At 45.1% G+C, this 42,710-nt stretch carries 35 protein-coding genes and 1 pseudogene; 32 read left to right on the forward strand and 4 right to left on the reverse strand.

Annotated elements, in window-relative coordinates:
- The 7 genes from LIZ66_RS14695 to LIZ66_RS20135 all read left to right on the forward strand — a co-directional run.
- Positions 1-4,042 (forward strand): SpaA isopeptide-forming pilin-related protein (locus tag LIZ66_RS14695; protein ID WP_264467174.1); only part of this gene is annotated, 4,042 nt, incomplete at its 5' end.
- A gap of 273 nt (positions 4,043-4,315) precedes the next feature.
- Positions 4,316-7,240 carry an insulinase family protein gene (locus LIZ66_RS14700; RefSeq protein ID WP_227200956.1) on the forward strand — a complete coding sequence of 975 codons (2,925 nt, stop codon included), beginning with the start codon at positions 4,316-4,318 and terminating at the stop codon, positions 7,238-7,240.
- A gap of 31 nt (positions 7,241-7,271) precedes the next feature.
- Positions 7,272-8,180: a GTPase Era gene (gene era / locus LIZ66_RS14705; protein ID WP_118578648.1), complete on the forward strand. Its 909-nt coding sequence runs from the start codon at positions 7,272-7,274 to the stop codon at positions 8,178-8,180.
- Positions 8,181-8,182: 2 nt separating this feature from the next.
- The gene (gene recO, locus LIZ66_RS14710; protein ID WP_173771076.1) at positions 8,183-8,950 is read left to right on the forward strand and encodes a DNA repair protein RecO; all 768 of its coding nucleotides are present in this window, start codon (positions 8,183-8,185) and stop codon (positions 8,948-8,950) included.
- Between the two features lie 209 nt (positions 8,951-9,159).
- Positions 9,160-10,554 carry a glycine--tRNA ligase gene (locus LIZ66_RS14715; RefSeq protein ID WP_173719039.1) on the forward strand — a complete coding sequence of 465 codons (1,395 nt, stop codon included), beginning with the start codon at positions 9,160-9,162 and terminating at the stop codon, positions 10,552-10,554.
- 180 nt (positions 10,555-10,734) lie between these two features.
- Positions 10,735-11,778, forward strand: coding sequence for an acyltransferase family protein (locus tag LIZ66_RS14720; RefSeq protein ID WP_173769365.1), 1,044 nt, complete (start codon positions 10,735-10,737; stop codon positions 11,776-11,778).
- The gene (locus LIZ66_RS20135; protein ID WP_368365039.1) at positions 11,762-11,854 is read left to right on the forward strand and encodes a DUF6783 domain-containing protein; all 93 of its coding nucleotides are present in this window, start codon (positions 11,762-11,764) and stop codon (positions 11,852-11,854) included. The genes LIZ66_RS14720 and LIZ66_RS20135 overlap by 17 nt, the downstream gene beginning before the upstream one ends.
- 112 nt (positions 11,855-11,966) lie before the next feature.
- Here LIZ66_RS20135 and LIZ66_RS20140 read toward each other — a convergent pair.
- Both LIZ66_RS20140 and LIZ66_RS14725 read right to left on the reverse strand, forming a co-directional pair.
- A pseudogene (locus tag LIZ66_RS20140) lies at positions 11,967-12,049 on the reverse strand (DUF6783 domain-containing protein); the annotation flags it as partial.
- Between the two features lie 28 nt (positions 12,050-12,077).
- On the reverse strand, positions 12,078-12,956 hold the full coding sequence (locus LIZ66_RS14725; protein WP_148462326.1) for an aldose 1-epimerase family protein: 879 nt from the start codon (positions 12,954-12,956) through the stop codon (positions 12,078-12,080).
- Positions 12,957-13,258: 302 nt separating this feature from the next.
- Here LIZ66_RS14725 and LIZ66_RS14730 point away from each other — a divergent pair, with 302 nt between their 5' ends.
- The 10 genes from LIZ66_RS14730 to udp all read left to right on the forward strand — a co-directional run bounded on the left by LIZ66_RS14730 (position 13,259) and on the right by udp (position 26,539).
- Entirely contained in the window at positions 13,259-14,515 is a 1,257-nt protein-coding gene (locus LIZ66_RS14730; protein ID WP_227200957.1) for a 6-phosphofructokinase, read from the forward strand.
- Positions 14,516-14,681: 166 nt separating this feature from the next.
- Positions 14,682-17,312 (forward strand): pyruvate, phosphate dikinase, encoded by a 2,631-nt coding sequence (gene ppdK, locus LIZ66_RS14735; protein WP_173771075.1) that lies wholly within the window; start codon positions 14,682-14,684, stop codon positions 17,310-17,312.
- Positions 17,313-17,775: 463 nt separating this feature from the next.
- Positions 17,776-18,285 (forward strand): Uma2 family endonuclease, encoded by a 510-nt coding sequence (locus LIZ66_RS14740; protein ID WP_148462322.1) that lies wholly within the window; start codon positions 17,776-17,778, stop codon positions 18,283-18,285.
- A gap of 141 nt (positions 18,286-18,426) precedes the next feature.
- Positions 18,427-18,969 carry a GNAT family N-acetyltransferase gene (locus LIZ66_RS14745; protein ID WP_148462320.1) on the forward strand — a complete coding sequence of 181 codons (543 nt, stop codon included), beginning with the start codon at positions 18,427-18,429 and terminating at the stop codon, positions 18,967-18,969.
- Between the two features lie 253 nt (positions 18,970-19,222).
- Positions 19,223-20,563 carry an MATE family efflux transporter gene (locus tag LIZ66_RS14750; protein WP_227200958.1) on the forward strand — a complete coding sequence of 447 codons (1,341 nt, stop codon included), beginning with the start codon at positions 19,223-19,225 and terminating at the stop codon, positions 20,561-20,563.
- A gap of 217 nt (positions 20,564-20,780) precedes the next feature.
- Positions 20,781-21,947: a BMP family lipoprotein gene (locus LIZ66_RS14755; protein WP_118578632.1), complete on the forward strand. Its 1,167-nt coding sequence runs from the start codon at positions 20,781-20,783 to the stop codon at positions 21,945-21,947.
- A gap of 200 nt (positions 21,948-22,147) precedes the next feature.
- Positions 22,148-23,689, forward strand: coding sequence for an ABC transporter ATP-binding protein (locus LIZ66_RS14760; protein WP_227200959.1), 1,542 nt, complete (start codon positions 22,148-22,150; stop codon positions 23,687-23,689).
- Entirely contained in the window at positions 23,682-24,812 is a 1,131-nt protein-coding gene (locus LIZ66_RS14765; protein ID WP_227200960.1) for an ABC transporter permease, read from the forward strand. The genes LIZ66_RS14760 and LIZ66_RS14765 overlap by 8 nt, the downstream gene beginning before the upstream one ends.
- Positions 24,812-25,753 carry an ABC transporter permease gene (locus LIZ66_RS14770; protein WP_173719035.1) on the forward strand — a complete coding sequence of 314 codons (942 nt, stop codon included), beginning with the start codon at positions 24,812-24,814 and terminating at the stop codon, positions 25,751-25,753. Before LIZ66_RS14765 ends, LIZ66_RS14770 begins: the two co-directional genes overlap by 1 nt.
- Positions 25,754-25,759: 6 nt before the next feature.
- Complete coding sequence (gene udp, locus LIZ66_RS14775; protein WP_118578624.1) at positions 25,760-26,539, forward strand: uridine phosphorylase; 780 nt, start codon at positions 25,760-25,762, stop codon at positions 26,537-26,539.
- Here udp and LIZ66_RS20145 read toward each other — a convergent pair.
- A complete protein-coding gene (locus LIZ66_RS20145; protein ID WP_408609641.1) occupies positions 26,536-26,658 on the reverse strand; it encodes a DUF6783 domain-containing protein in 123 nt (40 codons plus the stop codon). The genes udp and LIZ66_RS20145 overlap by 4 nt on opposite strands.
- A 124-nt stretch (positions 26,659-26,782) precedes the next feature.
- Here LIZ66_RS20145 and deoC point away from each other — a divergent pair, with 124 nt between their 5' ends.
- The 9 genes from deoC (at position 26,783) to rsmH (ending at position 34,987) form a co-directional block, all read left to right on the forward strand.
- Positions 26,783-27,448: a deoxyribose-phosphate aldolase gene (deoC, locus tag LIZ66_RS14780; RefSeq protein WP_118578622.1), complete on the forward strand. Its 666-nt coding sequence runs from the start codon at positions 26,783-26,785 to the stop codon at positions 27,446-27,448.
- A gap of 124 nt (positions 27,449-27,572) precedes the next feature.
- On the forward strand, positions 27,573-27,998 hold the full coding sequence (locus tag LIZ66_RS14785) for a cytidine deaminase (RefSeq protein WP_373119572.1): 426 nt from the start codon (positions 27,573-27,575) through the stop codon (positions 27,996-27,998).
- Between the two features lie 117 nt (positions 27,999-28,115).
- Positions 28,116-29,096 carry an adenosine deaminase gene (gene add, locus LIZ66_RS14790; protein ID WP_173716877.1) on the forward strand — a complete coding sequence of 327 codons (981 nt, stop codon included), beginning with the start codon at positions 28,116-28,118 and terminating at the stop codon, positions 29,094-29,096.
- 25 nt (positions 29,097-29,121) lie between these two features.
- Entirely contained in the window at positions 29,122-30,312 is a 1,191-nt protein-coding gene (locus LIZ66_RS14795; protein ID WP_173735178.1) for a phosphopentomutase, read from the forward strand.
- Positions 30,313-30,428: 116 nt separating this feature from the next.
- On the forward strand, positions 30,429-31,157 hold the full coding sequence (locus tag LIZ66_RS14800) for a Crp/Fnr family transcriptional regulator (RefSeq protein WP_173719031.1): 729 nt from the start codon (positions 30,429-30,431) through the stop codon (positions 31,155-31,157).
- 119 nt (positions 31,158-31,276) lie between these two features.
- Positions 31,277-32,098: a purine-nucleoside phosphorylase gene (locus tag LIZ66_RS14805; protein WP_173770319.1), complete on the forward strand. Its 822-nt coding sequence runs from the start codon at positions 31,277-31,279 to the stop codon at positions 32,096-32,098.
- A gap of 76 nt (positions 32,099-32,174) precedes the next feature.
- A complete protein-coding gene (locus LIZ66_RS14810; RefSeq protein ID WP_173719029.1) occupies positions 32,175-33,095 on the forward strand; it encodes a carbohydrate kinase family protein in 921 nt (306 codons plus the stop codon).
- A 9-nt stretch (positions 33,096-33,104) separates the two neighbouring features.
- Positions 33,105-33,728 (forward strand): uridine kinase, encoded by a 624-nt coding sequence (gene udk, locus LIZ66_RS14815; protein WP_173716872.1) that lies wholly within the window; start codon positions 33,105-33,107, stop codon positions 33,726-33,728.
- A gap of 161 nt (positions 33,729-33,889) precedes the next feature.
- Positions 33,890-34,987, forward strand: coding sequence for a 16S rRNA (cytosine(1402)-N(4))-methyltransferase RsmH (gene rsmH, locus LIZ66_RS14820; protein ID WP_173716871.1), 1,098 nt, complete (start codon positions 33,890-33,892; stop codon positions 34,985-34,987).
- A 160-nt stretch (positions 34,988-35,147) separates the two neighbouring features.
- On the opposite strand, the gene LIZ66_RS14825 is transcribed toward rsmH, so the two are convergent.
- Positions 35,148-36,917 carry an outer membrane protein assembly factor BamB family protein gene (locus LIZ66_RS14825; RefSeq protein ID WP_227200961.1) on the reverse strand — a complete coding sequence of 590 codons (1,770 nt, stop codon included), beginning with the start codon at positions 36,915-36,917 and terminating at the stop codon, positions 35,148-35,150.
- Positions 36,918-37,102: 185 nt separating this feature from the next.
- On the opposite strand from LIZ66_RS14825, the gene rfbD reads away from it, so the two are divergent.
- The 6 genes from rfbD (at position 37,103) to LIZ66_RS14855 (ending at position 42,615) form a co-directional block, all read left to right on the forward strand.
- Positions 37,103-37,951, forward strand: coding sequence for a dTDP-4-dehydrorhamnose reductase (gene rfbD, locus LIZ66_RS14830; RefSeq protein ID WP_118578604.1), 849 nt, complete (start codon positions 37,103-37,105; stop codon positions 37,949-37,951).
- Between the two features lies 1 nt (position 37,952).
- On the forward strand, positions 37,953-39,248 hold the full coding sequence (locus tag LIZ66_RS14835) for a dicarboxylate/amino acid:cation symporter (protein ID WP_227200962.1): 1,296 nt from the start codon (positions 37,953-37,955) through the stop codon (positions 39,246-39,248).
- Positions 39,249-39,436: 188 nt separating this feature from the next.
- Positions 39,437-39,808: a GntR family transcriptional regulator gene (locus LIZ66_RS14840; RefSeq protein ID WP_148462294.1), complete on the forward strand. Its 372-nt coding sequence runs from the start codon at positions 39,437-39,439 to the stop codon at positions 39,806-39,808.
- 5 nt (positions 39,809-39,813) lie between these two features.
- Complete coding sequence (locus LIZ66_RS14845; protein ID WP_148462445.1) at positions 39,814-40,662, forward strand: ATP-binding cassette domain-containing protein; 849 nt, start codon at positions 39,814-39,816, stop codon at positions 40,660-40,662.
- Positions 40,659-41,327, forward strand: coding sequence for an ABC-2 transporter permease (locus LIZ66_RS14850; protein WP_148462292.1), 669 nt, complete (start codon positions 40,659-40,661; stop codon positions 41,325-41,327). The genes LIZ66_RS14845 and LIZ66_RS14850 overlap by 4 nt, the downstream gene beginning before the upstream one ends.
- A gap of 7 nt (positions 41,328-41,334) precedes the next feature.
- Positions 41,335-42,615: a DUF362 domain-containing protein gene (locus LIZ66_RS14855; RefSeq protein WP_227200963.1), complete on the forward strand. Its 1,281-nt coding sequence runs from the start codon at positions 41,335-41,337 to the stop codon at positions 42,613-42,615.
- Positions 42,616-42,710: the final 95 nt, after the last annotated feature.

Genomic DNA, 42,710 nt, shown 5'->3' on the forward strand with positions numbered 1-42,710 from the left:
CAACCAGGACGGAAAACGAGTGGGAGAAGTAGAAGTCCAGCTGTATGCAGATGGATGCGCAGTAGCAGGAAAAGTCCTGAAACTGAATGAAGGTAATGGCTGGAAGGGAACCTTCATAGAACTGGATAAATACCAGAATGGCAAGAAAATCAGTTACACGGTAAAAGAGACCACAAATGTGGACGGTTATACAGCAAGCGTAAGCGGAAATGCAGAAGAAGGTTATGTGGTAACCAATCAGCATACGCCAGATAAGGTAAACATTCCGGTAAGCAAGAGCTGGGACGACAGCAACAACCAGGACGGAAAACGAGTGGGAGAAGTAGAAGTCCAGCTGTATGCAGATGGAAGCGCAGTAGCAGGAAAAGTCCTGAAGCTGAATGAAGGCAATGGCTGGAAGGGAACCTTCCAAGATCTGGATAAATATAAGAAGGGACAGGAAATCAAGTATACCGTAGTTGAAACCACAAATGTGAACGGTTATACAGCAAACGTAAGTGGAAGCGCCAAAGACGGTTATGTGATAACCAATATCCACACTCCAGAAAGTGTGAACATTGAAGGAACCAAGACCTGGAATGACAATGGCAATGCAGACATCAGACCAGAAACTATCACTATTAATCTTTATGCAAATAAAAAATTGGTTGCTTCCAAGACTGTAACAAAGACAGATGACTGGAAATGGAAATTTGCAGATCAGCCGAAATACGAAAAAGGGCAGGAAATTGAATACACCATAACAGAGGATAAAGTAGATGGATATATTACTGCACAGGGAATTGGCAATTATGATGTAGTCAATACTCCAACTACAGTAACTGTCGACAAAGTCGATGATGAAGGAAATCCAGTAAAGAATGCAAAGCTTCAGATTTCTGTAAAAGATGATAATGGAAATGTAGTAGCAAGCTGGAAAACAGATGATACCAGCTATGATATTATTGGTAAGCTGATTGCAGGAAACACTTATACACTGGAGGAAATTAATGTTCCGACAGGCTATGTTGCAGCTGATCCAATTACCTTTAAAGTAGAAGCTGATGGAACTATTACAGTGGACAACAAAACAATAGTTGGCAATAAACTGACTCTGGTAGATGCCAAACTACATTTCAATGTCAACAAAGTAGAACTTGGAAATGGTAAAGAAGTAGAAGGTGCTCATCTTGTAGTAATTGATAAGGAAACAGGTAAGACTGTAGATGAGTGGGTTTCTGAAAAAGGTAAAACTCACGACTTTGGTCCTAAACTTGAAGCTGGAAAGAGCTATATTCTTAGAGAAACAGTAGCTCCTGCTGGTTATAAGTATGCAACAGATATTGAGTTTACTGTTAAAAAAGATGGAACTATTGAAACCAATGCAAAAACTACAACAGATACAGATGGTAACAAGGTATACCTGGTAGAAGATGACACCACCAAGGTAACCATCACCAAAGTAGACGCCCTTGGCAATCAGCTTTCAGGCGTAGTACTCGAAATCCAGGACAAGGACGGCGTGGTAATCGATAGTTGGACAACTTCAACTAAGGACAACCCACGCGTAATCACTGGCAAACTGATCCTCGGCGAAACCTACAAGTTAGTCGAGAAATCCGCTCCAGCTGGTTATACCCTGGCAGATCCTGTTGAGTTTACGGTAAGTGAGAATGACATCGACAACAAAGTTGAGATGAAGAACACCTACTCCGCATCCGGAAGTCTGAACCTGACAGCTAAGAAGACTCTGACAACCACAGAGACACCACTTACAGAAGGTCAGTTTACATTCGAACTTCGCGACAAAGATGGCACTGTTCTTCAGACCAAGACCAACGATGCTGACGGAAACGTAACCTTTGACGAAATCAAGTACAGCCTTGTAAAAGACAACACAGATAAGAAAGTAGATGATACCGGCGAATACCAGTACACCGTAAATGAGGTGAAAGGTGACGCAGCAGGTTACACCTACGACGACACCATCTACACCATCAACGCAACCGTAACAGATGCAGGCAACGGTACCTTAACCGTAACCCCAGTCATCCATTCCTCCAAGGCAACCTCTGAGGATGCCACTGTAACAGGTATGGAATTTACCAACACCTACACCACATCTGGTCAGATCGCTCTTGGTGCAACCAAGACTCTGGAAGGCCAGACACTGGAAGCAGAGCAGTTCAGCTTCCAGGCAACAGAAATGGATGCAGATGGAAAGGCAGTAGAAAATGGTTACAACGAAACTGTGAAGAATGCTGACGGCGGCACCATCACATTCCCAATCATCACATACAAGGAATCCGGAACCCATTATTACCAGATCACAGAAGTAAAAGATGAGAAACCGGCATACCAGTATGATGAAAGAAAATACGTTGTAAAAGTAGACGTAACAGACGACAATGCAGGCAAGTTAACAGCGAAAGTTACTTCTGTCACAAAGAACGGCGAACCTGTAAAGAGTGAAGACCTCACTGGAGCAGTTACCTTCACGAATACCTACAGCGCTTCCGCTGACCTTGAACTGAAAGCCCAGAAGTCCATGAAGGTAGAAGCTGAGCAGCTTGGAACCTTCGAATTCGAACTGAAAGATGCAGATGGCAAGGTAATTGAGACAGTTAAGAACGACGAGAAAGGTGCGATCAGCTTCAGCAAGCTTTCCTATACAGAGAAAGATGCTGGCAAGACCTTTACCTACACCGTAAACGAAAAGCTCCCATCAGAGGCAGACACCTACGTATACGACAAAACTGTTTATACAGTAACTGTAAATGTAGAAGACAACCGTGACGGAACTCTGAAGCTTACCACCAAGGTAAATGGAGAAGATTACACTGAGACAGCCATGAAATTTGTCAACGATACTACCAAGGTTACCATTTCCAAGGTAGACGACACCACCCTGAAAGCTCTTGCAGGAGCAAAACTTCAGGTAGTAGATGACCAGGATAAGGTTGTGGAAGAGTGGACCTCAGATGGTACACCACATGTGATCACAGCGAAACTTGTTCTTGGCAAGACCTACAAACTGGTTGAGGCAGAAGCACCATCAGGATATGAGATCGCAGAGCCGATCACCTTCACTGTTGATGCAGATGACACCAAAAATGCAGTTGAGATGAAGGATGCCATGACAAAGAGCAAGACCGCTGCTATTGAGATCACCAAGGAACTGAAGCTGAACGATGCACTTGCAGGCGCTAAGGATATGACCTTCTACGCAGCACTTTTCGCAGATGCAGAATGCACAATTCCTGCTTCTGATGTAAAAGCACTTGAGTTTAAGAATGCATCTTCTTCCACAGTTACCTTTACCAATCTGGATCTTGGAAGAACCTACTATGTAAGTGAGACAGATGTAACCGGAAAAGCAATTGATTCAGGCATGACGCCGGATGAAAAGGTTTATGTACCGGTTTATCCACAGGGACAGGCAATCACCGTAACTGAGGATGGCGCAAAGAGCAGCATCACATTCGAGAACCAGTTCAGCGAATGGCCGGATGGATTCTACAAGATCGCGACTCTGAATGTAACCAAGAAGCTTCTTGGTGCAGATGGAAATGCCCTGGAAAGTGATGAGATTTTCTATGCAGGTATCTTTGATGACAAAGAGTGCACAACTCTTTCCACAAGAACAGAGAAGAACATCCTGACACTTGATCTTGCAGGCGGCTCCACAGTATCTGAGAGTACACAGGCAGTTGTAATACCGGATGAAGCCTTTACGCTCTATGTTGCAGAGACAGATGCAGAAGGAAATCTGGTAGATGGTACAGACGGATTCAGATACGCAGTAACTGTTGAAAATGGAAATGTACTGTTTGATGAAAATAATCTCAATGCAGAGGTAACCATCATTAACCAGAAACAACCGGAAGCAACACCTACTGTAACTCCTGAGGAGACCATAACTCCTACACCAACCCCAGGCACCTCCACAGGTGTTAAGACAGGTGATGACACACCAATCGGCTTCTATATGGCATTGTTCTTTGTTGCAGCTCTCGCAATCGAAGAAACAACCAGAAGACGCCGCAAAAAAGAACAGGATTAACAAATCACAATTAAATAATCAGAACCGCCCCTGCAGGAAGAATCCTACCAGATTCGCCCGCAGGGGCGGTTCTTTTTAAAAGAATTTTGTTGTAGTAAGATACTTTTTTGTGTGTTATACTAATGCAAGAAGTTGAAGATGCTCCGGAATTATCAGCTGCATTGTATAAAGCTTTTAAGTGCAGTGTAATTCAGCATAATCGAAGAAATGAATTAAATACATCCCAATACCGGTTGTTTAAACAAACTGATTGGGCACTATTTGGAGGAAAAAATGAAAAAAGAGAACATTCCTGCATACGAGGTTTTGAAACAGGAGAATCTGACCGATATCCATTCCGCCGGATATCTGGTTCGCCATAAGAAAACAGGAGCCAGACTGGTTCTGATCGAGAATGATGATGAGAATAAGGTATTTTCCATTGCCTTTCGTACTACGCCGAAGAACAGCACCGGTGTTCCCCACATTCTGGAACACAGCGTTCTGTGCGGCTCCCGCGAGTTTCCGCTGAAGGATCCATTTGTAGAGCTGGTAAAGGGCTCTCTGAATACCTTCCTGAATGCCATGACCTACCCGGACAAGACCTGTTATCCGGTGGCAAGCTGCAATGACCAGGATTTCCAGAACCTGATGCATGTGTATCTGGACGCTGTTTTTTACCCGAATATTTATAAGAAAGAGGAGATTTTCCGCCAGGAAGGATGGAATTACCATCTGGAGAAGAAGGAAGGCCCGCTCACATACAATGGTGTTGTATACAATGAGATGAAGGGCGCATTTTCTTCCCCGGACGAGGTGCTGGAAAGAGAAATTATGAACCATCTTTTCCCGGACAATACCTACGGCGTGGAATCCGGCGGCAATCCGGAGAATATTCCGGAGCTTTCCTATGAAGAGTTTCTGGATTTCCACCGCACCTACTATCATCCGTCCAACAGCTATATTTACCTTTACGGAAATATGGACATGGAAGAGAAGTTGCGATTTATTGATGAGAAATATCTGTCCGCATTTGAGGCTTTGGACGTTGATTCCAGTATTAAGGAGCAGGCAGCTTTTTCCCAGGTGAAAGACCTGCAGATCGAGTATCCCATTGCGGAGAACGAGGAAGAAGAGGATAACACCTATCTCTCCTATAACATGGTTGTAGGAAATGCCATGGACAGTACCCTGGGTGTGGCATTTGATGTGTTGGATTATGCACTTTTAAGTGCGCCGGGAGCACCGCTGAAGCAGGCTCTTCTGGACGCCGGAATCGGTAAGGATATTTATGGCGATTACAGCGACGGTGTTTTGCAGCCGTATTTCTCCGTGATTGCAAAAGGTGCCAGAGCTGCCCGGAAGGAGGAATTTGTTTCCATTATCCGAAATTGCCTTCAGGACATTGTGAAAAATGGAATTGATAAGAAGGCGGTTCTTTCCGGAATCAATTACATGGAGTTCCGTTACCGCGAAGCAGATTTTGGACAGTTTCCAAAAGGTCTGATGTATGGACTGGATATTATGGGAAGCTGGCTTTATGATGATGAGAATGCTTTTTCCCAGGTAAAGCTTCTGGAGATTTATGATCAGCTGAAAATTGCAGTAAATGAAGGCTATTTCGAGAATCTGATCCAGAAATGGCTTCTGGACAATACACATGGTGCGATCCTGACTCTTGTGCCGAAGCGCGGTCTTGCAGCCCAGCGTGAGAAAGAGCTGGCAGACAGGCTGGAAGCATACAGAAGCAGCCTTTCCGATGAACAGCTGGAAGAAATGGTAAGAAAGACAAAAGCCCTTGAGGCTTACCAGGAGTCTGAGGAGAGACCGGAGGACCTGGAATGCATTCCTATGCTGAAGCGTTCCGATATCCGCAAAGAAGTGAATGGTTTTTCCAACGAAGAGCTTCAGGTGGAGAACAGTCTGTTCCTGTATCAGGATGTGTGCACCAATGGAATCGGTTATGTAAATATTATGTTCGAGATTAAGGATATGGCTGTTGAGAAGGTCCATTATCTTGGACTTTTGAAGTCTGTTCTCGGATATGTGGATACAAAGAATTACACTTATGGTCAGCTGTTTAATGAGACCAATGCCAGAACCGGCGGTATCCAGTGCGGCGTAGATGTTTTTGACAAGGCGAACGACCCGGAAGCATTCCGTACCATGTTTACCATCCGGGGCAAAGCACTGTATTCCCAGATGGATTTCCTGTTCCAGATGATGGAAGAAATCCTGAATACTTCTAAGCTTTCAGATACCAGACGTCTTGGTGAGATTATCGGGGAAATCAGGTCCAGAGGACAGGCTTCCCTGATTGGCGCAGGTCATCAGACAGCAGTACTCCGCAGCGCTGCCTACGGTTCTCCAATGGCAGAATATCAGGATGAGATGGCAGGTGTGGGCTATTACAAATTTATCGAAGACCTTGAGAAGAATTTCCAGGAGAAAAAGGACGAGATCGTAGCCGGACTTCAGAACGCCATGGCAGAGATCATCCGAAAGGATTCCTTCATGGTAAGCTATACCGGAGAAAGAGAGTCTGTGGAACAGGTGAAGACCTTAAGCGGTGCCCTGAAGAAGAGCCTGCCGGAGAGCACCTGTGAGGTTCCGGAAACTGCCATTACCTGCAGGAAAAAGAACGAGGGCTTTAAGACCTCCGGACAGGTTCAGTATGTGGCAAGAACCGGTAACTTTGTAAAAAAAGGCTTCACCTATACTGGTGCCCTGGAAATTCTGAAGGTTGCCTTAAGCTATGATTATCTGTGGATCAATCTTCGTGTAAAGGGCGGCGCATATGGCTGTATGAGCGGCTTTAAGAGAAGTGGGGAGAGTTATTTCGTTTCTTATAGAGACCCCCATCTTCGCAGAACTCTTGAAGTATATGAGGGTGTGCCGGAATATGTGCGTACCTTTGCAGCGGATGAACGTGAAATGACCAAATACATTATCGGTACTATCAGCGGAAAGGATGTTCCAAGAACACCGCAGACACAGGGCGCCCTTGGCAGAATGGCTTATTTCCGCGGTCTCACTGTGGAGATGCTGCAAAAAGAGCGTGACCAGATCCTGAATGCTACAGTAGAGGATATCCATGCACTGGCTCCTCTGATCCAGGCAGTTCTCTCCGATGACCAGCTCTGTGTGGTTGGAAGCGAGAATGCAATCGAGAAGGCGAAGGATGTATTTATGGAGACCAAGCCGCTGGTAAGCTGCTGATAAAAGTTAAGAAAGATGAGGATATATTTTAATGACACCAGATTTTAAATCCGGATTTGTTGCAATTATTGGCCGCCCGAACGTTGGGAAATCTACCCTGATGAACCATCTGATCGGCCAGAAGATCGCGATCACATCCAAGAAGCCCCAGACCACCAGAAACCGCATCCAGACAGTCTATACCTGTGAGAAGGGACAGATCGTTTTTCTGGATACGCCTGGTATCCATAAGGCGAAGAATAAGCTTGGAGAGTATATGGTAGCCGTTGCAGAGCGTACCCTGAAAGAGGTGGATGCAATTATGTGGCTGGTTGAGCCGTCTACCTTCATTGGAGCCGGTGAGCGCCACATTGCAGAGCAGCTCCAGGGCGTTGGCGTGCCGGTCATTTTGATCATTAATAAGATCGATACAGTGAAAAAAGAGGAGATCCTTCCGGCAATCGATACGTACCGCAAGATCTGTGATTTTGCAGAGATTATCCCTTGCTCTGCACTCCGCGGACAGAACACAGAGGATATTATTGACAGTATTTTGAAATATCTGCCTTATGGACCCATGTTCTATGATGAGGATACCGTAACGGACCAGCCTCAGCGCCAGATCGTGGCAGAGGTGATCCGTGAGAAGGCGCTTCACGCACTGGATGCGGAGATTCCACATGGAATCGCAGTGGCAATTGACAAAATGAAGGAGCGTCCGGGCAAAAATCCTATGGTGGATATTGAGGCGACCATTATTTGTGAGAGGGATTCCCACAAGGGCATTATCATTGGAAAAGGCGGTGCCATGCTGAAGAAGATCGGCAGCAACGCCAGATTTGAATTGGAACGTATGCTGGATTCCAAGGTAAACCTGAAGCTTTGGGTAAAGGTGAAAAAAGACTGGCGTGACAGTGATTTTATGATCAAAAACTTTGGATATGATAAGAAGGAAATCTGAAAATGAGTGATCTGATCACGGTACAGGGAATTGTACTTTCTGCGCAGCCTGTGGGAGAGTATGACAAGCGAATCGTGCTTCTTACCAGGGAGAGGGGGAAGATTTCCGCTTTCGCCAAGGGTGCCAGACGGCAGAACAGCCCGTTTATGGCAGCTGCCAATCCTTTTGTGTTCGGGAATTTCACCCTGTATGAAGGGCGCAGCAGCTACAATCTGAACCAGGTGACCGTGACCCATCATTTTGTGGAGCTGGCCGCCAGACAGCCAGGAGTTTATTATGGCTATTATTTTCTGGAGCTGGCAGATTATTTCGGAAGAGAGGGCACAGATGAGAAGAATATGATGAATCTTCTTTATCTCACTGTGAAGGCTCTCCTGAATCCGGAAATCGATGACCGGCTGGTAAGGTGCATTTTTGAACTGCGAACTATGACAGAGCAGGGGCTGATGCCGGAGCTTTTCCGGTGTGTGAACTGTGGGGAGGAGATCACCGGAAAAGAGAATCTGTTCTTTTCCCAGGAGGCACATGGAATCCTGGATGGGGACTGCCTGAAGAAAGCAAGCCCCGGAGAAGCCAGAACCGCCCGCCGGATTTCCCCGGCAGCACTTTATACCATGCAGTACATTGTAAGCTCGCCCATGACGAAGCTATACAGCTTTACAGTGACCGATGAGGTGCTGTGGGAGCTGGAACGGCATATTCAGCCTTATGTGGCAGGGAATACGGATAAGAAATTTAAGAGTTTGCAGATATTAGAAGTTATGATGTAAGTGGATTGGATGTTGCACATAACAGGAAAGCTGATTAACGTGCTTTGCTCTATACTTCGATAGCAGCACATGATTTGCTGTTCAAAAGTGCGGAAATTGTGTTTTTGCGGCAGAATGTACGGAATTGAGTACGCGGTATAACTTTACAAAAAGAAAAGTTGCGAGTATAATATTAGAAAATCATCTATCAAACAATGAGGAGAGATATCATGGAAAAAACAATGGACAAGATTATTGCTCTGGCAAAAGCAAGAGGATTTGTTTACCCGGGTTCTGAGATCTATGGAGGTCTTGCGAATACATGGGATTACGGCAACCTTGGCGTAGAGCTTAAGAATAACGTAAAGCGCGCATGGTGGCAGAAATTCATTCAGGAGTCTCCGTACAACGTAGGTGTTGACTGTGCCATCCTGATGAACCCGCAGACCTGGGTCGCATCCGGACATCTGGGAAGCTTCTCTGATCCGCTTATGGATTGTAAAGAGTGCCATGAGCGTTTCCGCGCAGACAAGATCATCGAGGACTACAGCCAGGAGCACGGCATTGAGCTTGAGAGCTCTGTAGACGGATGGTCTCAGGAAGAGATGAAGAATTTCATCGAAGAGCATAATGTTCCATGTCCTTCCTGTGGCAAACACAATTTCACAGATATCCGTCAGTTCAACCTGATGTTCAAGACCTTCCAGGGCGTAACTGAGGATGCTAAGAATACTGTATATTTAAGACCTGAGACAGCACAGGGTATTTTTGTAAACTTCAAGAACGTACAGAGAACATCCCGTAAGAAGATTCCATTTGGTATCGGTCAGATCGGTAAATCCTTCCGTAACGAGATCACACCTGGTAACTTCACATTCCGTACCCGTGAGTTCGAGCAGATGGAGCTTGAGTTCTTCTGCGAGCCGGACACAGACCTTGAGTGGTTTGCATACTGGAAGAGCTTCTGCCTGAACTGGCTGCATTCTCTTGGACTGAAGGATGAGGAAGTACGTTACCGTGACCATGACAAGGAAGAGCTGAGCTTCTACAGCAAGGCTACTACAGACGTTGAGTTCCTTTTCCCATTTGGATGGGGCGAGCTTTGGGGAATCGCAGACAGAACAGACTACGACCTTACCCAGCACCAGAATGTATCCGGACAGGATCTTACTTACTTCGATGATGAGAAGAAGCAGAAATATATCCCATATGTAATCGAGCCGTCACTTGGTGCTGACCGTGTGGTTCTTGCATTCCTTTGCAGTGCATATGATGAGGAGGTTCTGGATGCAGAGAAGAACGACGTTCGTACAGTCCTTCACTTCCATCCGGCACTTGCACCGGTTAAGATCGGTGTGCTTCCGCTTTCCAAGAAGCTGAACGAGGGCGCTGAGAAAATCTACGCTCAGTTATCAAAGAAATACAACTGCGAATTTGATGATCGTGGAAACATCGGTAAACGTTACAGAAGACAGGACGAGATCGGTACTCCGTTCTGCGTAACCTACGATTTCGATTCCGAAACTGACGGAATGGTAACTGTCCGTGACCGTGATTCCATGGAGCAGGTTCGTATTAAGATTGATGAGCTGGATGCTTACTTCGCAGATAAATTTACATTCTGATTTATGTGACAGGCAGTTCAGAATCCTCATATAACAGGAATCTGAAAATGCCGCAGCAGCGTGTGGAAACCGCGTGGAGTGTATATAAAGTAATAAAAGGGCTGACTTTCTGAAATCAGATGGTTGGTCCTTTTGCTGTCCGTATTTGCCCGGAACAGCAGTTATTGGAGTTACGAGGAAATGAAAAAAAGACGTTGGACGTGTATTGATATTTTGAAATGCCTGGCTGCTATTGCAGTGGTTGAGATCCACAAGCCTCTGGAAATACAGGGGGGAGATGAATTCCTGATCCTGTGCCGTTTTGCAGTGCCTGTGTTTTTTATGATCACCGGATTCTTTTACCCGGAAACAGTGGCGAAGAAACGGGAACTGAAGCAGTTTGGCAAAATTTTCACCATTACCATTGGCGCAAATCTGTTTTACCTGCTATGGGAAATCCTTCTGGCAGTTGAGAAAAGAGAAAATATAAAAGAAGCACTGCTTGCAAGGTTTGAGAAAAGAGTTCCGGAGGATTTTATTTTGTGGAATTTTTCCCCGCTTTCACCGCACCTGTGGTATCTGCAGGCACTTCTCTATGTGCTTGTAATTGCTTTTATTGTAGAACATCTGGGACTGAGAAAGCTGGCTTATCTGGCGATTCCGGTGCTGTTGGCGGGAAGTCTCATAAAGGGAAGCTATTCCCTGTTTTTTGTGGGAAAAGAAGACTGTCATATTTATTATGCAAGGAACTTTCTGTACTGCGGACTTCCCTTTTTCTGGCTGGGCTGCTGGTTTGGATCCAGAAAGGAGGCTCTTCTTAGCTTTCTGGACAGGAAGAAAATGGGATTTTTGCTGTGTGGACTTCCTGTTTTCTGGAATATGGCTGTTATGGAGCAGAAGTGGCTGGAAAAGCGAAATGTCCTGGGAACCCAGGAAGAGTATGCTGGAACCATTTTTCTGGCAATCTGCATCTTTCTTCTTTTTATTGGCTGGCAGAATTTTTATGTGGAGAATTCTCTTACCAGAGCATTGGCAAAAGTGGGAAAAGACTATTCCATGCTTATCTATGTTCTTCACTATGCGGTTCTGCAGGCCTTGTCCAGATGCTTTAAAGGCAGAAGGAGCCTGCTCGCAAAGGGATACCATCAGTATGGGATGATGTTTGTGTTTGCGGTTACTGTGGTGATGGTGGCAGTTTACGCTAATGCTAGAGCCTGTTTGAAAAATCATTCTCGCAAATTGTGACGAACATCTTGCAGAAAGCCTTTTTCAGACACAATCTGGGGAAAAACTGAGGATGCCTTATGAAACTGAAAAGTGAGTGAATAAAATATCGGTACACTTCCAGAAGCGCGGAAGTGTACCGATATTTTTTTGCTCTGCTTAGAATGTGTCTGAAAAATCATTCCCACAATCTGCACGCCTCGCTTTGCAGTATATTTTGCCCAAATTCGGTTGCGTAGCCCGCTGCGGCGCCCTCATCCGGGCATGATCTCCCACAAATTGTGACGAACATCTTGCAGAAAGCCCTTTTCAAACACGATTTAGAATATTTCAATAGTATATGCCGTTTCAAACATCTCATCCATTTTCAGTTGATTGATAAATGGTTTCTCCGACAGATCTCCTGTGAATCCGCAATCATCGCAGCGTCCCATCCATGGCTCCAGGCAGACAAATGGGGCATCCTGGGAAGCTGACCAGATCCCGAAATTGGGGAATCCCACACAGCGCAGCTCCAGATAAGGAGTGCCGTCTGGCAGCTGGATGCCGGCCCTTGTGATCTGATTGTCAAATACCAGTGCATCGTGGTCAAACATGTGATCCTCAATCTGGCAGGTGCTATTTTCCAGCTTCAGAGTGGCCTTTTCCTCAGCCTTGGCCGTGCCGCTCTCCGGATCAAGAAGAAGGTATGTAAGGCTTTCCTGTCCGTCAAAGGTAAGACGGTAATCACTTCTTCTGGTATCCGGCAGAACCGGTACACGAAATGCCGGATGTCCGCCGATGGCGAAATACATATCCGTGTCACTGTTATTTGCTACCTTCCAGCTGACTGTAAGGGTGCGCCCCTTCAGAATATGACGGATGCGGAGCACGAAATCAAAAGGATAAACCTCTTTGGTCTCTTCTGTAGAACGAATCTGGTGGGTTACGGAATCCAGTGTGGAATCAATACATGTGAAATCTGTGTCACGGGCAAAGCCATGCTGCTTGGAAGCATATTCCTTATCACCGATCCGGTAATGATTTCCATAATGCTTTCCTACATTTGGAAAAAGAACCGGCGCATGACGTCCCCAGAACCTGGGATCTCCCTGCCAGATCACCTCACGGTCTTTCTCTTTGTCATAAATGCTGACCAGCTCAGCCCCATGGTCGTCAATGGCCACTTTCAGAAAGTCATTTTCCAAAACTCTTTTCATGATGTAAAACCTCCATGTGTGATGTTATATGTGGAGCGCGAATTCTGCCTGCAGAGCTCCACAGAGCGCGTTTTCTCCATTATATCACTATATCTGTAAATTTCACCATTAAAAAATTGCATTATTTGTCCGAAATATAAATAATTCATATAAAAACGACATAAAAACATAATTAAATATGCAAAACGTACAATATCACATTGACTTTGCCATATGCCTTTGGTAAACTATACAATTATAGGGTGAATGACATAGAGATTTTCGACACCCACATCCATTCGAAATAGAGGAGGAATACCACGATGGCAAAGAAAAGAAATATTATTGTAGGACAGTCCGGAGGCCCAACATCTGTAATTAATTCTAGTCTTGCAGGCGTATACAAGAATGCAGTAGAGCGTGGCTTTGACAAGGTATATGGAATGCTTCACGGAATCCAGGGGCTGCTTGACGAGCAGTATATCGACCTTTCTACCCAGATCCATTCCGAGCTTGACATTGAGCTTCTGAAAAGGACTCCGTCCGCATTTCTTGGTTCCTGCCGTTATAAGCTTCCGGAGATCCATGAAGACAAGACTATTTATGAGAAGATTTTTGAAATCCTGAATAAGTTGGATATTTATGCATTTATCTATATTGGTGGAAATGACTCTATGGATACCATTAAGAAACTTTCCGATTATGCGATTATCACTGGTCAGACACAGAAATTCCTTGGCGTACCGAAGACTATTGATAATGACCTTGCTCTGACTGACCATACGCCTGGTTTCGGAAGTGCAGCCAAATATATTGCAGCATCCACAAAAGAAGTGATCCGTGATGCAGAAGGCCTCACCTATAAGAAAAACATGATTACCATTATGGAAATCATGGGACGTAATGCAGGCTGGCTTACAGGTGCCACTGCACTTTCCAAGTCTGAGGACTGTGATGGACCGGATCTGATCTATCTTCCGGAAGTTCCATTTGATGTAGATAAATTCCTTGCCAAAGTAAAAGAACTCCTTAAGAAAAAATCCTCTGTTGTCATTGCAGTATCTGAAGGAATCAAGCTGGCTGACGGACGCTATGTCTGCGAGCTGGGCAGTGTAGGGGATTACGTAGATGCATTTGGACACAAGCAGCTTCAGGGAACAGCTACTTATCTGGCTAATTTCCTGGCAGCAGAGTGCGGCTGCAAGACCCGTGCCGTAGAGCTTTCCACCCTTCAGAGAAGCGCTTCCCATATGGCATCCCGGGTGGATATTGATGAGGCTATGATGGTTGGCGGTGCAGCCGTAAAGGCAGCAGATGAAGGTGACACCGGCAAGATGGTAGTCATCGACCGTGTATCCGACGATCCATATATGGCAGCTACTGGAATTTACGATGTACACCGAATCGCCAATGAAGAGAAGCTGGTTCCGAGAAACTGGATGAACAAGGATGCAAATAATGTGACCAAGGACTTTATCGACTATATTAAACCACTGATCCAGGGCGATTATCAGCCGATCATGGTAAATGGTGTTCCCCGTCATCTGGTGCTGAATACTGGAAGAAAAAAGAAAAATTGAGAAAATGATAAAAAATTGACTGTTTTTTGCCAGAATTACCTTGACGAATGACGAATAAGCCTATAAAATAACTATGTGCGTATAAAACATAGTTTATGTTTATGAAAGTAACTGTGAAGATACTGAACAGTTACCAATGAACAAATTTTTAGGAGGAAAATGTAAAATGGCAAAATGGGTTTACATGTTTACAGAAGGTAACGCTGATATGAGAAACCTTCTGGGTGGTAAAGGTGCTAACCTTGCTGAGATGACAAACCTTGGACTTCCTGTACCTCAGGGATTTACAATCACTACTGAAGCTTGTACTCAGTACTATGAGGATGGAAGACAGATCAACGACGAGATCATGGGTCAGATCATGGAAGCAATCACCAAGATGGAAGGAGTTACCGGAAAGAAATTCGGTGACATCGAGAATCCTCTGCTTGTTTCCGTTCGTTCAGGCGCAAGAGCTTCTATGCCAGGTATGATGGATACTATCCTGAACCTTGGTTTAAATGAAGACGTTGTAGCTGTATTATCTGAGAAATCCGGCAACCCACGTTGGGCTTGGGACTGCTACAGAAGATTTATCCAGATGTACTCTGACGTAGTTATGGAAGTTGGTAAGAAATATTTCGAAGAGCTTATCGACAAAATGAAAGCTGAAAGAGGCGTTAAACTTGACGTTGAGCTTACAGCTGACGATCTTAAAGAACTTGCTATGCAGTTCAAGGCTGAATATAAAGAAAAAATCGGTTCCGATTTCCCGGCTGACCCGAAAGAGCAGTTAGTTGGTGCAATCAAAGCCGTATTCCGTTCCTGGGACAACCCACGTGCCAACGTATATCGTCGTGACAACGATATCCCATATTCCTGGGGTACAGCTGTTAACGTACAGATGATGGCATTCGGTAACATGGGTGATGACTGTGGTACTGGTGTTGCATTTACAAGAGACCCAGCTACAGGAAACAAAGGTCTGTTCGGTGAGTTCCTTACCAATGCACAGGGTGAGGACGTTGTTGCTGGTGTTCGTACACCTATGCACATCGCTGAGATGGAGCAGAAGTTCCCGGAAGCATTCAAGAAATTTACAGAAGTTTGCCATACTCTGGAGACACACTACAGAGATATGCAGGATATGGAGTTCACTGTTGAGCATGGCCAGTTATACATGCTGCAGACACGTAATGGTAAGAGAACCGCTCAGGCTGCTCTGAAGATCGCTTGTGACCTTGTTGATGAGGGAATGAGAACAGAGGAAGAAGCAGTAGCTATGATCGATCCTCGTAACCTTGATACTCTTCTTCATCCGCAGTTCGACGCTAAGGCTCTGAAAGCTGCTACACCAATGGGCAAAGGTCTTGGAGCTTCTCCAGGAGCTGCTTGTGGTAAGATCGTATTCACAGCTGATGACGCTGTAGAGTGGGCTGAGAGAGGCGAGAAGGTTATCCTTGTTCGTCTTGAGACATCCCCAGAGGATATCACAGGTATGAAATCTGCTGAAGGTATCCTGACAGTTCGTGGTGGTATGACATCTCATGCAGCAGTAGTTGCCCGTGGTATGGGTGAGTGCTGTGTATCCGGATGCGGTGATATCGCTATGGACGAAGCTAATAAGAAATTTACACTTGCTGGCAAAGAGTTCCACGAGGGAGATTTCCTTTCCATCGATGGTACAACAGGTAACATCTACGACGGAATCATCCCGACAGTAGACGCTACAATCGCTGGTGAGTTCGGACGTATCATGGCATGGGCTGACAAGTACAGAACAATGAAAGTTCGTACAAACGCTGATACTCCTGCTGACGCTAAGAAAGCAGTTGAGCTTGGTGCTGAAGGTATCGGTCTTTGCCGTACAGAGCATATGTTCTTCGGTGAGGGACGTATCGATGCATTCCGTGAGATGATCTGCTCCACAACAGCTGAGGAGAGAGAAGCAGCACTTGCTAAGGTTCTTCCATATCAGCAGGAAGACTTCGAAGGTCTGTTCGAGGCTCTCGAGGGCAACCCTGTAACAATCCGTTTCCTGGATCCGCCGCTTCATGAGTTCGTTCCTACAGAAGAGGAAGACATCAAGAAGCTTGCTGATGCTCAGGGCAAGACTGTAGAAGAGATCAAGACAATTATCGCTTCTCTTCATGAGTTCAACCCAATGATGGGACATCGTGGATGCCGTCTGGCAGTTACTTACCCAGAGATCGCTAAGATGCAGACAACAGCAGTTATCCGTGCAGCTATCAATGTAAAGAAAGCTCACGCTGACTGGAATATCTGCCCAGAGATCATGATCCCGTTAGTAGGCGATATCAAAGAGCTTAAATATGTTAAGAAGTTTGTTGTTGAGACAGCTGACGCTGAGATCGCAGCAGCAGGCGTAGATCTGAAATATGAAGTAGGTACAATGATCGAGATCCCACGTGCAGCTCTTACAGCTGACCAGATCGCTTCTGAGGCTGACTTCTTCTGCTTCGGTACCAACGACTTAACTCAGATGACATACGGCTTCTCCCGTGATGACGCTGGTAAATTCCTTAATGCTTACTATGATGCTAAGATCTTCGAGAACGATCCATTTGCAAAACTGGATCAGGTTGGTGTTGGTAAGCTTATGGATATGGCTATCAAACTTGGTAAGCCAGTTAACCCGAACCTTCACATCGGAATCTGTGGAGAGCACGGTGGAGATCCATCTTCTGTAGAGTTCTGCAACAAGATCGGTCTTGACTATGTATCTTGCTCACCATTCCGTGTACCGGTTGCTCGTCTGGCAGCAGCTCAGGCAGCTATCGCTCAGAAAAATAAATAATTCATTCTGAATATATATTTAAGTCATACTTCGGTGTGACATGTGTCCAAGCGTAAGAATAACCTTGGAGAACTGTAGAAATATGGTTCTTCAAGGTTTTTTTGTTTCTATGAAATGTAATACAGCTAACCGGGTAAAATCGATAGCAAATTATGCCAATACAGGAGGCGGATAAAAATGTTACTGTTCACTCCGTGACCAGTAACCGCTCCGCGATGCACAGAAATCATGCATTCGCATGATTTCGCGCCGCAATTCTCGGGTTTTCTGTGAACTTTGTTCACAAAAAACACCTCGCGGAATGTTACCAGTGAACAGTAACATAAAAATTACTTTTCTAATTAACCGGGATGATGTTATAATGAAGTAAACAAAAATAATTGCATACATTCAATATAAAAAAGGTGAATGGAATGGTTAATAATAAACTTGACCCACATTATAAAACAAAGGAGTGTAAAACATGGATTGGGATTTGAAAATAACAGATATGGCAGGAGCTACGCCGGAACATTCTGCGGTAATCGTAAATTTTGTTGCAGCAATCAGATATCAGTTAAAGAATAGTACATGCTATGTATATTCGGATAATGTTCAATATCGTTTCAAAGATAATCAGGGAAACAACAAGATTGTAATTCCTGATGCTTCCATAAACTGCCGTACAAAATCAAGACGTGGAAACACTTTTACAGATGCGCCGCGTTTTGTTATGGAAGTTCTGTCACCATCAACAGAAAATTATGACCGGACAGAGAAAATGCAGTTATATTGTGAACAGGAGATTGAAGAGTATTGGATTGTTGACTGGCGTAAAAGAACAGTTGAAATCTATGAACTAGACTATGAAGGAGAGATTCCGAAATACTACCTTTTGAAGACGATTACTGAAGAAAATAAAGACGAGTTACACTTAATTCATTTCCCTCAAATAAAGATCACCTTTGATGAACTATTTGAGGAAATTGATTAGTGGTTTATAACAAAGACAGCAGTAAATATGCCAGCTACTAAATAAAATTGCAGTTTTATTGGATTTCGCCAATTGTGATGAACGATTCATTTGATACTTGGTATGATAAGAAATGAAATACAAAAGTTGAGGTAAAAGATAATGCTGGAAACTCAAAGATTAATATTAAGAAAATGGACTGAGGAAGATGCAGAAAGCTTATTTGAATATGCAAAGGATCCGGAAGTTGGCCCTATTACAGGCTGGCCTCCTCACAAAAATGTAGAAGAAAGTAAAAACGTAATCAGAAATGTGCTTAATGGAGCAGAGTGTTACGCAATCTGTAGAAAAGAAAATAACATTGCGATTGGTAGCATAGAATTAATTCTGAATAGCCATACAGATATGACCGAACGGGATGACGAATGTGAACTTGGATATTGGCTTGGGCAGCCATTCTGGGGACGAGGCTATATGCCGGAAGCTGCCAGTGCACTAATACGACATGGGTTTGAAGATCTTGGCATGACAACCATCTGGTGTGGTTATTACGATGGAAACCGGAAATCAAAGCGCGTACAAGAAAAATTAGGCTTTGTTTTCCATCATACCTGTAATGAAGTTCCTGTGCCACTTTTTAATGAAGTACGTGTTGGACATACCAATGTAATGACAAAAGATCATTGGGAGAAATTATATAAATAACATTTTCTCGAAATGCGCACTGGCTCAAGCGGGTTGGTGCATTTTTTCTTCTAGAGCGTGTTTAAAACGATTACCGTTTCCTTTTTATTCGGATTTGTAATATGCTTGACGTAGAAATAAGTAAAAACTATAATTAATGTAATTGAAATAAACATATGATATGCCTCAAAGGGGGAATTATTATGGACGTTAATTTTGAGTATTGATTCCCCATTGAAGCTCAAATATGCTTCGGAAAGGAAAGTTTATACTAATGAAAACCAAGATTCAGGATATGACCTCTGGTTCGCCGGGGAGATTGATCATTCTTTTTGCAATTCCCTTGATGTTGGGGAATATCTGTCAGCAGCTTTATACAATGGTGGATACTATGGTCGTTGGCCAGATTGCAGGTGTGGAGGCTCTTGCAGCACTGGGCGCGGTTGACTTTCTGATGTGGGTTGTCACAGGAATATCCACTGGTCTCACTCAGGGATTTTCTATTCAGCTCTCCCAGTATTATGGTGCAAAGGATTTTGAAAATCTGCGTAAATCTCTGGCACACAGTTACCGGCTGACTGCATTCATCGCAGTGGGAGTATTCATTCTCAGCCAGTCCTTTGCTGCACTGGTATTAACAGGGCTGCATACACCTTCCAATATTATTGGAATGTCATTATTATATCTGCGTATTATTTTCTGCGGAATCCCGGCTACTGCAGCTTATAATATGTTTGCCGCTGCTTTAAGGGCTATGGGAAACAGTAAAACACCATTAACGGCAATGATCATCGCATCTGTACTGAATATTTCATTGGATATCCTTTTTGTGGCAGGCTTCGGATGGGGTGTGGCAGGGGCAGCAATCGCAACTGTGATTGCGCAGAGTTTTTCTGCCGTGTACTGTTTCCTGATTTTACGCAGAATTGATATTGTTCATCTGTCCAGAGCAGATTTTATGTCTGCCGCAGGAATGAATGCCCGTCTGATGAAGCTTGGTATTCCTGTTGTATTTCAGAATATCATTATCGGTGTAGGCGGTCTGGTAGTCCAGTACGTGATCAATGGCTATGGCTTTCTTTTTGTGGCAGGATTTACAGCTACAAACAAGCTTTATGGTCTGTTGGAAATGGCAGCGATTTCTTATGGATATGCCATCGTTACTTATGTGGGCCAGAATCTGGGAGCCAGAAGGATCGACAGGATCAGGAAAGGTGTCCGCAGCAGTATGCTGCTTTCGCTGCTTACCTCACTGATCATTTCTGCTGCCATGTTTTTATTTGGAAAAAATATCCTCTCACTTTTCATCTCAGGTGAACCGCAGCAGACACAGGAGGTACTTGCAATTGCTTTTAAATACCTTTCTATTATGGCTGCCATGCTCTGGGTGTTGTACTTCCTGTATGTGTACAGATCTGCACTGCAGGGACTGGGAGATACGTTAATGCCTATGGTAAGTGGTATGGCCGAATTTGTCATGCGTATCAGTGCTGCGCTAATTCTTCCCCATTTTATCGGGCAGGACGGTATTTTCTTTGCAGAGATTGCAGCATGGAGCGGAGCTACTGTGATCTTATGCGTCAGCTATTATGTGCGGATGCATAAATATCATTAAGGCAAAATATATGATACGGAAAATAAAAAAAGAGACATATGTCTTTTAACAAAAAATCAAATATAAAAAAATATACTAAAAAACACTTGAAAAAATCTCCTTTTTGTACGAAAATGAAAATAAATATAGAAAAAGGGACATGTGTCCTGTTTTAAAAGTGAGACATATGTCATTGTAGAGATAACAAAGCCAATTTCAAAAAAGGAGGAAAAATTATATGAAGAAAAGAATTGCAGCTATGGTTCTTGCAGGTGCAATGGCACTTTCCCTTGCACCAGCTTACGGAGTGACAGAGGTGAAGGCTGAGGCTGGAGATATGAAGATCGCCATGGTAACTGACTCCGGTGATATTACAGACCAGAGCTTTAACCAGACCACTTACGAGGCATGTAAGGCGTGGTCCGAAGAGAATGGTTCTGAGTTCAACTATTATAAACCAGAGAGCGACTCTGATGAGGCACGTAACGCAAGTGTTGACCAGGCTGTAGCAGATGGAGCTAACGTGATCGTGCTTCCGGGATATATGTTCGCAGCTACTATCGTAGAGCAGTCTGAGATGTATCCGGACGTGAAGTTTATTGCACCAGACGTAAGTGCAGGCGATATCTGTGAGAAGGGTGTTGGCGAAGGATACACCTACAATCCGGATGATTATGAAGTGACCGATTACTACAATGCAGACAATGTTTACTGCTGTACTTATCAGGAAGAGATCTCCGGATACATGGCTGGATATGCAGCTGTGAAGCTTGGATACAAGCATCTTGGATTCCTCGGCGGTATGTCTGTACCGGCTGTTACCCGTTTTGGATATGGATATGTTCAGGGCGTGGACGAAGCAGCCAAAGAGCTTGGAATCACAAGTGACGTTGAGCTTGAGTATGTATGCGGAGGACAGTTCTACGGTGATGCAGACATCACAGCTTACATGGATACCTGGTACGGAAGCAAGGGCGTTGAAGTTGTATTCGCATGCGGCGGTGGAATCTACACATCTGCAGCAGAAGCAGCAGCAAAGGTTGACGGCAAGGTAATCGGTGTTGACTCTGACCAGTCCGGAATCATCGGCGAGGACATCACTGTTACATCCGCTATGAAGGGTCTTGCACCGACAGTAAAGACTGCACTTGATGCGATCAAGGATGGCAATTGGGAATCTGATTACGCTGGAAAGATCGACAACCTTGGTCTTGTATCTGAGAACCCGGAAGACAACTATGTACAGCTCCCAATGGAGACAACCCAGTGGGATGACAATTTCACTGTAGATGATTACAAAGATCTTGTAAAGAAATTATACAATGGCGAGATTGAAGTAAGCAGCGACATCACAGCAATGCCAGAGACTGAGATCACAGTAAATGATTACGGCAGCATCAAATAAGACAACCAACTACTCCGCATAGTAAATGCAATTATAAATCACGGGTAGGGTTCCGACAGGAAAGCAGACTGGTCTTAACATGAAGAATGGCCATGCAGTGATAAAAAGGGGAGTGAGCAGTGGCCACTTCCCTTTTTTACATTTGTAAGTACCTGTGCTTTCTGTCGGCGACTCTGCCATGAAAAAAGGAGAAAGCGAAGATGAGTGAATATGCAATTGAAATGCTGGGAATAACCAAGCGTTTTCCCGGAATCATCGCAAATGACAATATCACACTTCAGTTAAAAAAAGGTGAGATCCACGCTCTGCTTGGCGAAAATGGAGCAGGTAAATCCACTTTGATGAGCGTTCTGTTCGGTCTGTATCAGCCAGAAGAGGGCGAGATCCACAAAGATGGAAAGAAAGTTGAGATCAAAGATCCAAACGATGCAAATGACCTGGGCATTGGAATGGTACATCAGCATTTCAAATTGGTAGAATGCTTCAGTGTTCTGGATAATATTATCCTTGGCGTTGAGACCACAAAAAACGGTTTCCTTCAGAAAGAGGGTGCACGTAAAAAGGTTATGGCCCTTTCTGAAAAATATGGTCTTTCTGTAGACCCGGATGCCATTATCGAGGATACCACAGTAGGTATGCAGCAGAGAACTGAGATCCTGAAAATGCTTTACCGTGACAACGAGATCCTGATTTTTGATGAGCCTACTGCAGTACTTACTCCTCAGGAAATCCAGGAGCTTATGCAAATCATGAAGAACCTGGCAGCAGAGGGCAAGAGCATTCTGTTCATTACCCACAAGCTTGGTGAGATCATGCAGGTTGCAGACCGCTGTACCGTTCTTCGTAAGGGAAAATGCATCGGAACTGTAGACATCAGAGATACCAACCCGGAGAAGCTTTCCGCCATGATGGTTGGACGAGACGTAAACTTCGTTGTAGAGAAAGAAGAAGCAAAGCCCGGTGAAGTTGTTCTGGATATCAAGAATATGGTGGTTGCCTCCAAGCATCATAAGAATAACGCAGTCAACGGCGTTTCCCTTCAGGTCCACAGAGGTGAGATCGTATGTATCGCCGGAATCGACGGAAATGGTCAGACTGAATTTGTCTATGGGCTTTCCGGTCTGGAGCCACTGAAGAGCGGCACCATCACTATGAATGGAAAAGACATTACTCACATGCCAATCCGTGAGCGTCTTACCTCCGGTATGAGCCATATCCCGGAAGACCGCCACAAGCATGGCCTGGTACTTGACTATTCTCTGGAAGACAACATCGTCCTTCAGAGATATTTCGAACCGCAGTTTACTAATAAAATGGGCTTTTTGAAACGCAAAGAGATCCGCAAATATGCCAACCGTCTGATCGAGCAGTACGATATCCGTTCCGGTCAGGGCGCTATCACCAAGGCGAGATCCATGTCTGGTGGAAACCAGCAGAAAGCAATCATTGCCCGTGAGATTGATAAGAATCCGGAGCTTTTGATCGCAGTTCAGCCTACCCGAGGACTGGATGTTGGAGCAATTGAGCATGTTCACAAACAGCTGGTACAGGCAAGGGATGCAGGGAAAGGAGTTCTTCTGATCAGCCTGGAGCTGGATGAGGTTATGAATGTATCAGACAGAATTCTGGTAATGTACGAAGGTGAAATCGTAGGAGAATTTGATCCGAAAAAAGTAACCGTAGAGGAACTTGGCCTTTACATGGCAGGATCAAAGAGAAAGGAGACGAAGAGCAATGAATAATGAATCCAAAAAGAAAGAAAGCATTCTGAGAAACAATGCGGTTCAGACCATCATTGCCTCTCTTTTATGCATTGTGATCGGTCTTCTCATCGGTTATCTGGTACTTCTTATTATCAATCCTGCAGGAGCATCAGGTGCGATTACCGCTATTATCAAGAATTATTTTTACTATCCAAGCCAGAAGGCTATGATGAAATATATGGGAACCACACTGGTAAAGGCTTCCGCACTTCTGATGTGTTCCTTGTCCGTTCTGTTTGCTTACAAGGTTGGACTTTTTAACATTGGAGCAGCAGGACAGTATGTAGTTGGAGCCGGAGCTTCCCTGTATTTTGCGTTAAAGCTTGGTATGCCCTGGTATGTATGCATGATCGCAGCAATCGTGATCGCAGCCCTGGTAGGCGGCATCTCTGGTGCACTGAAGGCTTACTTCAATGTAAATGAAGTTATTTCCTGCATCATGCTGAACTGGATTTCCCTGTATGTAGTGAATATGCTTCTTACCCAGGTGAAATCTGAGTCCACTCCATACACCGTAGATCTTTCCAGCGGCAATAAGAGCGCTCTTCTTCCCAACTGTGGACTGGACGAGATCTTTTCCGGAAACAAATTCGTATCCATCGGTCTTATTATTTCTGTGGTAATGGCAATTGTAGTGTGGGTACTTCTTGAAAAAACAAAATTCGGTTTTGAACTTCGCGCAACAGGTATGAACAAAAATGCTGCAAAATACTGCGGCATGAAAGAGAAGAGAAATACCATTGTAACCATGATGATCGCGGGCGGTCTTGCAGGACTTGGCGCAGCTGTTTTCTATCTCAGTGGAATTGAGACCTGGATGGTTCAGCAGACAACCGTTCCGGGCATGGGCTTTAATGGAATCGCAGCAGCCTTCCTTGGCGGCCTTCATCCCATCGGAGCGATTTTCTCCTCTTATTTTATCCAGCACATTACAAGTGGTGGAAGCTATGTGGATAAGACTATGTATTGTGCACAGATTTCGGATCTGATCTCTGCGTTTATCATTTATCTGTGCGGATTTGTATTCTTCTTCAAACTCTGGTTAAACCGTTATCTCGACAAGAGAGATGAGAAAAAAGCTGCAAAAGGAGGAGAAAAATAATGTTATTATTGATTCAGTATACATTAATATTTGCTTCTGTATTGATTCTCGTAGCACTTGGCGGCTGTTTTTCCGAGCACAGCGGTGTCATCAACATTGGTCTTGAGGGAATTATGGTTATGGGTGCACTTGGCGGTGCCCTGATGATGAAATATCTTCCGGATTCCGCTCCGGCACCAGTTGTGATCCTTCTGGTGGTTCTGGCCAGTGTACTTGTGGGAATGATATTTTCCCTGCTCCTTGGTGTGGCTGCCATTCATTTCAATGCAGACCAGACACTGGTTGGTACGGCCCTGAATCTTCTTGGACCGGCTGCAGCCGTTGTTATCGTAAGAGCCATCAACATGGCAGAAAACCCAGACAACGTTTCTTCCACAGTTGCCTACAAGGTGGCTAAGAAAGCATTCCTGATAAGAATTGGAAAATTTGAATTCAGCTGGTTCATGCTTTTTGCACTGCTGATCCTCATTGCTTCTTATGTGGTACTTTATAAGACCAGATTTGGACTTCGTCTGATGGCATGTGGTGAGCATCCACAGGCAGCCGATTCGGTAGGTATCAATGTTTTTAAAATGCGTTACGCAGGCGTTTTGATCTCCGGCGCACTTGGTGGTCTTGGGGGACTGGTTTATATTACTGCCGGTGTAAGTGAGTGGAAATTTGAGAACGGAGTTGCTGGTTTTGGTTTCCTTGCACTTGCTGTTATGATCTTCGGACAATGGAAGCCGGTAAACATCGGACTGGCAGCCCTTCTGTTCGGTCTTTTCCGTGCGCTGTCAAACGTTTACACAGGATTTGATGCTCTGGTAGCACTGAAGCTTCCCAGCACATTATACAACATGTTCCCGTATATTATTTCCCTGATCGTTCTGGTGTTTGTATCTAAGAATTCCAGAGCGCCGAAGGCGGAAGGTATTCCATACGATAAAGGACAGAGGTGATATACTATGAAAAACTATTCTGAAGATGCCAGCAGGCAGTATCATATCCAGGTTGCAAAGGGGGAAGTTGGCCGCTATGTGATCATGCCGGGAGACCCGAAAAGGTGTGTGAAAATCGCCCAGTATTTTGATAACCCGGTTCTCATTGCAGACAACAGAGAATATATCACATATACAGGAACTTTGGACGGCGTGAAAGTCAGCGTGACATCCACCGGAATCGGCGGACCATCTGCCTCCATTGCCATGGAAGAGCTTTCCCGGTGCGGCGCAGATACTTTTGTCCGCATTGGAACCTGCGGCGGTATGCAGCCTGAGGTAAAAAGCGGGGATATTGTAATTGCCACAGGTGCCATCCGTATGGAGGGAACCAGCCGGGAATATGCCCCCATAGAGTATCCGGCAGTAGCTAATCTGGACGTGACAAACGCCCTTGTGGCAGCTGCGAAAGAAAAAGGACTTTCCTGTCATACAGGTGTTGTCCAGTGCAAAGACGCTTTTTACGGACAGCATGAGCCTGAAGCAATGCCAGTTGGTTATGAGCTGCTCAACAAATGGGAGGCCTGGAAGAAAATGGGCTGTCTTGCTTCCGAAATGGAATCTGCAGCGCTTTTTATCGCAGCTGGCAAGCTTCGTGCCAGAGCTGGCTCCTGTTTCCTTGTGCTTGCAAATCAGGAAAGAGAGAAGCTGGGACTGGATAATCCGGTTGTGCATGATACAGATATGGCAATCCAGGTGGCTGTTGAAGCTGTGAGAAAGCTGATCCGGGAGGATTCGTCGAATTAAGACCGTGACATCGCAATCTGCACGCCCCACTTTGCGTTATATTTTGCCTGAATTCGGTTGCCGTAGCCCATTACGGCGCCCTCATTCGGGCGAAATCTCCCACAAATTGTGACGAACATCTTGCAGTTACTTAATATTCGATGTACTAGACAATCAAATAAAGAACAGATATGAATCCTGCCAGTAAATTGCGATACAGTAATTTCGGGCAATATAAAGAGATAACAGAAATGAGGAAAATAAATGGACGTAAAAGAGATTTTAAAACATGTGGATCATACCCTTCTTCTCCAGCCATCTACCTGGGAAGAAATCAAACAGATTTGTGATGATGCGATGGAATATGGAACTGCATCCATATGCATTCCGCCAAGCTATGTAAAACAGGCAGCAGAATACATGAATGGAAAAATGGCAGTGTGCACGGTTATCGGTTTCCCAAATGGCTACATGACAACAGCAGCCAAGGAATTTGAAACAAAAGATGCTCTTGCAAATGGTGCTTCCGAAATCGATATGGTAATCAATATCGGCTGGCTGAAAGATCAGAAATATGACCTGATTGAGAACGAGATCCGCACCTTAAAAGCTGCATGCGGTGACAAGATCCTGAAGGTTATCATTGAAACCTGCTTCCTCACAGATGAGGAAAAAATTAAAATGTGCCAGATTGTAACAGAAGCAGGCGCAGATTATATTAAGACCTCTACCGGTTTTGGCGGTGCAGGTGCAACCTTTGCAGACATTGAGCTTTTCTCCAGACATATCGGACCAAATGTAAAGATGAAAGCAGCAGGCGGAATTTCTTCCCTGGAGGATGCAGAGAAGTTCCTTGCACTTGGTGCAGACCGACTGGGAACCAGCCGAATTATAAAAATTGTAAAAAATGAGAAAGCCACAGGATATTGATCTGGTCATTGATTGTAAAGGCGAACAGATGCTGTCTCCGGAATTGATCAGATTATAACGACGTTCATCGAGAAGAGCATTATGTTGTCAGAGACAATCAGAAAATGTGAATGATAAGAGAGGTGTGAAAATGGAAAAAGAGATGATTAACCAGCTGATTGATACAGCAATCCACCAGCTGAAATATTCCTATACACCATATTCCAATTTTAAAGTAGGCGCAGCCCTCCTTGCAAAAAACGGGCAGGTTTACACAGGCTGCAACATTGAAAATGCCGGGTATACAGCCACAAACTGTGCGGAGCGTACCGCATTTTTCAAGGCAGTAAGCGAAGGGGTGAAGGATTTTCAGGCTATCTGTGTTGTCGGCGGTAAGGCTGGCGTGCTCACAGAATATGCAGCTCCCTGCGGCGTGTGCCGACAGGTCATGATGGAGTTTTGCAACCCGGAAACCTTCCAGGTCATTCTGGCGGTGGACAAAGAGCATTATGATGTGTATACACTAAAAGAACTCCTGCCGTTAGGATTCGGACCTTCTAATCTGGCATGAAAGCTGCTGACTGGAGAATAGTATTATGAAGTATGCCGGAAAATGCCGAAAACAGAGTGATCTGGCATTGAATCCGGCAGTTATAAGGCAGCATAAAGAATTGCAGGAGAAAAAATTATGACAATCGAACAATTAAAAGCACTACCAAAGGCAGAGCTTCACTGTCATCTGGATGGGTCTTTAAGCCGGGAGTTCATGGAGAGCCAGCTGGGAAGAAGGGTACAGCCGGAAGAGCTTAGCGTGTCCGATGACTGCACAAGCCTTGCAGAATACCTTGAGAAATTTTCGCTTCCGGGTCAGTGTATTATGGATGAAAAAGGGCTTGAGGCAGCTGGCTACGACGTACTTCGCACCATGAGCCAGGAAAATGTACGCTACGCAGAAATCCGTTTTGCACCTCTTCTTTCAGAGACCTCCGGAATGAACTGCCGTGCTGTGATCGAGGCAGTATTAAAAGGCCTTGAGCGGGGCAGAGCAGATTTTGGAACGGAGTTTGGTGTGATTACCTGTGCCATGCGTCATCACAGCCAGGAGGACAACAGCCGGATGATAAAAACAGCCCGTGAATATCTGGGCTATGGTGTGTGTGCAGCGGATCTGGCAGGTGCGGAAGCAGCATATCCCATGGCACAGTTTATGGAGCTTTTTCAGAACACCCGTAAGCTGGAAATGCCCTTTACCCTTCATGCAGGAGAGTGTGGAAGCGTACAGAACATTGTGGATGCTGTAAAAGCGGGAGCCGGCAGGATCGGACATGGAATCGCCATGCGAGGCCATTATAATATTCAAAAAGAGCTGGCTGACAGAGGCATTGGAATTGAAATGTGTCCTATCAGCAATCTTCAGACAAAAGCGGTAAACAGTCCGTCAGAATATCCCATCCGGGAATTTCTGAACACAGGATTGAAGGTTTCCATAAACACGGACAACCGTACAGTGAGCAACACAAGCCTTACCAAAGAGCTTCAGTTCATCCAGAACACGTATGGCATTCAGGAGGAAGAGATACGGCTGATGATGAAGAATGCAGTGGATACGGCATTTGCCACTGATGAGGTGAAAGCGAGATTGTATTCTGAACTGGGAATAAAAGGATAAAATATTGGAAACGAGGGATTTTATTTTGAAAAAATATGAAAGGATTTTCGTGATCGTTCTGGATTCTCTGGGAATCGGTGCCATGCCGGATTCAGAGAAATTCGGGGATGTGGGAGTGGATACATTCGGACATATTCTGGATAAAATGGGCTCCCTGGAAATACCAAATCTTAAGAAGCTTGGAATGTTAAATCTTCATCCGGCAGGAAATATGCAAGGTGTGGAGAAGCCGATTGGCCGTTACATGCGCGTAAGCGAAGCCAGCAATGGCAAGGATACCATGACCGGCCATTGGGAAATGATGGGAATTAAGACAGAGAAGCCGTTTAAGACTTTCACAGACACCGGCTTTCCGCCGGAGCTGATCGCGGAGCTGGAGAAGCGCTGCGGCAAGCGCGTGATTGGAAACAAGAGCGCCAGCGGAACGGAGATCATTGAAGAGCTTGGGGAGGAAGAAATCCATACAGGTGCCATGATCGTGTATACTTCAGCCGACTCTGTTCTTCAGATCTGCGGAAATGAGGAAACCTTTGATCTTCAGAATTTGTATCGCTGCTGCGAGATCGCAAGAGAAATTACACGGAAGGATGAATGGCGTGTAGGCCGTGTCATCGCCAGACCATACGTTGGCAAAAAGAAAGGTGAGTTCAGGCGAACAAGTAATCGTCATGACTATGCTTTGAAGCCAACAGGTCTGACTGCATTAAATGCGTTAAAGGATAATGGGCTGGATGTGATCGGTGTAGGGAAGATCAACGATATTTTCTGCGGCGAAGGAATCACAAAGACCTATCATTCTGACAGCTCCGTACACGGTATGGAGCAGACCATCCAGATCTGCAAAGAGGACTTCAGGGGACTTTGCTTTGTGAATCTGGTTGACTTCGATGCCCTGTGGGGACACAGACGAAATGTGGAAGGCTACGGCAAAGAAATCGAGAAGTTTGACAGGAATCTGGGCGTTCTTTTGGAAGAGCTTCGGGAGGATGACCTTCTTATTCTTACCGCAGACCACGGGAATGATCCCACCTATAGCGGCACTGACCATACCAGAGAGTATGTTCCCTTCCTGGCTTATTCCAAGACTATGAAAGAGGGTGGCCCCCTTGAAAACGAGGATACTTTTTCCGTTATTGGCGCATCAGTGGCAGATAATTTTGACGTGAAAATGCCGGAAGGAACTATCGGACATTCCATTCTTGAGAAATTATGCTAAAATAGAAAAGCAGCTGTTGGATAGCGGTTGTATATCCGGTGGATTGCTTGCTTTTGCGACAGAACCCGGATAGAAACAAATGATTTGCAGCACATGGCAGAAGATGAGGAAATCATATGAAACACACTTATTTACACGATGTACTTCCATTCCTTCGTGAACTGGAACGTGAGAAACAGAAACAATTTGAGGCTTATTTCCGTACTGCGCCATTATGGCTTATGGACCTGTTTCAGAGTGAGATAATGGAAGCCGGAACTACTTTTATCAGGGAAAATGAACCGGCAGATACGATTTTCTTTGTTGCCAGAGGAAGAGTAAAAGCTACAGATTACCGGATTTCCGGCATTGCCTATGATTTTATGAAGCCCATGAATCTCATTGCGCTTGGTGGTATGGAAGTGATCCTGGGACAGGATACCTACCAGACCACCCTGCAGACAGAGACAGAGTGTATTGTTACCAAGCTTCCAAGAGCGCAGTATGAGAAATGGATTTATTCAGATACGGAAGCTTTTCGCATGGAGGCAAAGCTTACCTGTGCTTCCCTGTTGGAGGAAGAGCGGCGGAACCGTCTGTACCTGTTTTTGGAAGGGGCTGACAGATTAGCTGTACTTTTTTCGGAATGGTTTGAAAAATATAACAAAAATGACATTTTATGCATCGGCGAAAGCCGGCAGAATCTGGCAGATGAGACAGGCCTTTGCCTGAAAAGCATCAGCCGCGCCATCAAGAAGTTTCAGGCAGAACAGCTGATCGTGAAAAAAGGAAATCAGATCTGTATCGACAGGAAGCAGTACGAAAGGCTGAAGCGGACTGTGGATGAGAAAATCGGCAACGTATAAACGGAACACAAGACTATAGCAAAACGCATGGTATTGAAGGCTTTCTGTTTATATGAAAATAATGTTATAAGCTGTCCTGGCGATAAGCCGGATAGCTGCAGATAAAGGAGAAGGTGTACATGAGCGATTTATATCAGAAATTAGAGACTTGCCTTGCAAGTGTTAGAAAAAAGACAGATTTTAAACCGGAAGTGGCGCTGATCCTGGGATCCGGCCTTGGAGATTATGCAGATGAGATCCAGATCGAAACCACCATTGACTATACAGAGATTGAGGGCTTTCCAACCTCCACAGTTGCAGGTCACAAAGGCAGATTTGTATTTGGATATGTGAAAAATGTGCCGGTTGTGATCATGCAGGGAAGAGTGCATTACTATGAAGGCTATCCAATGACGGATGTAGTTCTTCCCACCAGATTGATGGGCATGATGGGGGCGAAGAAGCTGTTTCTTACAAATGCAGCCGGTGGAGTGAATCCGAATTTTAAACCAGGTGATTTTATGATGATCACCGATCACATTACCACAGGAATCCCGAGTCCGCTGATCGGACCGAACATTGAGGAACTGGGAAGCAGATTTCCGGATATGAGTGAGGTATACAGCAGACGATTGCGAGAGGTGATCCGTGCCAGTGCAGAAAAATGCGGTATAGATCTCCAGGAGGGCGTATATGTGCAGTTTACAGGTCCTGCCTATGAAACTCCGGCTGAAGTGAGAATGGCAGCTATATGGGGCGGTGACGCAGTTGGAATGAGCACTGCATGTGAAGCAATGGCAGCCCGTCATATGGGAATTGAAGTGTGCGGAATTTCCTGTATCACCAACATGGCAGCTGGCATTTCGAAGCAGGAGCTGAACCACAAGGAGGTTCAGGAGACTGCAGACAGAGTGGCGAAATCTTTTAAAAAGCTGGTGACGGAAATCATAGCCGGTATGTAGCCGCAAGGAAGTGCGGGTTTCATAAGAGGCAGCGCAAACCAAAAGATATAACGTAACAAAGGAGAAAAGTTATAATATGGGAATTGTTGTAATCGGTGATGTTTTTATCGATGTGAAAGGTTATTCCACAGCACCATTTATTCCTGGAGGAAGAAATGCCGGTGTGATCCAGCAGATCCATGGCGGTGTAGGAAGAAATGTAGTGGAAGATATTGCCAATATAGAGTTGAAACCAACCTTTGTCAGTCTGGTAGATGACGACGCTATGGGGGATGATGTGATCCGCAAACTGGAGCGTCATAAAGTAGATACCAGATATATGCGTAAGGTAAAAAACGGCATGGGAACCTGGCTGGCTGTCTTTGACCAGGACGGAGATGTGGTGGCATCTATTTCCAAACGTCCGGACCATCGTCCGATAGAGCAGATCCTGGATGAACACGGAGATGAAATTTTCCAGGATGCGGACAGCGTTGTGATCGAGATTGATATTGACAAGGAAATTGTGAAGAAGACCTTTCACTATGCAGAGAAATACGGCAAAAAAGTATACGCTCTTGTATCGAATATGACCATTGCAATCGAAAGACGTGACTTCTTAAGGCGGACAGCCTGCTTTGTATGCAACCAGCAGGAAGCGGGCATCCTGTTTTCGGAGGATTACGGTGGCCTGAAGCCTGAAGAGATGGCCCGGTGTCTGGCAAAAAGAATCCAGTCCGCCCATATTCCAAAGATGGTGGTTACCATGGGAAGTGATGGTGCAGCTTATGCAGATCAGGAAGGAAACTGGGGCGTTTATCCAGCTATGAAGGTAGATGTGGTTGACACCACAGGCGCGGGAGATGCCTTTTTTGCAGGTGTGTGCGTAGGCCTTACCTATGGAAAAACAATGAGAGAGGCATGTGCCATTGGTACCCGTCTTTCCTCAACTGTAATTTGTACCTCAGAGAACATTTGTCCGAGATTTATGCCGGAAGAATTTGATCTTGACAGGTAGGAGAAGAATATGGAAAGTCTTATTATAGGAATTGCCGGCGGCTCCGGCTCCGGTAAATCTACTTTTACAAACAGAATTAAAAAGCGTTTTGGAGATGACGTAGTAGTCCTTTATCACGACAATTATTACCGCAGACAGGATGGAATCCCTTTTGAGCAGCGTGTGACTGTGAATTACGACCATCCGGATTCCCTGGAGACAGAGCTTCTGGTGGAGCATCTGAAGCTTCTGAGGCAGGGGAAGGCTATTGACTGTCCGGTTTACGATTATTCCCAACATAACCGTTCCGACAAGATCCTTCATATCACCCCAAGTCCGGTGATCCTTGTGGAGGGAATCCTTCTTCTGGCAGATCCCAGAGTGCGTGAGCTCCTTGATATTAAGGTCTATGTGGAAGCTGACGCCGATGAGCGTATCCTCCGCCGGATTTCCCGTGATGTGGAAGAGCGGGGAAGAGACTTGAATGGAATCATTAAACAGTACTTAAATACAGTGAAACCCATGCATTACCTTTATGTAGAGCCCACGCGTTCCAAGGCTGATATTGTGATCAACAGCGGAAAGAATGACGTGGCGTTTGATCTGTTTGTTTCGAAAATCAGTATGGAATTGGAAAAACGAAAGCAAGGGTAATTACAGAAGATGTTTGCTGTAGGCTGTAAACATTGATGTGATGATGCGGCAGAATTAGCAAATGAAAGTTGCTGTTTACGAATTGGGTGAGAATCCCGGCATAAAGAATTTTTCTGCGAAATTGGTAGATGGCAACAGATAAAAAGATACAGGAGATCAGAATGTCACAGGAAAAAGAGAACAGACAGCATGAGAATGCGCAGAGTGTGCAGGAGGGGCAGCAGCCTCATAAGCGCAGAGTGCGCTACAAAGGCAGATACCCGAAGAAATTTGAGGAGAAATATAAAGAACTTCAGCCGGAGAAATACCAGGATACCATTCAGCATGTAATGCAAAAAGGGAATACCCCGGCAGGCATGCATATTTCTATTATGGTAAAAGAGATTATTGATTTTCTGGAGATCAAACCAGGACAGATTGGCTTTGATGCCACACTGGGCTACGGTGGCCATACAAAGGCCATGCTTCAGTGCCTGCAGGGACAGGGGCATATGTATGCCACTGACGTAGACCATGAAGAAGCAGCCAAGACAAAGAAAAGACTGGAAGATCTTGGCTTTGGGGAGGATATTCTGACCATTAAACTTCAGAATTTCTGTACCATTGATGAGATTGCCAAAGAAGTAGGAGGTTTTGATTTCCTTCTTGCTGATCTCGGCGTGTCCTCCATGCAGATCGATAATCCCAAGAGAGGTTTTTCCTTCAAAGCAGACGGACCTCTGGATCTGCGCCTGAATCAGGAAGCCGGGATCAGTGCGGCAGAGCGCCTGGAACATATTACCCGGGATGAGCTTGCTGGAATGCTTTATGAGAATTCAGACGAGCCATACTGTGAAGAGCTTGCCAAGGCGATCACAGATGAGATCCGCAAAGGAAACCACATGGATACCACCACAAAGCTTCGTCAGGTCATTGAGAAAACTCTGGATTTCCTTCCGGAAAAAGAGAAGAAGGAGACCATCAAAAAGACCTGCCAGCGTACCTTCCAGGCCCTTCGGATTGATGTGAACCGGGAGTTTGAGGTTCTGTATGAGTTTATGGAGAAGCTGCCGGGAGCACTGAAGCCCGGAGGAAGAGCAGCAATCCTTACGTTCCATTCAGGAGAGGATAAGCTGGTGAAGAAAGCACTGAAGGCTGGATACAAGGAGGGAATTTATTCCGATTATTCCAAAGATGTGATCCGTCCGTCAGCCCAGGAATGTGCCCAGAATGGACGCGCACGGTCTACGAAAATGCGCTGGGCGATTAAATCGGAGTAAACGCGATAAATACGCTGCGCGAGTTTGGCTCGCCTATCAAGTAAATGAGACAAAGCACGCTCTGCGAGTTTTATTCGTTATCGCGTCAGTCACCAAGGTTTTTCGTGCAGGCACGAACTTTGGCTCGCCTATCGCATAAATAAAATGGGGAGGAACCGCATCACTGCAGTTCCATCCCCCATATTTTACAATCTCTGGTTCCCACAACCATATAACTTTGATATACAGCAGGAGATGCTTCGATGACTCCCTCACTGATCTGGTGGCAGTCAAGAACATCTCCTGTTTTTCCATCCAGAAGATAAATATGTCCTGTGCTGTTGCAGTAGAGAACCTTTCCGCTGCCATCCGGATTGTATACACATATAGGTGAAGACCAGGCATAGGCAGATTCATGTTCCCAGTTTACTTTCCCGGTATTTTTATCAATGCATGCAAGTACACCTTGTGCCTGTCCGCCGGTTCTGGCAACTGTCACATAAATGTTATCCGACAATTCTTCTTTTCCAACAGCGATGGTAGACTGTACACCGCCTGAAACACTGTCCTCGGAGGAACAGTCGTAAGAGGTCTGCCAGATGATCTCTCCTGTTTCCGCATCAATTTTCCAGACAGGAACCTCTGCAGTGGTGCTGCTTCGCCAGCCCAGGCGGAAAGAGGTGCTGACATACAGGTAAAGGTGTCCGTCCTCCACAGACAAAACGGGAGTAGAGTTGGAGTCATCCAGAATATCCTGAACCCATACAAGCTGCAGGGTATTCAGATCCAGGCACATTAGATTGCCGCCGTTATCTGCAATAAAAAGATAACCGTCATAGATGGCTGCGCTGTCCTCCATGCCAAGCCAGTAGGAACCTACGCTGGTACGTGTTCCGTAGTAGCGCCATTTCACAATATGATCCGGATTGACGGACAAGGTGCCTGCTTCCGGGTCATAACTGGTATTCAGCTTGATCAGATAAAGAATTCCGTTCTCTCCTGGATAGATCAGGGTATCTGTGGCAGCATCCACAAGAGCAGAGGAATCAAAGTAGCTTAAATTTCCGCGAAGGGAAAATTCATCATTATTTCCAAAGGTATACATCACACTGCAGTCCAGAAGATTCACAACAAAGACCCTGGCAGTGCCTTCATTGCTGTCATAACCTGCGCCCACATACATAATTGGATAACCTCTGGGATCAAGTGCACCTGCCCCTTTGAAGGTGAAACCAAGGTAAAGGGGATCTCTGGTAGCCTCGCCGGTTTCCAGATCCAGGAAATATACATAGCCGTCCATGCAGGCATAGATCACTTCCACAAGATCGTCTTTTTCCTTTGCCCAGTCGTACATATTCATGGACTTCTTTACTTCTTGGGACCATTTTTCCATAAGAGGCTGTCCGGTCCAGCCGCTTCCGGACCAGGTGGCATCTCCGTAAGTAATAGAGCCGGTTTTTGCTGTCCAGAGATCCTGGATTTTTCCATTTTTGATCTGTGTATTGCCATAGGCTGCAGTGTCACGGAAATTGTTTCCGCGGAAGGTGACGATTCCATCCACATCTGTGTAGCTGATCCCGGCATCGAAGGAGTGGGGATCTGTGGAGGTATAATCCGAAGTATTGGCAAGTATCTGCCCGTCCACCTCAATGTCTGTGGTTTCTATGTATAAAGATGGTCTGGTGGAATCTACGGATTTAGGAGAAAATTCTGCCGGTCTTGCCATTGCGGCCTTTACAGCGGCAAGAGAGTTGGAGTCATTCATGTCCAGACCGCTGGCTTCCTCAACCATGGAAACTGTATTTACATTTTCCCGTATCCTTTTTACGAGGAAAACTCCTCCCAGTATAATTACTGCTGCAATGATCAGGATCCCTTCTGTAAGAAGAAGTCTTCGGAAGAAATATTTTTGCTGCAGCTGCTTTTTTCGTTTCCCTACTTTTCTTTTCATATTCTGAATCCTTCCCTGTTCATTTGGCAAAAATTATACAAGGTATGACTGGGAAATTCAAGATGTCAAGAGCTGTTTTGGAAATTCAATTTTCAGATTGGGAAAAAGGGCGCAATCTTTTTTCTTGACAGTGTATGGCCTGGCTTGTTAAAATATTATTTATCGTATGAAAAGGAGGAGAAAACATGCTGAAAGTATGGATCGTAGGATCTGAAGGCCAGATTGGCGAGGCAATTAATGAAGTGCTGGATCCGTTGGAAATTGAAGTTTTGAATACAGACAAAAATGCGCTTGATATTACAGAAACAGACGAAGTTCTTCATTTTGGAGAGATCAACCGTCCGGATGTGATCATCAACTGTGCTGCGATCACAGATGTAGAACTTTGCGAGAAGCAGCCGGAGGAAGCATTTCGTGTAAACGCTTTAGGCGCCCGCAACTTAAGCCTTGTAGCAAGAAAAACAGGGGCAAAGATGGTGCAGCTTTCCACAGACGACGTTTTTGACGGTCTGGCACAGAAGCCGTACACGGAGTTTGACAATACAAACCCTAAGACTGTTTACGGAAAATCCAAGTGCGCCGGGGAGAATTATGTGAAGGAGTTTACCCACAAGCACTTTATCATCCGAAGCAACTGGGTCTTTGGAAAGGGAAATAACTTTGTAAACCGTGTTCTGGAGGCCGCAGATCAGGGCAGAGCTCTTGCTGTAGCTGAGGATCAGTATGGTTCCCCCACAAGTGCCAAAGATCTGGCAAGAATTATCCTGCATCTGATCCGCACCAATGAGTACGGAACCTATCATGCAACCTGTCAGGGTGTTTGCAATCGTTATGAATTTGCAAAGGAGATACTTCGCCTTGCAGGCAAAGAGGAGCAGCTGAATCCGGTACCTACCCCGCAGTCTGATCTTTCTTCTGCCAGACCTGCATATGCAGTTCTAGACAATTTTATCCTTCGCATTATCGATGTATATGAGATGCCTGGCTGGAAGGATTCTCTGGAAGAATTTATGAAAGAAAAACGGGAGGGCTAAGATGAGCGCGAAGAAAGAAAAGAATGTAAAAGAGAAAAAGAAGATCAGCTTAACCAGTATGATCTTTATTGCGCTGATCGCCGGAGCAATCACAGGAATGGTTCTCCATTACCTGGTGCCGGATAGCAGTGTGAAGAATGATGTGATTGTTGAAGGAGTGCTGTACGTTCTTGGGCAGGGCTTTATCCGCCTTATGAAAATGCTGGTAGTACCACTTGTTTTCTGCTCACTGGTATGTGGAAGTATGGCTATCGGTGATACTAAGAAGCTGGGAAATGTAGGTGGAAAAACACTTGCATTTTATCTGGTTACAACAGCGGTGGCAGTTGCAGTTGCCCTTGGAATCGGAACTCTTTTGAGACCGGGAATTGGTCTTGATATGAGTAAGATCCAGGTAAATGCTTCCGATATTGAGACTATGGAGTCTACCTCTCTGGTTCAGACTATTCTCAATATCATTCCGGATAACCCCATCAAGTCCCTGGCAAGTGCGGAAATGCTTCAGATCATAGTGTTTGCTTTGATCATTGGTGTGATCCTGGCAAAGCTTGGGGAGCGTGCGGAGACCGTTTCCAACTTTATCAGCCAGTTTAATGATATTATGATGGAAATGACCATGATGGTTATGAGTCTGGCTCCTATTGGTGTATTCAGTCTGATCGCAAGAACCTTTGCAACCATTGGTTTCAGCGCATTTGTGCCTCTGGCAAAATATATGATTGCAGTTCTGATCGCTTTGGCAATCCAGTGTTTTGGTGTATACCAGATTTTGCTGAAGCTGTTCACGGGCCTGAATCCAGTAAAGTTTATCCGAAAGTTTTTCCCGGTTATGGCCTTTGCCTTTTCCACTGCAACCTCCAATGCGACTATTCCGCTTTCTATTGATACGCTGTACAAGAAGATGGGTGTTTCCAAGAAGATTTCTTCTTTTACCATTCCTCTTGGTGCGACTATCAACATGGATGGTACTTCCATTATGCAGGGAGTTGCGGTTATGTTCGCTGCCCAGGCTTTTGGAATCCAGCTGACTCCTATGGATTATATTACAGTAATCGGAACAGCCACACTGGCTTCCATTGGTACCGCAGGTATTCCAAGTGTTGGACTTGTTACTTTGACTATGGTATTTAATTCTGTTGGTCTTCCAGTTGAGGCAATCGGTATTATCATGGGTATTGACCGTATTCTGGATATGGCGAGAACAGCGGTTAATATTACAGGTGATGCTGTTTGTACGACCATTGTGGCTTGCCAGAATGGGGCTGTGGATAAAGAAGTGTTTAATAAAGCTGAATAAAAATATTGGCGTGTATATGTGAGTTTAGACTCAGGTATGCACGTCTTTTTTTGACTAACTGTCCGCAACACATTGCCCCTCCCAGGCTGATTGTTCAAAGTAACTAGGAATTAATTAAAAATAAACAGCATATAACACTTGACAACAGTATAATACTGTTATATGCTGTTTGCATAAGGAGGAGTCACATGAAGATCATAATTAATCACTCGTCGATGCAGCCAATTTATGAGCAGATCACAGATCAGATCAAGGCGATGATCATTGACGGGACGTTAACGGAAGAGGAAATGCTTCCCTCTGTGAGAACTTTGGCGAAGGAGCTGAAGATTAGTGCTCTTACGGTGAAGAAGGCGTATGACTTTCTGGAGGAAGAGGGGTTCGTGGTTACGGTGCATGGGAAAGGCAGCTTTATTGCCAAGAATAACCAGGGACTTCTTATGGAAGAGCGGAAGCGGGAGATTGAGACAGAACTGGAGGAAGTGATCCGGAAAGCGAGGATCAGCGGATTGTCTGAGGAAGAAATCCGGGAACTGTTTGAGCTTATTATGGAGGAGTAGATATGCTGCTGAGTTTGAAGAATTTGCAGAAGAATTATCCTGGATTTTCCCTGGATGTAAGTATGGAAATAGAAGAAGGACAGATCACCGGTCTGATCGGAGCCAATGGAGCAGGGAAGTCTACTACCTTTAAGGTTATTCTGGGGCTGATTCATCCTGATGCAGGAGAGATTCGTCTGTTTAATAAGGATATGGAGCAGATTTCCCAAAAAGAGAAAGCGGATATAGGCGCGACACTTTCTGACAGCGGTTTTTCCAATTGTTTGACCGTGAAACAGATTGTGCATATTCTGACAGAGACTTATGAGAAATTTGACCGGGAGATGTTTGAGAAGCGGTGCAGCCTGTTTTCCATCCCCATGGATAAGAAACTGAAAGAGTTTTCCACAGGAATGAAAGCAAAGTTAAAAGTGCTGACAGCCACCAGCTTTGATGCCAGGCTTCTTGTTCTGGATGAGCCTACAGCCGGTCTGGACGTGATTGCCAGGGATAGCATTCTGGAACTCCTTCGGGAATATATGGAGACGGAAGGAAGAAGTATTCTGATCAGCTCCCACATTTCCTCAGATCTGGAGAGCCTGTGTGATGATATCTATATGATTGATAAGGGACGGATCGTGCTTCATGAGAATACAGATGTGCTGCTGGATGAATATGGTCTTATCAAGGCTGACGAGAAGCAATATGAATTGCTTGATAAGCAGCATATTCTCAAGGTGAAGAAGGAGCAATACGGCTACAGCTGTCTCACAGATGAGCGTGCATTTTATGTGGAGAACTACCCGCAGCTTGTAATAGAACGTGGGTCTGTGGACAAGGTTATTACCATGATGATCAAGGGGGAAGTATTATGAAAGGTATGTTTGTAAAAGACATGGAAATTATGAGGGGAAACATGAAAACGTTCATTGGCGTATATATTATAGCCATTTTCTGTTTCCTTAGTACTTCCGCAGGTCCTTCTTTTCTAATCAGTTATGTGTCTGTTCTGGCTGCTGTTATGGCACTGAATACCATAGCAAGTGATGATATGGATAATGGTATGCCTTATATTTTTACTTTTCCTATCAGCAGGAAAGAATATGTGAAGGAGAAGTATCTGCTGGGTGCAGGGATGGTCACGGTATTGTGGGCTGTTGCTGTTGCAATTGCAATTGGCGTAAATGCTTCTGGATATCGTATGGTGTCCTGGGAAGAACTGATCGCTTCTGCAGCTGCCGGTCTTTTTCTTGCTGTTTTCGCAAATGCGGTTGTGTTTCCGGTACAGTTGAAATATGGAAGCTCTACAGGAAGGCTGGTGCTGCTTGTTCTTGTATTTGGCATCATGGCTGTAGGATGGATTGGCGTAGAACTATGCCAGAAAATGAAAGTGGATTTTTCAGGTCTGAAAAATCTGGGCCTGCGCATTTGGAACCTTGGAATCCCAGTCTGTCTGGCGATGCTGTTTGTTCTTATGTTGCTAATGGTTCTGATTTCCTGTACAATATCCATAAAGATTATGGAGAAAAAGGAGTACTGATCCTGGAATGAAGAAGAATCAGATTTTTATAAAATGCGGAACTGAATATAAGGAGATGACGAAAGAGCTGCTGGAGGCGTGTGATCTGGCAGGAGAGATAGAGAAGAAGTTTGTGAAATACGGATTGAAGGCGCTTTCAGAAAATTCCGAGGCAGGTTTACAGCAGAATAGTGAGAAGGTTATAACAGAAGCGAAGTTTGAAACAAAGAGCAGTCTTATTGACAACTCTGAAGCAGAAGTGGACTGTTTTTATCCTTCGGATTCTGTGGAAAAACAGAATTCAGAATTTGGTTTGTACAATATGCGGATCGGCATCAAGCCAAACCTGGTCGCTCCCATGGAAGCCTACTGGGGCGGCACCACTCACCCGGAGGTAGTCGCCGGAATCGTAGAATATCTTCAGGAAAAAGGGTTTTCCGATCTGGTGATCATGGAAGGTTCCTGGGTAGGAGATAAGACCTCCGAATCCTACGAAGTCTGTGGTTTCAAGTCCCTCTGTGAAAAATATAACGTTCCGTTCCTTGACATGCAAAAGGAAAAGGGTGCGCCTGTACAATGTGGCGATATGACCTTAAACATCTGCAAAAGTGTCCTTGACCTGGACTTCCTCATTAATGTTCCGGTACTAAAAGGTCACTGTCAGACCAAAATCACCTGTGCATTGAAGAACATGAAAGGTCTTCTCCCTAATTCTGAGAAGCGTCGTTTCCACGCATTAGGTCTTCATGACCCCATTGCCCACCTGGGCCTTGCTATCCACCAGGATTTCATCGTGGTAGACAATATTTGCGGAGATCTGGATTTCGAGGATGGCGGAAATCCTGTAGAGATGAATCGCGTTCTGGCAGCTGTGGATCCGGTTCTTATGGATGCCTATGTCTGCGACATGATGTACTACCAGGTAGAAGAGGTTCCCTATATCACAAAGGCTGCCGCCCTTGGTGTTGGCTGCGCCGACATCCGCCAGGTAGAAATCCGTGCCCTTGATGGCAACCCCGGCGCTCCTGTTCCCAAGTCCCGGAAAGTGGTAGAGCTTGCCGACGCTGTAGAAGAAGTAGAATCCTGCAGCGCCTGCTACGGCAACCTGATCCCTGCCCTTGACCGCCTGAAGCAAGAAGGCCTCCTTTCAAACCTGACCACCCGAATCTCCATCGGTCAAGGCTACCGAAACCAGGAAGGCACCCTGGGAATCGGCCACTGCACCCGCCACTTCACCCACCACCTGGAAGGATGTCCGCCAACTGAAGAAGAGATTTATGAGTTCCTGAAAATTTATTTAGGACGCTAAGAAAGTTGCTATTTAATTGATTAAAAGTTCTTCAATGCGAACGCATTTGGACAATGTGTATTACTCACTCGCCGGCGCAACGCTCCAGCGAACTA

The sequence above is a fragment of the Blautia faecis genome, assembly GCF_020554845.1.
In the GTDB taxonomy this organism is placed as follows: Bacteria; Bacillota; Clostridia; order Lachnospirales; family Lachnospiraceae; genus Blautia_A; species Blautia_A faecis.

Coding starts and splice junctions, on each gene's coding strand:
- ppdK (WP_173771075.1), top strand. CDS start 14,682: ATGGCAAAATGGGTTTACATGTTTACAGAAGGTAACGCTGATATGAGA.
- LIZ66_RS14770 (WP_173719035.1), top strand. CDS start 24,812: ATGTTATTATTGATTCAGTATACATTAATATTTGCTTCTGTATTGATT.
- LIZ66_RS14760 (WP_227200959.1), top strand. CDS start 22,148: ATGAGTGAATATGCAATTGAAATGCTGGGAATAACCAAGCGTTTTCCC.
- LIZ66_RS14835 (WP_227200962.1), top strand. CDS start 37,953: ATGAGCGCGAAGAAAGAAAAGAATGTAAAAGAGAAAAAGAAGATCAGC.
- deoC (WP_118578622.1), top strand. CDS start 26,783: ATGGACGTAAAAGAGATTTTAAAACATGTGGATCATACCCTTCTTCTC.
- LIZ66_RS14740 (WP_148462322.1), top strand. CDS start 17,776: ATGGATTGGGATTTGAAAATAACAGATATGGCAGGAGCTACGCCGGAA.
- LIZ66_RS14700 (WP_227200956.1), top strand. CDS start 4,316: ATGAAAAAAGAGAACATTCCTGCATACGAGGTTTTGAAACAGGAGAAT.
- LIZ66_RS14755 (WP_118578632.1), top strand. CDS start 20,781: ATGAAGAAAAGAATTGCAGCTATGGTTCTTGCAGGTGCAATGGCACTT.
- LIZ66_RS14810 (WP_173719029.1), top strand. CDS start 32,175: ATGGGAATTGTTGTAATCGGTGATGTTTTTATCGATGTGAAAGGTTAT.
- LIZ66_RS14750 (WP_227200958.1), top strand. CDS start 19,223: ATGAAAACCAAGATTCAGGATATGACCTCTGGTTCGCCGGGGAGATTG.
- LIZ66_RS14765 (WP_227200960.1), top strand. CDS start 23,682: ATGAATAATGAATCCAAAAAGAAAGAAAGCATTCTGAGAAACAATGCG.
- LIZ66_RS14805 (WP_173770319.1), top strand. CDS start 31,277: ATGAGCGATTTATATCAGAAATTAGAGACTTGCCTTGCAAGTGTTAGA.
- recO (WP_173771076.1), top strand. CDS start 8,183: ATGAGTGATCTGATCACGGTACAGGGAATTGTACTTTCTGCGCAGCCT.
- LIZ66_RS14720 (WP_173769365.1), top strand. CDS start 10,735: ATGAAAAAAAGACGTTGGACGTGTATTGATATTTTGAAATGCCTGGCT.
- LIZ66_RS14855 (WP_227200963.1), top strand. CDS start 41,335: ATGAAGAAGAATCAGATTTTTATAAAATGCGGAACTGAATATAAGGAG.
- rfbD (WP_118578604.1), top strand. CDS start 37,103: ATGCTGAAAGTATGGATCGTAGGATCTGAAGGCCAGATTGGCGAGGCA.
- rsmH (WP_173716871.1), top strand. CDS start 33,890: ATGTCACAGGAAAAAGAGAACAGACAGCATGAGAATGCGCAGAGTGTG.
- LIZ66_RS14745 (WP_148462320.1), top strand. CDS start 18,427: ATGCTGGAAACTCAAAGATTAATATTAAGAAAATGGACTGAGGAAGAT.
- LIZ66_RS14800 (WP_173719031.1), top strand. CDS start 30,429: ATGAAACACACTTATTTACACGATGTACTTCCATTCCTTCGTGAACTG.
- LIZ66_RS14825 (WP_227200961.1), bottom strand. CDS start 36,917: ATGAAAAGAAAAGTAGGGAAACGAAAAAAGCAGCTGCAGCAAAAATAT.
- LIZ66_RS20145 (WP_408609641.1), bottom strand. CDS start 26,658: ATGTTCGTCACAATTTGTGGGAGATTTCGCCCGAATGAGGGCGCCGTA.
- udp (WP_118578624.1), top strand. CDS start 25,760: ATGAAAAACTATTCTGAAGATGCCAGCAGGCAGTATCATATCCAGGTT.
- udk (WP_173716872.1), top strand. CDS start 33,105: ATGGAAAGTCTTATTATAGGAATTGCCGGCGGCTCCGGCTCCGGTAAA.
- LIZ66_RS14840 (WP_148462294.1), top strand. CDS start 39,437: ATGAAGATCATAATTAATCACTCGTCGATGCAGCCAATTTATGAGCAG.
- LIZ66_RS14725 (WP_148462326.1), bottom strand. CDS start 12,956: ATGAAAAGAGTTTTGGAAAATGACTTTCTGAAAGTGGCCATTGACGAC.
- add (WP_173716877.1), top strand. CDS start 28,116: ATGACAATCGAACAATTAAAAGCACTACCAAAGGCAGAGCTTCACTGT.
- LIZ66_RS14730 (WP_227200957.1), top strand. CDS start 13,259: ATGGCAAAGAAAAGAAATATTATTGTAGGACAGTCCGGAGGCCCAACA.
- era (WP_118578648.1), top strand. CDS start 7,272: ATGACACCAGATTTTAAATCCGGATTTGTTGCAATTATTGGCCGCCCG.
- LIZ66_RS14715 (WP_173719039.1), top strand. CDS start 9,160: ATGGAAAAAACAATGGACAAGATTATTGCTCTGGCAAAAGCAAGAGGA.
- LIZ66_RS14850 (WP_148462292.1), top strand. CDS start 40,659: ATGAAAGGTATGTTTGTAAAAGACATGGAAATTATGAGGGGAAACATG.